This window comes from Rhodococcoides kyotonense (genome assembly GCF_900188125.1).
GTDB classification, from domain to species: domain Bacteria; phylum Actinomycetota; class Actinomycetes; order Mycobacteriales; family Mycobacteriaceae; genus Rhodococcoides; species Rhodococcoides kyotonense.
Genome location: NZ_FZOW01000009.1, coordinates 1 through 57671, shown reverse-complemented (window position 1 = coordinate 57671; position 57671 = coordinate 1). Strand labels below are relative to the sequence as shown.

General features: G+C 64.7%; 52 protein-coding genes and 1 riboswitch (1 of these 53 running past the window's edge). Of the genes, 32 read left to right on the top strand and 20 right to left on the bottom strand.

Annotated features, from left to right (window positions below; genetic code table 11):
• Positions 1-614, bottom strand: the 5' portion of a protein-coding gene (locus tag CHB96_RS16025; protein WP_089247956.1) for a LacI family DNA-binding transcriptional regulator. The gene continues 409 nt to the left of window position 1, outside the view; 614 of the gene's 1023 nt are visible here — the first part of the coding sequence; its start codon is at positions 612-614; the stop codon falls past the left edge of the window.
• Positions 615-738: 124 nt separating this feature from the next.
• The gene (locus CHB96_RS16020; RefSeq protein ID WP_089248298.1) at positions 739-2247 is read right to left on the bottom strand and encodes a PucR family transcriptional regulator; all 1509 of its coding nucleotides are present in this window, start codon (positions 2245-2247) and stop codon (positions 739-741) included.
• Positions 2248-2375: 128 nt separating this feature from the next.
• Between CHB96_RS16020 and CHB96_RS16015 the strand changes: the two genes are divergently transcribed.
• A complete protein-coding gene (locus CHB96_RS16015) occupies positions 2376-3830 on the top strand; it encodes an NAD-dependent succinate-semialdehyde dehydrogenase (RefSeq protein ID WP_089247954.1) in 1455 nt (484 codons plus the stop codon).
• Positions 3831-3844: 14 nt separating this feature from the next.
• On the opposite strand, the gene CHB96_RS16010 is transcribed toward CHB96_RS16015, so the two are convergent.
• On the bottom strand, positions 3845-5002 hold the full coding sequence (locus CHB96_RS16010; RefSeq protein WP_089247952.1) for an alpha/beta fold hydrolase: 1158 nt from the start codon (positions 5000-5002) through the stop codon (positions 3845-3847).
• 81 nt (positions 5003-5083) lie between these two features.
• Positions 5084-5872, bottom strand: coding sequence for a PIG-L family deacetylase (locus CHB96_RS16005; RefSeq protein ID WP_089248296.1), 789 nt, complete (start codon positions 5870-5872; stop codon positions 5084-5086).
• A 131-nt stretch (positions 5873-6003) separates the two neighbouring features.
• Between CHB96_RS16005 and CHB96_RS16000 the strand changes: the two genes are divergently transcribed.
• The 13 genes from CHB96_RS16000 to gcvP all read left to right on the top strand — a co-directional run bounded on the left by CHB96_RS16000 (position 6004) and on the right by gcvP (position 17988).
• On the top strand, positions 6004-7650 hold the full coding sequence (locus CHB96_RS16000; RefSeq protein ID WP_089247950.1) for an FAD-binding dehydrogenase: 1647 nt from the start codon (positions 6004-6006) through the stop codon (positions 7648-7650).
• 87 nt (positions 7651-7737) lie between these two features.
• Complete coding sequence (locus CHB96_RS15995; protein WP_089247948.1) at positions 7738-8145, top strand: nitroreductase family deazaflavin-dependent oxidoreductase; 408 nt, start codon at positions 7738-7740, stop codon at positions 8143-8145.
• 14 nt (positions 8146-8159) lie between these two features.
• Positions 8160-8789, top strand: coding sequence for an NUDIX hydrolase (locus CHB96_RS15990; RefSeq protein ID WP_371829022.1), 630 nt, complete (start codon positions 8160-8162; stop codon positions 8787-8789).
• A gap of 66 nt (positions 8790-8855) precedes the next feature.
• Positions 8856-9467, top strand: a complete 612-nt coding sequence (locus CHB96_RS15985; RefSeq protein WP_089247946.1) for a CDP-alcohol phosphatidyltransferase family protein — start codon at positions 8856-8858, stop codon at positions 9465-9467.
• Positions 9460-10314: a DUF881 domain-containing protein gene (locus tag CHB96_RS15980; protein WP_089247944.1), complete on the top strand. Its 855-nt coding sequence runs from the start codon at positions 9460-9462 to the stop codon at positions 10312-10314. Before CHB96_RS15985 ends, CHB96_RS15980 begins: the two co-directional genes overlap by 8 nt.
• A gap of 74 nt (positions 10315-10388) precedes the next feature.
• Positions 10389-10727, top strand: coding sequence for a small basic family protein (locus tag CHB96_RS15975; RefSeq protein ID WP_089248292.1), 339 nt, complete (start codon positions 10389-10391; stop codon positions 10725-10727).
• A gap of 4 nt (positions 10728-10731) precedes the next feature.
• Positions 10732-11466: a DUF881 domain-containing protein gene (locus CHB96_RS15970; protein WP_245865759.1), complete on the top strand. Its 735-nt coding sequence runs from the start codon at positions 10732-10734 to the stop codon at positions 11464-11466.
• 45 nt (positions 11467-11511) lie between these two features.
• On the top strand, positions 11512-11916 hold the full coding sequence (gcvH, locus tag CHB96_RS15965; RefSeq protein WP_089247942.1) for a glycine cleavage system protein GcvH: 405 nt from the start codon (positions 11512-11514) through the stop codon (positions 11914-11916).
• A 179-nt stretch (positions 11917-12095) separates the two neighbouring features.
• Positions 12096-12593: an oxoglutarate dehydrogenase inhibitor Odhl gene (gene odhI / locus CHB96_RS15960; protein WP_089247940.1), complete on the top strand. Its 498-nt coding sequence runs from the start codon at positions 12096-12098 to the stop codon at positions 12591-12593.
• Positions 12590-13327: a transcriptional regulator FtsR gene (gene ftsR / locus CHB96_RS15955; RefSeq protein WP_089247938.1), complete on the top strand. Its 738-nt coding sequence runs from the start codon at positions 12590-12592 to the stop codon at positions 13325-13327. The genes odhI and ftsR overlap by 4 nt, the downstream gene beginning before the upstream one ends.
• 112 nt (positions 13328-13439) lie before the next feature.
• The gene (locus CHB96_RS15950) at positions 13440-13913 is read left to right on the top strand and encodes a bifunctional nuclease family protein (protein ID WP_089247936.1); all 474 of its coding nucleotides are present in this window, start codon (positions 13440-13442) and stop codon (positions 13911-13913) included.
• Between the two features lie 340 nt (positions 13914-14253).
• Positions 14254-14853 carry a MerR family transcriptional regulator gene (locus CHB96_RS15945; RefSeq protein WP_089248288.1) on the top strand — a complete coding sequence of 200 codons (600 nt, stop codon included), beginning with the start codon at positions 14254-14256 and terminating at the stop codon, positions 14851-14853.
• A 13-nt stretch (positions 14854-14866) separates the two neighbouring features.
• Positions 14867-14964: riboswitch (glycine riboswitch) on the top strand.
• 132 nt (positions 14965-15096) lie between these two features.
• Positions 15097-17988, top strand: a complete 2892-nt coding sequence (gene gcvP, locus CHB96_RS15940) for an aminomethyl-transferring glycine dehydrogenase (RefSeq protein ID WP_089247934.1) — start codon at positions 15097-15099, stop codon at positions 17986-17988.
• Positions 17989-17992: 4 nt separating this feature from the next.
• Here the strand turns inward: gcvP and CHB96_RS15935 are convergent, their stop codons facing one another.
• From CHB96_RS15935 to CHB96_RS15900, 8 genes are all read right to left on the bottom strand, one after another.
• Positions 17993-19132 carry a metallophosphoesterase gene (locus CHB96_RS15935; RefSeq protein WP_089247932.1) on the bottom strand — a complete coding sequence of 380 codons (1140 nt, stop codon included), beginning with the start codon at positions 19130-19132 and terminating at the stop codon, positions 17993-17995.
• Between the two features lie 3 nt (positions 19133-19135).
• Positions 19136-20863 carry a substrate-binding domain-containing protein gene (locus CHB96_RS15930; protein ID WP_245865756.1) on the bottom strand — a complete coding sequence of 576 codons (1728 nt, stop codon included), beginning with the start codon at positions 20861-20863 and terminating at the stop codon, positions 19136-19138.
• A 51-nt stretch (positions 20864-20914) separates the two neighbouring features.
• On the bottom strand, positions 20915-23089 hold the full coding sequence (locus CHB96_RS15925; protein ID WP_089248284.1) for a malate synthase G: 2175 nt from the start codon (positions 23087-23089) through the stop codon (positions 20915-20917).
• Between the two features lie 64 nt (positions 23090-23153).
• Complete coding sequence (locus CHB96_RS15920; protein WP_371829028.1) at positions 23154-24056, bottom strand: 3-methyladenine DNA glycosylase; 903 nt, start codon at positions 24054-24056, stop codon at positions 23154-23156.
• A complete protein-coding gene (locus tag CHB96_RS15915) occupies positions 24056-25171 on the bottom strand; it encodes a hemolysin family protein (RefSeq protein ID WP_089247928.1) in 1116 nt (371 codons plus the stop codon). The genes CHB96_RS15920 and CHB96_RS15915 overlap by 1 nt, the downstream gene beginning before the upstream one ends.
• On the bottom strand, positions 25164-26546 hold the full coding sequence (locus CHB96_RS15910) for a hemolysin family protein (RefSeq protein ID WP_089247926.1): 1383 nt from the start codon (positions 26544-26546) through the stop codon (positions 25164-25166). Before CHB96_RS15910 ends, CHB96_RS15915 begins: the two co-directional genes overlap by 8 nt.
• Before the next feature lie 425 nt (positions 26547-26971).
• Positions 26972-28408 (bottom strand): GMP reductase, encoded by a 1437-nt coding sequence (gene guaB1 / locus CHB96_RS15905; protein WP_089247924.1) that lies wholly within the window; start codon positions 28406-28408, stop codon positions 26972-26974.
• Positions 28409-28426: 18 nt separating this feature from the next.
• On the bottom strand, positions 28427-29293 hold the full coding sequence (locus tag CHB96_RS15900; RefSeq protein ID WP_089248282.1) for a DMT family transporter: 867 nt from the start codon (positions 29291-29293) through the stop codon (positions 28427-28429).
• Positions 29294-29357: 64 nt separating this feature from the next.
• Here CHB96_RS15900 and CHB96_RS15895 point away from each other — a divergent pair, with 64 nt between their 5' ends.
• Positions 29358-29945 (top strand): DUF4262 domain-containing protein, encoded by a 588-nt coding sequence (locus tag CHB96_RS15895; protein WP_245865752.1) that lies wholly within the window; start codon positions 29358-29360, stop codon positions 29943-29945.
• 103 nt (positions 29946-30048) lie between these two features.
• Here CHB96_RS15895 and gnd read toward each other — a convergent pair whose 3' ends face one another.
• The 4 genes from gnd to CHB96_RS15875 form a co-directional block, all read right to left on the bottom strand.
• Positions 30049-31500: an NADP-dependent phosphogluconate dehydrogenase gene (gene gnd, locus CHB96_RS15890; protein ID WP_089247922.1), complete on the bottom strand. Its 1452-nt coding sequence runs from the start codon at positions 31498-31500 to the stop codon at positions 30049-30051.
• A gap of 174 nt (positions 31501-31674) precedes the next feature.
• On the bottom strand, positions 31675-33279 hold the full coding sequence (locus CHB96_RS15885) for a DEAD/DEAH box helicase (protein WP_089247920.1): 1605 nt from the start codon (positions 33277-33279) through the stop codon (positions 31675-31677).
• A gap of 262 nt (positions 33280-33541) precedes the next feature.
• The gene (locus tag CHB96_RS15880; RefSeq protein ID WP_089247918.1) at positions 33542-34504 is read right to left on the bottom strand and encodes a M56 family metallopeptidase; all 963 of its coding nucleotides are present in this window, start codon (positions 34502-34504) and stop codon (positions 33542-33544) included.
• Positions 34505-34528: 24 nt separating this feature from the next.
• Positions 34529-34945 (bottom strand): BlaI/MecI/CopY family transcriptional regulator, encoded by a 417-nt coding sequence (locus CHB96_RS15875; protein WP_089247916.1) that lies wholly within the window; start codon positions 34943-34945, stop codon positions 34529-34531.
• Positions 34946-35122: 177 nt separating this feature from the next.
• On the opposite strand from CHB96_RS15875, the gene CHB96_RS15870 reads away from it, so the two are divergent.
• Both CHB96_RS15870 and CHB96_RS15865 read left to right on the top strand, forming a co-directional pair.
• On the top strand, positions 35123-36424 hold the full coding sequence (locus CHB96_RS15870; protein ID WP_089247914.1) for an alpha/beta hydrolase: 1302 nt from the start codon (positions 35123-35125) through the stop codon (positions 36422-36424).
• Between the two features lie 71 nt (positions 36425-36495).
• On the top strand, positions 36496-39033 hold the full coding sequence (locus CHB96_RS15865; protein WP_371829027.1) for a bifunctional lysylphosphatidylglycerol flippase/synthetase MprF: 2538 nt from the start codon (positions 36496-36498) through the stop codon (positions 39031-39033).
• On the opposite strand, the gene CHB96_RS15860 is transcribed toward CHB96_RS15865, so the two are convergent.
• From CHB96_RS15860 to CHB96_RS15850, 3 genes are all read right to left on the bottom strand, one after another.
• On the bottom strand, positions 39030-39887 hold the full coding sequence (locus tag CHB96_RS15860; protein ID WP_089247910.1) for an ABC transporter ATP-binding protein: 858 nt from the start codon (positions 39885-39887) through the stop codon (positions 39030-39032). The genes CHB96_RS15865 and CHB96_RS15860 overlap by 4 nt on opposite strands.
• Complete coding sequence (locus CHB96_RS15855) at positions 39884-40879, bottom strand: FecCD family ABC transporter permease (protein WP_371829026.1); 996 nt, start codon at positions 40877-40879, stop codon at positions 39884-39886. Before CHB96_RS15855 ends, CHB96_RS15860 begins: the two co-directional genes overlap by 4 nt.
• A 107-nt stretch (positions 40880-40986) precedes the next feature.
• Complete coding sequence (locus CHB96_RS15850; RefSeq protein ID WP_089247908.1) at positions 40987-42462, bottom strand: iron chelate uptake ABC transporter family permease subunit; 1476 nt, start codon at positions 42460-42462, stop codon at positions 40987-40989.
• Positions 42463-42708: 246 nt separating this feature from the next.
• On the opposite strand from CHB96_RS15850, the gene CHB96_RS15845 reads away from it, so the two are divergent.
• The 9 genes from CHB96_RS15845 to CHB96_RS15805 all read left to right on the top strand — a co-directional run bounded on the left by CHB96_RS15845 (position 42709) and on the right by CHB96_RS15805 (position 50317).
• Positions 42709-43431, top strand: coding sequence for a hypothetical protein (locus CHB96_RS15845; RefSeq protein WP_245865786.1), 723 nt, complete (start codon positions 42709-42711; stop codon positions 43429-43431).
• Positions 43432-43667: 236 nt separating this feature from the next.
• The gene (locus CHB96_RS15840) at positions 43668-44129 is read left to right on the top strand and encodes a PaaI family thioesterase (protein WP_089247904.1); all 462 of its coding nucleotides are present in this window, start codon (positions 43668-43670) and stop codon (positions 44127-44129) included.
• A gap of 5 nt (positions 44130-44134) precedes the next feature.
• The gene (locus CHB96_RS15835; protein ID WP_089247902.1) at positions 44135-45430 is read left to right on the top strand and encodes a DUF6986 family protein; all 1296 of its coding nucleotides are present in this window, start codon (positions 44135-44137) and stop codon (positions 45428-45430) included.
• Positions 45431-45548: 118 nt separating this feature from the next.
• The gene (locus CHB96_RS15830) at positions 45549-46181 is read left to right on the top strand and encodes an urease subunit gamma (RefSeq protein ID WP_089247900.1); all 633 of its coding nucleotides are present in this window, start codon (positions 45549-45551) and stop codon (positions 46179-46181) included.
• The gene (locus CHB96_RS15825; RefSeq protein ID WP_089247898.1) at positions 46181-47902 is read left to right on the top strand and encodes an urease subunit alpha; all 1722 of its coding nucleotides are present in this window, start codon (positions 46181-46183) and stop codon (positions 47900-47902) included. Before CHB96_RS15830 ends, CHB96_RS15825 begins: the two co-directional genes overlap by 1 nt.
• Positions 47899-48555, top strand: coding sequence for an urease accessory protein UreF (locus CHB96_RS15820; RefSeq protein ID WP_245865746.1), 657 nt, complete (start codon positions 47899-47901; stop codon positions 48553-48555). Before CHB96_RS15825 ends, CHB96_RS15820 begins: the two co-directional genes overlap by 4 nt.
• Before the next feature lie 34 nt (positions 48556-48589).
• Entirely contained in the window at positions 48590-49282 is a 693-nt protein-coding gene (gene ureG / locus CHB96_RS15815; protein WP_089247896.1) for an urease accessory protein UreG, read from the top strand.
• Positions 49272-49937, top strand: a complete 666-nt coding sequence (locus tag CHB96_RS15810; protein ID WP_089247894.1) for an urease accessory protein UreD — start codon at positions 49272-49274, stop codon at positions 49935-49937. Before ureG ends, CHB96_RS15810 begins: the two co-directional genes overlap by 11 nt.
• Complete coding sequence (locus tag CHB96_RS15805) at positions 49934-50317, top strand: ArsR/SmtB family transcription factor (RefSeq protein ID WP_089247892.1); 384 nt, start codon at positions 49934-49936, stop codon at positions 50315-50317. Before CHB96_RS15810 ends, CHB96_RS15805 begins: the two co-directional genes overlap by 4 nt.
• A gap of 29 nt (positions 50318-50346) precedes the next feature.
• Here CHB96_RS15805 and CHB96_RS15800 read toward each other — a convergent pair whose 3' ends face one another.
• Positions 50347-51735 (bottom strand): NAD(P)/FAD-dependent oxidoreductase, encoded by a 1389-nt coding sequence (locus CHB96_RS15800; protein WP_089247890.1) that lies wholly within the window; start codon positions 51733-51735, stop codon positions 50347-50349.
• A 285-nt stretch (positions 51736-52020) separates the two neighbouring features.
• On the opposite strand from CHB96_RS15800, the gene CHB96_RS15795 reads away from it, so the two are divergent.
• The 6 genes from CHB96_RS15795 to CHB96_RS15770 all read left to right on the top strand — a co-directional run.
• Positions 52021-53919 (top strand): hypothetical protein, encoded by a 1899-nt coding sequence (locus tag CHB96_RS15795; protein WP_089247888.1) that lies wholly within the window; start codon positions 52021-52023, stop codon positions 53917-53919.
• Entirely contained in the window at positions 53916-54134 is a 219-nt protein-coding gene (locus tag CHB96_RS15790; protein ID WP_371829021.1) for a hypothetical protein, read from the top strand. Before CHB96_RS15795 ends, CHB96_RS15790 begins: the two co-directional genes overlap by 4 nt.
• The gene (locus CHB96_RS15785; RefSeq protein ID WP_089247886.1) at positions 54131-54553 is read left to right on the top strand and encodes a hypothetical protein; all 423 of its coding nucleotides are present in this window, start codon (positions 54131-54133) and stop codon (positions 54551-54553) included. The genes CHB96_RS15790 and CHB96_RS15785 overlap by 4 nt, the downstream gene beginning before the upstream one ends.
• Complete coding sequence (locus CHB96_RS15780; RefSeq protein WP_089247884.1) at positions 54550-55878, top strand: hypothetical protein; 1329 nt, start codon at positions 54550-54552, stop codon at positions 55876-55878. The genes CHB96_RS15785 and CHB96_RS15780 overlap by 4 nt, the downstream gene beginning before the upstream one ends.
• A gap of 166 nt (positions 55879-56044) precedes the next feature.
• Positions 56045-57079, top strand: coding sequence for a substrate-binding domain-containing protein (locus CHB96_RS15775; RefSeq protein WP_371829020.1), 1035 nt, complete (start codon positions 56045-56047; stop codon positions 57077-57079).
• A gap of 65 nt (positions 57080-57144) precedes the next feature.
• The coding region (locus CHB96_RS15770) for an ABC transporter permease (protein WP_141136496.1) at positions 57145-57671 on the top strand (527 nt) is incomplete at its 3' end.

Below are 57671 nucleotides of genomic sequence, written 5' to 3'. Positions count from 1 at the left end.
ATTTCTCGCTCTTCCTCACCTCGGAAGAAGTTGCGGCTCGTCATGACGAGCACCGCCGCATCGGAATGCCGCAGCCACTGCGACATCAGATACGCCGCTGTACTTCCCGCCGCGCGATTGTCCATTCCGACATAGGCGATGCGGTTGCTCGCGGGCACATCCGTCACGAGTGTCAGGATCGGCACACCAGCTGCCGTGACTCGATCGATCGCCGCGGCGACAGCCGGTGTGTCCGGCGCCTTCAGAATGATTCCGTGACTTCCCTTGGCCGCCACGGAATCCAGAGTCGCGACGAGGTCGTCAGGGGGCCAGCCCTCACGGAGATGGAATCGAGCGCGGATCGCCGCCGGTCGCAGACCCGGCAACTCTGCTTCGAGCGACTCGCGTACCAGTCGAGAGAACCGGTTCGGAGTGTCCATCACGACATCGACCATGAACGTGCGCCCGGACAGTCGCAGCTGAGTCCGCTGTCGGTCCAGGTCGGCAATCGCCTGTTCGACCTGCAGGATCGTCCCCGCACGGACGCCGGGTCGCTTGTGTAGAACGCGATCGACCGTGGCTTCGCTGACGCCCGCCTGCCGTGCGATTTCTCGGACCGGATACGGGTGGGGCATCGCGCAGACTCCTGAGGGGTTTCCGACGGATCCATGGTGGCTGGTTATGACGATAGCCGCGCGGAACGTACTGGGCCGCATCCGGTCTGTCCCGCACACGCATATGCATGTGCGGACCAGGGGGCTAGCGCGTGGCGTCGACGGCGAGGATCGACAGCAGCAGCTCGGCGCGGACGCGCGCATGGCCGAGGTCGATACCCAACACCTGCTCGATGCGGCCGATGCGTCCGCGCAGTGTGTGACGGTGGACGCCCAACTGGGTTGCGGCCGCTTCCCATCCGCCGTTCGCCTCGAGAAATGCGCGCAGCGACGGCAGAAGATCACCCGCGTGTGCTTCGTCGTGATCGGCAAGCGTGGTGACGGTGCTTCCGGCCAAAGTCACCAACGCGGCGCGTGCCGGTTCCGATGCAAGAAGGAGCGATCCGTGAGCAGTACGGAAGTCCACCAGCCTTCCTTCGCGGCCCGGAGCGGCGAGCTTCAGCGCCAGACGTGCCTGTTCGAGCGCTGTTCCGGAATCGCTCATGGCCTGATCGGTGCTGACGCCGGCACGAACCGACGGATGATCGGGAAGCAATCCTTCGACGAACTCGGTGTCGTCCTCGCCGTACAGCAGCACGACCGTGGCATCAACGCCGTCGGAACGCTCGAACAGCTGCCTGCCGACCGATGCCAGTGCCTGGTCCACGTGGTCGACGACGCCCGCTTCGGGGTCCGCAGCGATCGCCAACACTCGTACCCGACCTCGCGGATCGGCGGCGTCTCGGAGGTAGTCCGGGATGTGGCCGTCGTCGAAGCGGCCGTCGAGAAGTAGTCCGGTCGCTGTCGCATGCAAGCGTGTCTGCTCGGCACGCAGACGTGCAGGCTTCTCGACCTCGAGTGTCAGCAGCGACACCGCATGACCGAGCAGCACCTGTTCGACGCCGCTCACCGGTCCGGACGTGACCATTGCAAGATGACCCGCAGTAGCGCGTGACAGTCCGACCGGCTGAACCGTCAGCGTTCGGCCCGGCTCGCTGATCGAGATCGACGCCGCTTCCGGAGTTCGTCCGTCCGCCACGACCTCGCGCGTCATGGTGACCAACTCCCACGCAGCGGCCGGATAGACCGATTCCGATCGCGGACCGACGAAGACGACCTCGGTCCCCGTCGCCACGGCGAGCTCCCGGATCAACGCGTCGACGCCACCGTGCAGCGCAGCCCGCGTGATCCGCGCTTGGACCTTGGCTGCGCGAAGCACCTCGTCGTAGTCCTGCTCGGCGATTCTGTTCATCACCGTGCGAACGACGGCAGCGAACGGCGTCGGATACGGCACTTCGAGAATGGGCAGCCCGACGTCGTTCGCTGCGGACAACAGCGCCGCTGGAATGGTCCTGTGCGACAACCCTGTTCCGAATCCCACGCACGCGACGCCCGCGGCTTCGAGTCGTCGCACATAGTCGCCGGACGCCTCGGCGCCGGAGTCGAGACCTAGTCCCGTGGTGAGCACGAGTTCACCTCCGGACAGCCACGGGCTCGGGTCGGACAATTCGGTCGCATGCACGAACGAGACAGCCCGAGATCCGCGCGTCGGCCCTCCTCGGTGCGTCAGCTCGAGATCCTTCTGCGCCAACAGCCATGCAATGGACACGCTCACACGCACGACACTAATACGTTGATGCCGAAATGGAGTGTCGAGGACGTGTCACCTGTACAGATTGTCGGCACCCCGGCGTCGTCGACAGGCAGATACTTCCTTGTAGGTATCCGCAGAAAGGCGCACACATGACCGTCGCACCAGATCCGATCTCCTCCGTTCCCACCGACCTGTGGCTCGGCGGGAAGCAGACCCCGGCGTCGGGAGCGGCACGGTTCGCCGTGCTCGATCCTGCGACGGGCGAGGAACTGACCACCGTGGCCGACGCCACGTCGGCCGACGCGATCGAGGCCCTGGACCTGGCGTCCGCCGCGCAGGCGTCGTGGGCGGCGACTCCCGCGCGCGAACGCTCCGACATTCTCCGGCGAGCATTCGACCTGTTGTCCTCGCGCGTCGAGGACTTCGCCGCCGTCATGACAGCAGAGATGGGCAAGTCCCTGAAGGAAAGCCGCGGTGAGGTCGCCTACGGCGCCGAGTTCCTGCGATGGTTCTCCGAGGAGGCCGTCCGCATCGGTGGGCGATTTGCACAGGCACCGGCCGGGAACGGGCAGATTCTCGTGACCAAGAACCCTGTCGGCCCTGTCCTGGCCGTCACGCCATGGAACTTCCCGCTGGCCATGGGAACCCGCAAGATCGCGCCTGCACTCGCGGCGGGCTGCACGGTCATCGTGAAGCCCGCCGAGGACACACCGCTGACCATGCTTCTTCTCGGTCAGGTGTTCGCGGACGCCGGCCTGCCCGCTGGTGTGCTGTCGATTCTCCCGACGTCCGACGCCGCTGCCGTCAGTGGGCCCCTGATGGACGATTCACGACTGCGCAAAGTGACCTTCACCGGGTCCACCGGCGTGGGCAAGCTTCTCGTCAAGAATGCCGCTGACCGTTTGCTTCGGACGTCGATGGAATTGGGCGGCAATGCGCCCTTCATCGTGTTCGACGACGCCGACATCGATGCGGCGGTGGACGGCGCAATGCTGGCGAAGATGCGCAATGGCGGTGAAGCGTGCACCGCCGCCAACCGGTTGTACGTCGCCGACACCGTGCGAGAAGAGTTCACAGCCAAATTGACCGAGCGCATCGCTGCACTCACCGTGGGGCCCGGCCACGCGGATGGCACGGACATCGGTCCACTCGTCAACGCCAAGCAGTTGGCGACTGTCACGGCACTCGTCGACGACGCCGTCGCCAAGGGTGCACGGGTGCGCACCGGTGGTAGTGCGCAGGGTGGAGCCGGCTTCTTCTTCACCCCGACTGTGCTCGACGACGTGCCTGCAGACGCTCGTCTCCTGCGCGACGAGATATTCGGGCCTGTCGCCGCAATCGTCGGGTTCGGCACCGAAGACGAAGCAATCGCCGCGGCGAACGATACGCAATACGGACTCGTATCGTATTTCTACACACGTGATTTGGACCGCGCGATGCGTGTGTCCGCGAAACTCGACGCAGGCATGGTCGGCGTCAACAGGGGAGCGATCTCCGACGCCGCTGCGCCCTTCGGCGGCGTCAAAGAGTCCGGCTTCGGTCGCGAGGGTGGCTCGGAAGGCATCGACGAGTATCTCGAGACGAAGTACATCGCGCTGCAGTGACGGCGGACGGGTGATCAACCCGGCGACGTCGTGCGAAGAACGACGTCGCCGGCCAGAGGACTCGCGCCGCGACCGGACGCGAAGACCCTCGTTTCCAGAAAGGGCAGGACCCGCGAGACGACGGCTGCGTTGTACGTCTCCGGTTCCTGCCTGGGGTTGGCATGGCCGGTTCCCGACATACGCACCACGCGGAGTTGGCCGTCCGAACCGCCCACGCGCTCGAACAGAATCGACTGGGAGTAATCGACGTCGACGACTGCATCGGCTCGACCGATCGACGGCCGCATGAATACGACTGCGGGGGAGGGCTTTCCGCGAACAGGACGGGTCAGCGCGTCGAGGTTGTCGAGTGCGCCGGACGCGACGATCGTTCGGAATTGCGACTCGATGAACCCGTTGCTCGCGGCCGAACGGTTGAGAATCTTGTCTCGAAGAACTTCGTCGAACGCGTCGACGGCATTGCTCCACTCGATGCGCGGATACCACGACGAATGCAGATCGACGAAACGATCCGACCGAGCCGCCATCTCGACAACGGTTCGTAGAGTGCGACTTTCGCGCGCACCCGGCAGCCACCCGATCCAGCGGAGCAAGTTCTCGCCTGCGTCCCTACTGTCACTGCGGACCGCATGCAGGTCGAGGGGTGTGCAGTCCAGGACGATTCCAGTCAGCCGAACACCGCTGTCCTCGTACAGGTGTTGGGCTACTTCGAGCGCGACCACTCCGCCCATGCTGTGGCCGACCAGAACGACGTTGTCGACGCGTGCGGTGGCGGCACGTTCGGCGATCAGGTCACTGATGACCTTCGTGTCGATACCGCGATTGTCGTACCGCAGTGCCCACACACGACCGATCCGGTCGAATGTCGGGAGCGAGACTGCGGTCGGAGCTGCGTCGACATTGCCCAGACCGACCATGTCGACGACGGCCGTCGCTCGGTCGGCCGGGTCTGCCGCGTCGAACACCTGATTCAGCTGGGGGCTCGTCGAGGCCAATCTGCGTTGCTCCGGCGCGACGTCGTGAACCCAGTACTGGCCGACGACGATCAGGACGGGAATCAGTGCAAGCGACAGACGAAGTAGGGCGCGACGCGTCCGCCCGAGCACGATCCAGTCGTGCCCGAGCCGTGTCCGCGCCAGCCTGTCCCGGCGCAGCCGGTCGTCCCAATGCACGAAAAATCGACTCTCCGGGCCCACTCGATCGACAAGTACGGTCGCACACCACCGTACGCGCTGCGGGGGACCTGCCGCCGGTCACGACGATCGGAACGGATCCACCTGCGCACGGCCCATCAAGCTTCGATGTACGAACCATTCGGTGCCCAACGCAGCGCGCCTGTCTGCGTCGTCCATGGCCGCGAATCGGCTTGCGCCACCGCCGCGTTCGATTTCGGATTCGTGCGCAGAGAAGGCCGCCCACTTGGTCTCGAACCAGGCGCCGACATCCACCGTGACGGTGACGAGGTGGTCGTCGACACCCGGGATTCCAGGACCGGGCGGGGGTGCGGAACCACCGAACAACGAGGCCCACATTCCCTCGACCGCGCTGCGCGGAAACGTCGCGAAACACAGGTGCGACGCGGCCCACGGTTCCCCGGAGTCGGGGTAGAGCTGAGGGTGGCTCGCAGCCTCCACGGCGGCGATCGTGACGCGGTGGGCGTGCACATGATCCGGATGTCCGTACGAACCGAACGCGTCGTACGTGACGACGACATCCGGCCGGAAGGAGCGAATATGGCCGACGACCTTGCCGACGGCCTCGTCGAACGGCGCCTCGCAGAATTTCACACCGTCGTCGAATGCGTAGTCGGTGTACCCGAGCAACCGTGGTTCTCCGGCACCGAGGATCTGCAGAGAGCGACGGAGTTCGTCGACGCGTCTGCTGCCGTCACGCCACGTACAGGTGACGACAGCGGTTCTGCCACCGTCCTCTGCGGTGCGGGCAAGCACCCCTCCGGTGAACAAGGCCTCGTCGTCGGGATGGGCATGAACGCACAGAACACTCGGCACGGATCGGTTCCGCTCGGAATGTCGATCGGGCATGGCGGCTACCTTCCGGTCGGCGTCGACAGCAGAGTAGTTCATCTCGGCAGGCGTTCGGCCTCGATGCGATGGCTGCGGCGTCTACAGTCGGACACCGACAAGGGCGAGTCGCGGGTGCAGAAGGGGCGGACATGGTCGATCGGAAGGCAGACGTCGTGGTCGTGGGGGCCGGTCTTGCCGGTCTTGTGGCGACCGCCGAGCTGGTGGCGTCGCGCAAGCGCGTCATCCTGGTGGATCAGGAAGGCGAGGCGAACCTCGGTGGTCAGGCGTTCTGGTCCTTCGGCGGACTGTTCTTCGTCGACAGCCCCGAACAGCGCAGGCTCGGAATCAAGGACTCACGTGAACTCGCGCTGCAGGACTGGATGGGCACAGCCGCGTTCGACCGCGAAGAGGATCTCTGGCCGCGGCGATGGGCCGAGGCATACGTCGACTTCGCTGCAGGCGAGAAGAGGAGCTGGCTGCGCGAACGCGGCCTGAAGATCTTTCCGCTCGTCGGCTGGGCCGAACGAGGTGGTTACGGCGCCACCGGCCACGGCAATTCGGTCCCCAGATTTCACATCACGTGGGGAACCGGACCCGCACTCGTCGACATCTTCGCCGACATCGTGCGTCGAGGCGTCGCCGACGGCCTGGTGACTCTTGCGCATCGGCATCGCGTCGACGACATCGTCGTCACCGACGGCGCCGCCACCGGCGTACGAGGGACCGTGCTCGAACCATCCGACGCGCCGCGAGGGGTTCCGTCGTCACGCCTCGGCGTCGGAGAGTTCGAGTTCGACGCGCCCGCGGTGATCGTCACCTCCGGAGGAATCGGCGCGAACTGGGACCTCGTCAAGAAGAACTGGCCCGAGCGAATGGGTCCGGCGCCGAAGCACATGTTGACCGGAGTGCCGGCACACGTCGACGGCCGCATGCTGCAGATCACCGCCGATGCAGGCGCGAGCGTCATCAATCCGGATCGCATGTGGCACTACACCGAAGGCATCACCAACTTCGACCCCGTGTGGCCGAATCACGGAATCCGCATTCTGCCCGGGCCGTCGTCGCTGTGGCTCGACGCGAACGGCCGACAACTGCCCGCTCCGCTGTTCCCCGGGTTCGACACCCTCGGCACTCTCGAGCACATAGTGAAGACCGGATACGACTACTCGTGGTTCGTTCTCGACCAGAAGATCATCGAGAAAGAGTTCGGACTGTCCGGGCAGGAACAGAACCCGGATCTGACGGGCAAGAGCGTACGAAAACTGCTCGAGCGCGTGCGGTCCGGTGCGCCCGGCCCCGTCGAGGCGTTCAAGCGGCGCGGTGAGGACTTCGTCGTCGCCGACTCGGTGCGGGATCTCGTCGCGGGCATGAACCGGATCGGTGACGTGCCGTTGAAGGCCGCCGATGTCGAACGGCTGATCGCGGCTCGTGATCGGGAGATGGACAACGACTTCAGCAAGGACCTGTCCGTCTCGGTGATCCACGCCGCGCGTAAGTACAAGGGCGACAAGGCAGCTCGCATCGCCGCACCTCACCGCATGACCGATCCGGCGGCGGGCCCCTTGATCGCCGTCAAACTCCATCTGCTCACCCGAAAGACGCTCGGAGGACTCGAAACCGACCTCGAATCCCGGGTGCTTCGCCGTGACGGGACACGGTTCGACGGCTTGTTCGCGGCGGGTGAGGTGGCGGGTTTCGGTGGGGGAGGCGTGCACGGCTACCGATCGCTGGAGGGCACATTCCTGGGGGGATGCATCTTCTCCGGGCGTGCGGCGGGCCGCGCTGCGGCCGGCTGAGAAGGACACACCGGCTTTCTTGCGTGGACGGGCAGGTGCGCTCGGTACAGTGAATCGCACCTGCCAGACGTAGCCGAGGAGTGTCCGATGGCCGATTTCAACGAGCAGATCATTGCGGAATTCCGTGCGAATCACGGCAAGGTGGGCGGTCCGTTCGAGGGCGCGCCGCTCCTTCTGCTCCACAGCATCGGAGCCAAGTCCGGTGCCCGACGGATCAGCCCGGTGATGTACCTGCCCGACTCCGGGCGTTACGTGATCTTCGCGTCCAAGGCAGGTGCCGACACCAATCCGGACTGGTACCACAACCTCAAGGCGAATCCGGACGTCTCGATCGAGGTGGAGGACACGACTGTCGACGTCGTCGCGTCGGAGATCGTCGGTTCGGAACGAGACGAGCTCTATCGTCGGCAGGCCGAGCTGTACCCGGGATTCGCGGACTACGAGAAGAAGACGTCCCGCGTGATCCCCGTCGTCGCGCTGACAGCGAAGTCCTGACGGCGATCTCGTCCGTGACCCCATCTGCGGACCCGACCGACGACCGACTCGAACCAGACAACGTGACCCGAGCGCTCGCGTCGTTCGTGTCCTCGACGATCGATGCTGGATCGAAGCGCGCGGCAGCAGTGGCACTTGCGATCGCAGGCCCGCCCGGTGGCCGTCGGCTTCTGCTGACCAAGAGGCCTTCCCGCCTGCGTGCACATCCCGGGCAGTTCGCCTTGCCGGGAGGTGGCCTCGACCCGGGCGAATCCGCAGCGGAAGCCTGCCTGCGCGAACTGCAGGAAGAGCTCGGTCTCGTCGTAACACCCGATGCCGTTCTCGGTCGCCTCGACGACTACGCGACCAGATCGGGATACGTCATCAGTCCATTCGTCGTCTGGGTCGGCGACCGCCTCGACGAGCTCGCACCCAACGAGGACGAAGTAGCGATCGTGTACGAGGTCGACGTCTCCGAGATCGACACGGACCCGCGATTCGTATACATCGAGCAATCGGAGAAGCCGGTCATCCAGTGGCCGTTTCGCGAATCACTCGTGCATGCACCCACCGGTGCTGTCGTCCATCAGTTCCGGGAGGTCGTACTTCGAGGACGACACACCCGCGTGGCAGACTTCGAACAACCGGTGTTCGCGTGGCGGTGACGCATCTGCCCAGATCGCGTCCCTCGTGACCGTCGTTCGACCAACAGGGAATCGAGGTGCGACCCAATGGATACGTCCGACACCGATCGGGGCGATCGAATCCTGACCGTTCCGAACGTGCTGAGCGCGATGCGGCTGCTTCTGATTCCGCTGTTCCTCTATCTGTTGTTGGTTCGGCACGCGGATGGTCTCGCGCTCGCCGTGTTGCTGGCGAGCGGCGCCACCGATTGGCTCGACGGAAAACTGGCGCGCGCGCTCGACCAGTCGTCCAGGCTCGGCGCACTGCTCGATCCGTTGGTCGACCGACTGTCCGTCGTGTCCGCATTGGTAGCGTTCGTCGTTCGTGGAATCATCCCGTGGTGGGTCGCCGCATTACTGATCGGACGTGACGCCGTCCTCGCAGGCACGATGTTCGTGTATCGGCGCCGCGGCCTACCGCCGCCCGACGTCATCTACCTCGGCAAGGCAGCCACGTTCGTCATCATGATCGCGCTTCCTGTTCTCCTGGCTGCAACCGGCGAGTCGACGGTGGCCACCGTGATGGCCCCGATCGGGTACGCGCTGCTGATCTGGGGCACAGCGCTCTACACCTGGACGGGGATTCTCTATACCTACCAAGCGGTGATGGTCGGAATGAGCACCCCGGTGACGACGGGCAGGCCGACGCCTCATGCCTGATGCCCGACGGCGAAATCCCGAGCCTTCGTTGCTCCGATATCTGACGTCGGAGCACCTCGACCCGGGTTACGCCGCGGCGCACGAATCTCGCCATGGACGGAGGCGACGCTCCACCCGGACGACGGTGGCGTGGACTGCGGCCGGGGCGCTGCTCGTCGGGTCGGTCTTCGGCCTCGCACTCACTCAGGTTGCGGCACACCCGTCGGAGGCTCCTGGCATACAGCGCGATGCGCTCGACACAGCGCGCGCGGCCTCGACACGCGCCGACGAGCTCGAGGCACAGCGCGCCGAACTCGACACTGCGGTCGGGCGCGCACGTGAGGACGCGCTCCAAAGCGGCGGTGAGGGTTCCGACGTCCTCGCTGCACTGAGAACCGCCGAGGACGCGGCGGGCGCGACGGCGGTGACGGGCCCGGGAATGAGCGTCGTGGTGTCCGAGCCGCCTTCTCCTGCAAGCCTGTCCGACGCGTCGGCCCGCCCGCGAGGCTCGTCGGCTGCCACCGTGCTCGACCGAGATCTTCAGGTCGTCGTCAACTCGTTGTGGGCAAGCGGTGCAGAGGCGGTGGGGGTCGGCGGAGTGCGGATCGGTCCCGGAGTCACCATCAGGCAGGCGGGGGGCGCGATGCTCGTCGACAACCGACCCGTGTTCGCCCCGTACACGATCTCGGCGATCGGCTCGCCGACGCAACTGCAGGCACGGTTCTCCGTCAGCGATGCCTATCTGCGAATGTCGGCTCTGTCCCAGCTGTATCGGGTCGGGTTCGACGTGCGAGCCGACACCGAACTCGATCTGCCTGCGGCGACGACACGTCCGGTGACCCTGGCGCGTCAGGAAGGCACCCGGTGACCGACGGACATCACACCGATTCGGCCGACCGCAGAGACGAGCCGGGCGGCGAACGGAGGCGCCGTGGCGGGAGCCTGATCCTGCTCGCGTTCGTGGCGCTCGCGGTCGGGATCGCCATCGGCAGTGTCGCGAGCCCCGAAGTGCCCGACGCTGTCGCACCTTATCTGCCGATCGCCGTCGTCGCAGCGCTGGACGCGGTGTTCGGGGGCCTGCGCGCCTACCTCGACGAGATCTTCGACGCGAAGGTTTTCGTCGTCTCGTTCGTCTTCAACGTCGTCGTCGCTGCTTTGATCGTCTGGCTCGGCGACCAACTGGGAGTGGGCACCCAGTTGTCGACTGCGATCGTCGTCGTTCTCGGCATCCGAATATTCGGCAACGCGGCGGCACTGCGGCGTCGCCTCTTCGGAGCGTGACACGGTGACACAGCAGGGACGCCACGAAGTGCATGCGCCGACGCGTCGGCGATCGGTGGTCTTCGGATGTCTCGCCGTCCTGCTCATGGCGATTCTCGGAATCGGCCTCGCAGCACAGGTACGTGTCAACGACAGCGAGGACTACCTCGATTCCGCGCGGCCGGCCGACCTGCTCGTCGTATTGGACAACCTGGGCCGTCGCGAAGCTGCGATTCGTGAGGACATTGCAACCTTGCAGAACACCTTGTCGACGCTCCAGAACCAGAACGGGGGATCGGGTGCCGCGCTGGAGGAAGCGCGGGCGGAACTCGACGCTCTGTCGATCCAGGTCGGCTCGGTCGCGGCCACCGGTCCCGGCGTCGTCGTCACCATCACCGACCCGCGCACCGGTGTCGGGTCGGAGGTGTTGGTCGACGCGGTGCAGGAGTTGCGCGCTGCGGGTGCCGAGGCACTGCAGATCGCGGGCGGCAACGGCGAGACGGTTCGTATCGGAATCGACTCCTGGATCGCAGGTTCCGCGGGATTCATCGTGGTCGACGGCCGTGAGATGGCAGCTCCGTTCGTTCTGACCGCCATCGGAGATGCAGCGACATTGTCGGCGGCACTCGACATTCCGGGAGGTGTCGTCGACACGGTCGCTCGGAACGGCGGCGAGTGCGCAGTGTCTCAATCCGAGCAGGTCACCGTGTCCGCCTTGCGAGACCCGCGATCACGTCAATACGCTCAGCCCGGAAACTAGCTCCTTCCTTCACGGACGGAGTGCCACCCGAAAGGAATCGTCGAGTTGAGCGACAACGCGCCATCCGCCGACTTGCTGTACACCCCGGAGCACGAGTGGGTGCTGCGTACTGGTCCGACGACGGTCAGGATCGGCATCACCGACTTCGCGCAGGGACAACTCGGTGATGTCGTGTTCGTGCAGCTTCCGTCGGTCGGTGACGAGGTCACCGCGGGTACCTCTCTCGGCGAAGTCGAATCCACGAAGAGCGTGTCCGACGTGTTCGCACCGCTGACCGGCAAAGTCGTTGCAGTCAACGAGGATTTGGACGCCGGACCCGAGAAGGTGAACACGGGTCCGTACTCCGACGGCTGGTTGGTGGAGTTGGAAGTCGACACCGAAGCGACACTGAACGAAGCGGTGTCACAGATGCTCGACGCGGACGGATATGCTGCCATTACGGCCGGGTAACTTCGCGGGAGCGGACTGGAGAAACGGTCTACACCCGTGCTCGTGCGCAGGGTACGGTCGTTGGTGTGTAGATGCCGTGTCGGGGGCACAGGTCCGCAAGAACAATTGAACGTGAAAGCTGTCTACTGCGAGACCCGAGGTGTTCGTCGCCCGGGTGATCGGACTGAGAAGGAGAAACGGTGAGCGAGAACGACAACGACGGCATCTACGGAGAGTCGCCGGCGGAGACCACATCGGTCTTCCGCGCAGACTTCCTTCAGGAGCTGGACAACTCGGCGACGAGTCAGACTTCCGAAGCTCCGGTGTCGGGTGTGGAGGGCCTCCCTGTCGGGTCCGCGCTTCTCGTCGTGAAGAGAGGCCCGAATGCCGGCTCTCGTTTTCTGCTGGACCAGCCGACGACCTCGGCCGGTCGGCACCCCGACAGCGACATCTTCCTGGACGACGTGACCGTGAGCCGTCGTCACGCGGAGTTTCGTCAGGACGAGGACGAGTTCCAGGTCGTCGACGTCGGCAGCCTGAACGGCACGTACGTCAACCGGGAGCCTGTCGACTCGGCTGTTCTGGCCAACGGCGACGAAGTACAGATCGGAAAGTTCCGCCTGGTGTTCCTCACCGGGCCTCGCGGCGGTGCCGGGTCTCAGGTCGGCGAATCGTCTGCGGGTGCGGGCAGCCAGTGACCGCCGTCGGGCAGCAGTCTCCCGGGGGGATGTCGATTGGCTCCGTCCTCGATCGACTTCGGCCCGACTTTCCTGACGTCACCATTTCGAAGATCAGGTTCCTCGAAGCGGAGGGGCTGATCTCGCCCGAGCGCACGCCGTCGGGCTATCGGCGGTTCTCGATCGCCGATTGCGAGCGGTTGAAGTACGTTCTGACCGCTCAACGAGATCAGTACCTGCCGCTCAAGGTGATCAAGGAGCAACTGGAGGCCATCGACAGCGGGGCGGCGCGTGTCGAGCGCGCCGAACCCGCACCGCGTCGTCCACGCACTCTCAGCGTGGCGAAAGGCGAGGTGTCTCCCGAAGAATTTCTGGCCGACCGCGAGGTGCGGGTGAGCAAATCCGACCTCCTGGAACGGGCAGGTATCGAGGATTCCTTCCTGACGGAGATGATTCGCGCCGGTTTGATCACTCCGGGGCAGGCGGGTTTCTACGACGAAGCCTCCGTCGTGCTGGCGCGCACCGCTCATGCAATGTTGCAATTCGGACTCGAAGTGCGGCACTTGAGAGCGTTCAAGTTGGCCGCCGACCGTGAGGCCGGTCTGGTCGCCCAGATCGCGGGACCCGTCGCGAAGAGTCGTGACGCGGGCGCGCGAGACCGAGCAGAAGAGATGATTCGCGAACTGGCCGCCCTGTCGCTGACACTGCACACGTGTCTCGTCAAGGCGGCCGTGCGTGGTGCCCTCGATCGTTGACGGATGAATGTCGGCGGACTCCACTGCGACCGCCGACTTCCAATAGACTCAGGTTGCAGTGGACGGACCCAGACCTGCGGCCCGATTTCAACGCGTGTGGGAGGCAGTCACCATGAGTGAGATGCGAGTCGTCGGTATCAGGGTCGAGCAGCCACAGAACCAGCCGGTTCTCCTGCTTCGTGAGTCCGACGGTGATCGGTACCTGCCGATCTGGATCGGGCAGACGGAAGCAGCGGCCATCGCGTTGGAACAGCAAGGTGTCCAACCAGCCCGTCCGCTGACTCACGACTTGATCAAGGATCTGATCGGCGCCCTCGGGCACACCCTCAAGGAAGTCCGGATCGTGGATCTTCAAGAGGGCACGTTCTACGCAGATCTGGTGTTCGACAAGAACGTTCGCGTGTCGGCCAGGCCGTCGGACTCCGTTGCCATCGCATTGCGCGCCGGCGTCCCGATCTACGCCGAGGAGCCGGTGTTGGCCGAAGCTGGGTTGCTGATGCCCGACGAGCGCGAGGACGAGGTCGAAAAGTTCAAGGAGTTCCTCGAGTCGGTGTCGCCCGACGATTTCAAGGCCACGGGCGGTTAATACGTCCGTTTCGATAACGGAAGAGTCTCAACCTCAACTTTAGGTTCAGGTTTACGGCGCGTTGCATTGATTCGTCGTGTCTCGGGTCATAACGTTCCGCCTGTGAGTTCCGCTCGGCGATCCCATGTCGTCGATTCGCGCCGGGGAGTACTCTGGCCTGGTACGCGGAATGGACCTCACGCGGCAATACGCCGGGAGTGCAACCGGCCGGATCGCACGAAAGAGCGATCCGTGCGCAGTGTCGAGACATCCGAAGAGGGAGCAGTCAGTGGGAGATCAGCCGCAGGAACGCCGCCACGGTTCAGCGACCGACACGCAGGGCACCGCTGAAGCGGACACGGTGGACTCCGCGTCACCCGGCACGACATCTCGGTCCGCCTCGCAAGCCGCCGTTCCGGACTTTCAGCCGGGCCTCTTTCCGGACGATTCCGTCCCCGACGATCTCGTGGGCTATCGAGTGCCCAGCGCCTGCCAGATAGCCGGTATCACGTACCGACAGCTCGATTACTGGGCACGCACCGGCCTCGTCGTCCCCTCCATCAGGAGCGCTGCGGGATCCGGTAGTCAGCGGCTCTATTCCTTCAAGGACATGCTCGTCCTCAAGATCGTCAAGCGTCTACTGGACACCGGGATCTCGCTTCAGAACATCCGCGTCGCTGTCGATCATCTGCGCCAGCGTGGCGTCGGCGATCTGGCGAACATCACTTTGTTCTCCGACGGCACCACGGTGTACGAATGCACGTCCGCCGAAGAAGTCGTCGACCTGCTGCAGGGCGGTCAGGGTGTGTTCGGCATCGCCGTGAACGGCGCTATGCGTGAGCTCACCGGTCTCATCGCGGACTTCCCGGCCGAACGCGCCGACGGAGGCGACTTCGAGGCCACTCCGGAAGACGAACTGGCGTCACGCCGCAAGAATCGCGCGAGCCGCAAGACCGGTTAGACTCGTCGGACGTCGCGCTTGCGCGGGAGAGTTCCGTGGCAGCCGGTCACGGGCGCCGAAGGAGCAACACCTCCCCGTCAATCTCTCAGGCACACGGACCGTGCGAGCCTCGACGTCTCTGGAAAGTGATGGGACAACCCATCCGCCCAAGGGGAAAGGCCGTCGACGTCGGAGTCGATCGAGCCGAATCTCTCAGGCGCCCGCCTCGGTGGGCATACGACAGAGGGGGAGGGCCCCTGTCGTATGCACCTGGAGTGTCTCGTGAGCGCACCGGCTTCCCGCCCTGACCTGTCCTCGACCGCACGCGTCTTCGCGGATCGGCACATCGGTCCCGATTCCGAAGAACTCGAGCGAATTCTGCACGTGATCGGCGTGCCCACGCTCGACGGCCTCGCAACGAAGTCCGTCCCTGCTGCGATTCTCGACGCGGCCACCGCCGGTGTAGGCGACGGTTTGGATCTACTCCCGACCCCTGTCGGTGAGCACGACGCCCTTGCCGAGCTCGCCGACAGAGCGGCGCAGAACACCGTTGCGGTATCGATGATCGGGCTCGGGTACTACGACACACTGACGCCGCCGGTCATCACACGGAACATCCTGGAGAATCCGGCCTGGTACACGGCCTACACGCCCTATCAGCCCGAGATCAGCCAAGGTCGGCTCGAGGCGCTGCTCAACTTCCAGACCATGGTCGCGGATCTCACCGGTATGGATGTCGCCAACGCGTCGATGCTCGACGAGGCCACCGCGGCAGCCGAAGCCATGACGCTGCTGCGTCGCGCCAACCGCGCATCGAAGTCGCCACGTTTCGTCGTCGACACCGACGTGTTCCCACAAACCCTGGCAGTGCTCGAAACGCGTGCGGAACCGCTCGGAATCGAACTGGTCCGACACGACGTGACCAACGGACTGCCGGACGGCGATTTCTTCGGTGTGCTGGTGCAGTTTCCCGGTGCCAGTGGCGTCGTCGTGAACCACGAGGACCTGATCGCACGGGCTCACGACGCGGGAGCATTGGTGGCAGTGGGCGCGGACCTTCTCGCGCTGACACTCTTGAAGTCACCGGGAGAGTCCGGCGCCGACATCTGCTTCGGAACCACGCAGCGGTTCGGCGTACCCATGGGATACGGTGGCCCCCATGCCGGCTACCTCGCCGTTCGCTCGGCACATTCGCGCCAGCTCCCCGGCAGGCTCGTCGGGGTGTCCGTCGATGCCGACGGCGACATGGCCTACCGCTTGGCGTTGCAAACACGTGAGCAGCACATTCGTCGGGAGAAAGCGACGTCCAACATCTGCACAGCGCAGGTCTTGTTAGCCATCGTCGCAGCGATGTATGCGAGTTACCACGGCAGTGACGGGTTGCGTTCCATTGCGACACAGGTGAATTCACGTGCCCGGGCTTTGGCCGACGGCCTTCGGGGGAGCGGCGTCGCGCTGACGACGGACAGCTTCTTCGACACCGTCAGCGCATTCGTGCCCGGCCGCGCGGTCGATGTCGTGGCCGCAGCCAAGCGTGCAGGCGTCAATCTTCGCCTCGTCGACGCGGACACCGTGGGTATCTCGTGCGACGAGACGACGACGCCCGCCCACATCGATGCAGTCCTCGGGGCGTTCGGCGCGGGCCGAACCGACACGGACCCGGCAGAGTCGCTCCCGTCGTCGCTTGTGCGGGAGTCGGAGTTCCTCACCCACCCGGCGTTCACCCGTCACCGCACCGAGACCTCGATGCTCCGGTACCTACGTATGTTGTCCGACAAGGACATCGCTCTGGATCGAAGCATGATCCCGCTGGGGTCGTGCACGATGAAACTGAACGCGACAGCAGAGATGGAATCGATCACGTGGCCGCAGTTCGCGCGGCTTCACCCGTTCGCACCGGACACCGACACCGCGGGCATCAGATCCATCGTCGCCGACGTCGAGAAGTGGCTCGTCGACATCACGGGCTACGACGCAGTCAGCTTGCAGCCCAACGCCGGTAGTCAGGGGGAGTACGCCGGACTACTTGCGATCCGTGACTACCACGTCGGTCGCGGCGAAGGGCACCGCGACGTCTGTCTCATACCGTCGAGCGCGCACGGCACCAATGCCGCGTCGGCGGTCATGGTGGGCATGAAGGTCGTTGTCGTGGCGTGCCGAACCAACGGAGACGTCGACGTCGACGACCTGCGCGCCAAGATCGATCAGCACGCCGACTCGCTGTCCGCGATCATGATCACCTACCCGTCCACCCACGGCGTCTACGAGCACGAGATCGACGACATCTGCGCGGCCGTGCACGACGCCGGAGGCCAGGTCTACGTCGACGGCGCTAACCTCAATGCCCTTGTCGGACTGGCCCGCCCGGGCCGATTCGGGGGAGACGTGAGCCATCTGAACCTGCACAAGACGTTCTGTATTCCCCATGGTGGCGGTGGCCCGGGCGTCGGACCCATCGGGGTTCGGGCGCACCTACAGCCCTACCTGCCCGGACACCCCCTGCGGGACGGACTGGGCGGCGGTCGCGCCGTGTCCGCAGCGCCGTTCGGTAGCGCATCCATTCTGACGATCACGTGGGCGTACATCCGCATGATGGGGGCGGTCGGGCTGCGCCGGGCGACGCTGACGGCCATCGCGTCGGCGAACTACATCGCCCGGCGACTCGACGAGCACTTTCCTGTGCTGTACACGGGCGAGAACGGCATGGTCGCGCACGAGTGCATCCTCGATCTCCGCGACCTGACGAAGCGGACCGGAGTGACTGTGGACGACGTCGCAAAGCGACTGGCCGACTACGGTTTTCATGCGCCGACCATGAGCTTCCCTGTTGCAGGCACGCTGATGGTGGAACCCACCGAGAGCGAGGACCTCGACGAGATCGACGCCTTCTGCGACGCCATGATCGCCATACGGTCGGAGATCGACCGCGTCGGATCGGGGGAATGGCCCGTCGACGACAACCCTCTGCGCGGCGCGCCGCACACCGCGCGCAGTCTCGCGCGCGACTGGAACCATCCCTACACGCGCGAGGAAGCAGCGTTTCCCGAGGCACTTGCCGGACGCGCCAAAGTGTGGCCTGCGGTCCGACGAATCGACGGCGCGCACGGAGACCGCAACCTGGTCTGCTCGTGCCCGCCGATCGAGTCCTTCGCCTAGCCGACTACGACGAGACGAGTTGCAGCATCGCGATTTCCGGCGGTGCTGCAACCCGGACAGGTGGACCCCACGCTCCTGCGCCGCGCGTGGTGTACAGCGTGGTCTCGCCGACGCGGTCCAGTCCTTCGACGCTCGGCTGCTGCAGGGGAACGACGTAGCGAAGCGGCCAGATCTGGCCCGCATGGGTGTGGCCCGATACCTGGAGATCGACGCCCATCTCGGACGCCTCGATCGCCTGGAGTGGCTGATGGGCGAGAAGGAACGCGAACCGGTCGGGGTCGCGGCCGTCCAATGCGGATGCGAGATCGGGTTCGTACGGTGCGGGCGCGGTTGCGTCGTTGATTCCGACGACGTCGATCTCGGCTCCGCCTCTGCTCACCGCAGCGCGTTCGTTTCGCAGGACCGTCACGCTGAGCGTCGACCACAGGTCGAGCCACTTGCCTCCGTCGTCCGCATAGAACTCGTGATTACCGCTGACTCCGAAGACACCAAGAGGGGCCGAGAGTTGCTGCAGCGGTTCCAGATCCGATCCGACGAGCTCGACGGTACCGTCGATCAGGTCTCCGTCGAGAACGACGATGTCCGGTGACTGCGCATTGACGTCGTCGACGATCTTCTGTACGAAGTCCCGACCCCGGGAAGGACCGGCATGAATGTCGGACACCAGAGCGACTCTGAGCCCGTCGAATTCGGCCGGCAGGCGGTCGAGGGCGATGGTCGTCTCCGTGACTCTCGGCGTCGCGGCTTCGACCACGCCGTAACCGACAGCAAGGACCGAGGCTGCTGCGACGACAGCAGAGCCGACACGCGTGACCCGACGACGGGTGTCCGTGGAGTCCTTGCCACGCAACCGGTACACGATGCGAATGCCGAGCGTGACGAGCCCGATCAGAGCCGTACCGAGAACCAGGTACAACACCACTGCGAGCCAGCTGAGACCCACGAAAGCCGGACCGCGGGCCCACGCGGGGTCGAAGAGCTCACCGGAACCGATCCCGATCAGCGCAAGAGCCCACATGACGACCAACACGGTGTCGACGATGATGGAGAACGGACGCGGCAGGCGAGTTGCCCTGACGTAGCGCAGATGTAGCAGAAGTCCTACGAGCGCGAGGAACGTGCCGAACACGAGCAGTCGTGTCATGTTTCAGTACAGCAACTTTCGGATGAGGTCGGGAAGCTCTTGACTATCCGACGTGGAGACAGTCGTCGTCGAACCACCGGTTGTGTCGGACATCGATTGCAACGTACGGATGTCCGAATTGGTTCCGAGGGATACGACATCGATCGCGACGGGTCGATCGGGCTCGGCCAATCCGGACAGCATCGTCAGGAAGCGTTCGGAAGAAATGGACGTATCGTCGTTCGGTCCGTCCGTCACCAGCACCACGCTGTTGGGTCGTCCTGCGACGTAGTTGTCCACCGCGTCGATGTACGCCGCTGTCACCGATTCGTAGGTCGACGTCGACGTTTCCGGCCGCAACGAGTTCGCAGTCGATACGAGCTCGTCACGTCGTGTGCCCGTCGACAACTGTTCGTCGACGGGACCCGTCGGCACAGCCGTTCGGAATGCACGCTGGCCGTCGAGGTCTGCGCTGTAGACCCACAGTCCGATGTCGGACGAACCGACCACGGACGCGAACTGTCGGTTCAGTGCGTCGACGGTGTTCTGGAGTCTTGTTCGCCCGCCTTCGACGGTCTCCATGGATCCGGATACATCGAGCAGAACGGTAGTGCGACGCAGTGTTGCGGGATTCTCGACGGCATCCGTGAGCGCCTGTCGGGTATCGGCCGACGCCACAGGAGAATTCGTCGCCTCGTCGCCGATCCCGAAACCGGCATCGGAGAAGACAGCTGCGTTGTCCGGCTGTCGTGCGAAGTCGGCGAACTGAGCCGCCGCTCGCCGCAGTGTGTCGTCCGCGAACGCGCTCCCGAGGACGGCTGCGGGATGGTCTGCCACGGGTGTCGCGCCGCCCGGCGCGAACGTCGCGAGGCCGGTCTGCGCCGAGGCCCGAAGCTGCTGTTCGGTCACGGGCACCATGTGGACATCGGAGTTCGCCGACGGATCGGCGCTCACTCGCGCCAGCGCGGCATCTGTCGAGTCCGGGGAGACTGCACTCTGTCCGCGATCGGTCGTTGCAAGCGCCGACATCGCCGAGACGACGGCCCCACTGCGAACTTGTTCTGTAGTCAGTGGCTGTTCCGTTGTGTCGGAGGTCGACGCTGCGACCGCGGCAAGCGCGGCGGAAGTCGAGTCCGAGTTGTCACCGACGGGCAACTGCAGTCGCAGGCCTCCCCACCCCGGAAGCCCGAGAGCGTCGAGACCGTCGGGTGCACGCTGCAGACGGGCCAGGTCGGCCCACGTGATTCCGGCAGCCGACAGCGCCGTGGTAACTGCGTCGGGGCCGGCCAAGACAATTGGCGAGGATGCGACGGATCGGGGACTTCCGTCGACCGTCCCTGCGGGAAGTCCCTGCAGCGCGTCCGTCGATCGTGGAATCCACAGTGCGGGGACGGGGCCGAGGACCTGCTGATCCCACGCAGCCGCGCCCGCAGCGACGGCATCTGTCATCGATCCTGTCGCTGCCGTTGCCACCGCGACCGTGATGCAGTGATCGCGTACGACTGGACGGGTGTCGCTGAAGCGGGCCGCGAGGTCGGTCACGATCGGGGAGATGTCGGGATCCACCGTCACCGGCAACGTCAATGGACCCTCGACGCACGTGTCTGCGGCCTGGACACCTTGGTCCGCGATTCTGTCCCGTAGTTGAAACCACCCGAACACGGCGAGCACCATCACGAGGATGATGCCCGCCGCGATCACTGGGCCTTTACTGACACCTCGGGTGCCACCCGAAGTTCTATGTTCGCCCACGTGAAAAGACTACAAGCGGTGTGCGGGAGCGGACGCTGCGGAGTGACTCGACTACTTTGCCGCAGCCTTGTACTCGCGTCGGCGGCGGTGCAGGATCGGTTCGGTGTAGCCGTTGGGTTGGCTGGTGCCCTGGAAGATCAGGTCACTGGCGGCTTGGAAGGCGATGTTGCTGTCGAAGTCCGGTGCCAGATTCGTGTACGTCTTGTCGCTCGCGTTCTGGCGGTCGACGACCGGTGCCATCCGCTGCAAGGATTCGCGGACTTGGTCTTCGGTGACGATGCCGTGGCGGATCCAGTTGGCGAGGAACTGCGACGAAATGCGCAGTGTCGCGCGGTCTTCCATCAACGCAACATCGTTGATGTCGGGGACTTTGGAGCATCCGACACCGTGGTCGATCCACCGCACGACGTAGCCGAGGATCGACTGGGCGTTGTTGTCGAGTTCGCGTTGCTTCTGCTCGTCGGTCCAGTCGGTGGACGGTGCCAACGGGATCTCCAGGATCTCATCGACGCTGGCGCGCTTGTTCTTGGCGATCTCTTCTTGGCGGGCGAAGACGTCGACCTGGTGATAATGCAAGGCGTGCAGGGTGGCGGCGGTGGGTGACGGCACCCAGGCGGTGTTCGCACCGGCCTTCGGGTGCCCGATCTTCTGCTCGAGCATGTCGGCCATCAGATCGGGCATGGCCCACATGCCTTTACCGATCTGCGCTTTGCCTTCCAAGCCTGCGGCGAGGCCGGTATCGACGTTGAAGTCCTCGTACGCCTTGATCCAGGTCTGAGCCTTCATCTCACCCTTCGGCACGACCGGTCCGGCTTCCATCGAAGTATGGATTTCATCGCCGGTGCGGTCGAGGAAGCCGGTGTTGATGAACACCACCCGTTCCTTGGCTGCGTCGATGGCGGCTTTGAGGTTGACGGTGGTGCGGCGTTCTTCGTCCATGATGCCGACCTTGAGCGTGTTGACCGGCAGACCCAACACCTGTTCGACACGACCGAACAACTCCGCAGTGAACGCGACCTCGTCGGGGCCGTGCATCTTCGGCTTCACGATGTACAACGACCCGGTCCGGGAATTCTTCAGCACGTTGTCTCCGGCCAACGAATGCAGCCCGGTCAGCGAGGTGAACAGGGCATCGAGGATGCCTTCGGGGACCTCGTTGCCGTCGGCATCCAAGATCGCATCGGAGGTCATGAGGTGGCCGACGTTGCGGACGAACAGCAGGGACCGTCCGTGCAGGGTCAACTCCGAGCCGTCGACCGATGTGTAGACCCGGTCTTGATTCAGGGTGCGGGTGAAGGTTTTTCCGCCTTTGGAGACTTCTTCGGTGAGGTCGCCGCGCATGAGGCCGAGCCAGTTGCGGTAGCCGAGGACTTTGTCGTCGGCATCGACGGCGGCGACGGAGTCCTCGAAGTCCATGATGGTGGTGACGGCGGATTCGAGGAGGACGTCTTTGACGCCTGCGGCGTCGGTCTTCCCGATCGGGCTGTCTGCATCGATTTGGATTTCGAAGTGCAAGCCGTTGTGGCGCAGCAGGATCGCAGTCGGTGCGTCGGGGGTTCCGTGGTAGCCGAGCAGCTGGGCTGGGTCCTCGAGTCCGACGGTGGTGCCGTCGGCGAGGGTGACGGTCAGTGAGGCGGCGTCGACGACGTACTTCGTCGTGCCGGCGTGGCTGCCGGTGGTCAGGGGTGCGGCGTAGTCGAGGAAGTTTCGGGCGTAGGCGATGACCTTGTCGCCGCGGACTTTGTTGTAGCTGGTGCCCTTTTCGGCGCCGCCGGTTTCGGGGATGGCGTCGGTGCCGTACAACGCGTCGTAGAGCGATCCCCAGCGGGCGTTGGAGGCGTTGATCGCGAAGCGGGCGTTCAACACCGGGACGACGAGCTGCGGGCCGGCGGTGGAGGTGATCTCGGTGTCGACACCGGAGGTGGTGATGGAGAAGTCGGCGGGCTCGTCGACGAGGTAGCCGATGTCCTTCAGAAACGTCTTGTACGCGGCCTTGTCGTAGTTCGGGCCTGCGTGCTCGCCGTGCCAGGCGTCGACCTTGCCCTGAATCTCGTCGCGGACACCGAGCAAGGCTTTGTTCTTCGGGGCCAGGTCGGTGATGAGGGCTTCGGCGCCTGCCCAGAACCTCGCGGAATCGACTCCGGTACCCGGCAGCGCCTCGTTCTGCACGAAGTCGTACAGCACCTCGGCGACCTGAAGACCTCCAACAGTTTTGCGATCGGTCATGAATCCCTCGCTCTTTCCGGTCACGGGCGACTCCATCGACGCCCCAACGACATCGTCAACGATGTTACTCGGCAGTAGGTCGGGCGGGATCGCCGCCGTTCATGAGTAGGTTCTCACACCGCGAGATGAGTGCCGACCGGAGAGGTGCAGCCCTGGCCGTCAGGTCGGTTTGCGCGCGGACATATTCCGACCTGCCGCTCGGTGTTTCGATGGCGATCGGTTCGAATCCGTAGGCCGACAGGTCGTATGGACTGGCACGCATGTCGACCGTTCGCGCTGCAAGTGCCAGTTCGAAGCAGTCGGTGACGAGCTCGGAATCGATCAAGGGAGCCAGTTTGTAGCTCCACTTGTACAAGTCCATGCTCGCGTGAACACACCCGGGTTGCTCGTTCTCCACACGACTGGAGGGCTCGAGCCGAAGCAGGTTGCGTGGCACGGCGTCCTCGGTGAAAAAACGAAAGGCGTCGTAGTGCGTGCAGCGCACCTTCATCGAATCGACGACGGCATCGGTGCCGTCGTGACCCAGCCGCAGGGGGACCGAGCCGTGTCGTAGGGCGGGTTGGCCCCCGCGGTAGACCATTGCCCATTCGTGCAGTCCGAAGCACCCGTGATGCGGTTGTCGACCGGCCGTCGCCTGCAGCAGCCCGAGCGTGAACTCGACGGCCGACCGTCGCCGATCCAGCAAGGATTCTCGGACGCGCATGCCGTCGTCGACTCGCTCGTACGACGCGAATCCTGCGTACTCCTGCGCACTGTCGCCGGTGAGGAGCACGCCGTATCCAGGGTTCCATCGCAGAAGATGTCCCGGTTTGTAGCTGTAGTAGGTGAACAGGAAGTCGAGCACGGGATGCGTCGCACCCCGTGCTCGATTCGTCAGGTAATCACCCACGAGTCGATTCACACGATCGACATGGGCTGCGCGCAGTGCCGTCCACTGCTGTTCGGATAGAGCAGTACGAGCCGCGATCAGGAGGAACCACTCCCGCGAGTCGGCTGCCCCTGCACCGGGTCGGCGATGCGGTGAGTGCCGTCGCGCACTGTGCCGACGAACTCCTCGACGAGATCTTCGAGTGCGACGATGCCGACGATCGAACCGGACGCATCTCGCACCGCACCGAGGTGGCTGTTGGTCCGCCGAAGGCGCGTCAGTGCATCGTCGAGGGTCGTGTCCGATGCGATCATCGGCAAGCGGCGGACATGAGCCCGAGGAATCTCGGTGTCAGGGCCTGCAGCGTCGTCGAGCATGTACTCGAGAACGTCCTTCAAATGCAGGTAACCGACCAGAGACCCGTCTACTCCTTCCACCGGGTAGCGCGAGAAGCCCGTGGCGACCACGGCGTCTTCCACCGACCCGAGAGAGGGGCCCGACGTCGTCCCCGAGCCGGATACGCGCACACTGCGAACTTCGGCAGTGGGAATCAGAACCTCGGCGACGGTGCGACCGGAAATGTCGAGAGCCTGCGTCAGCCGCCGGTGTTCCTCTTCGTCGATCAGGCCCTCGGACCGAGACTCGCCGATCATCTGTGACAGCTCGTCGGCCGACACCGACGAATCCAGCTCGTCCTTCGGCTCGATGCGCAGTGCGCGCAGCGTGAGGTTCGCGCAAATGTTGTAGAACGAAATCAATGGCTTGGCAACCTTGATGAACATCAGATGGGCCGGAACCAACAGCATCGCGGTGCGTTCAGGTCCTGCGATTGCGATGTTCTTCGGGACCATCTCGCCGACGAGGATGTGCAACACGACGACGAGCGCCAGCGCGACCGTGAACGCAATCGGATGCAGCAGGCCTTCCGGGATGCCGATGAGATCCATCGGCTTCTCGAACAGATGCGCGACGGCAGGCTCGGCCACGCGTCCGAGCAGAATCGAACAGATCGTGATTCCGAGCTGCGCCGCAGCCAACATCAACGACAGATTCTGGCCTGCTTCGATGACGGAACGCGCACGCGTCTTACCTTGCGCCAGCAGTGATTCGAGCCGGTCACGACGCGCGGAGATCAACGAGAACTCGGCGCCGACGAAGAACGCATTTCCGGCAAGCAGCAGAACTGCGAGCAGGACAGCGAGCACATCACCCATGAGCCTTCTCCTCCGCGCTGATGTGGGCGACCGTCTCGGCAGCTACCGGCTGCAGCATGATCCTGTCGATCCGACGGCCGTCCATGCGAGTCACCCGCGCTACCCAACCGCCGCGGGAGTCGGCTGCATCGTCCGACGACGAGTGGGGGAGCACGACCTTGTCTCCTTCCACCGGAATTCGACCCAGCTCGGACAACACGAGACCGCCGATGGTCTCGTATTCACCCTCGGGCGCGGAGTATCCGGTCGCAGCAGCGACCTCGTCGATTCGGAGCAGGCCGGAGCACAACCATCCGTCGCCGAAACGCAGCACGTCGATCTCGGGTTCGTCGTGCTCGTCGTGGACGTCACCGAGGATTTCCTCGATCAGATCCTCCATCGTCACCATGCCTGCCGTGCCGCCGTACTCGTCGACGACGAGAGCAACCTGCATCCCGTCGGAGCGGACACGTTCCATCACCGAGTCTCCGTCGAGGCTCGACGGGACGACCGGCACGTCCTGCGCGAGCGAATCGAGACGCGTGTCGCGCCGCCGAGCGGCCGGAACAGCGAACGCATGCTTGAGATGTACGACGCCGACGGTGTCGTCGAGATCGCCGTCGACCACCGGGAAACGGGAGAACCCGGTTCTCGACGCCGTCTCGATCAGATCCGACGCCGTATCCGACACGGACAACGATTCGACCTTCACGCGCGGCGTCATCAATTCTTCGGCGGTACGTTCACCGAACTGCAGAGACCTGCCGACGAGGCGAGCGGTGCCCTCGTCGAGTGACCCGTGTTGGGCCGACGTCCGAACGAGCGAACTCAACTCGCGCGGGGAACGAGCCGACCTCAGCTCCTCCGCAGGTTCGACGCCGAGACGACGGACCAGCATGTTGGCAGATCCGTTGAGGCCGTTGATCGCCCAGCGGAACACTGCCGAGAAGCCTGCCATCGCTCCCGCCGTCGCGCGGGCCGTGGCCATCGGTTTCGCGATTGCGATGTTCTTCGGAACGAGTTCGCCGAAGATCATCGAGAACGACGTCGCAACGATCAACGCGACCGCGAGCGACAGCCCCGACGCCACGCCTTCGGACGCACCGAGCGCGGTTGCGACGGGCACGAAGAATCGCGCGAGAACAGGCTCGGCGAGGTAGCCGGTGATGAGCGTCGTGATCGTGATTCCGAGCTGAGCACCGGAGAGCTGGAACGACAATGTCCGATGTGCTCGCTGAACCTGCCTGCTGCGGATGTCACCGCTGGTGGTGGCTGCGGAGTCGACGGCGCTCTTCTCCAGGGCAGTCAGGGAGAACTCTGCAGCGACGAACAGCGCGGTGCCCGCGGTCAGCGCAACGAACCCGACGAGACTGAGAATGCTGACGAGTGTGCCCACTGCTTATCGCCGCCGCAGTTGCGACAGGCGCATCGCGCCATGGGGTTCCGACTGCCGTGTCCGATGCGACGTCGCCTGCGAGGGCAGCGCTTGTGGTGAGAGCACTTGTCGGGGCAGTGGTTGTCGAGATGAACTATCGCCGGGTTTGTCACCCGGCTCGATAGAGGAGCCCTCCGAAGTGGAGCCCTCGTCGCCTTGGTCGCTGGACGCGACGGCGGTGGTGATGACGGGTGCCTCGGGCACCTTGTTCCTTCCTGTTGTTTCGCCTCGTCCGGTCGCGAGCGTGTGATGCCCTTCGGTTCGAAGGCACTGGCTCGTCGTGAGCGGACTCGGTCTGCGCCGAGCGGCGCAGGCCGGCGAAAGTGTTCACTTGGGTCGAGAAGCAATCATTCTAACGTCTGCCGGGTACCGCGTGCCCGCGTCCGTCACCACCCGCTCGGAAGTGGACGCCCTTCGGCGAATCCTGCAGCGGACTGGACACCCAGCACGGCGCGTTCATGGAGTTCGGGCAACGTCCGTGCACCCGCATACGTACACGTGCTCCGAACGCCGGAACAAATGTGATCGATGAGGTCCTCGACACCTGGCCGATCCGGATCGAGGCGCATCCTCGAGCTGGAGATACCCTCCTCGAACAGACCCTTTCGAGCTCGATCGAACGCGCTGTCGGTGGCCGTGCGTGCGGCGACGGCACGCTTGGACGCCATGCCGAAGCTCTCCTTGTACGCGTTTCCGGCCGGGTCGAAGCGCAGATCGCCCGGAGATTCGTACGTCCCGGCGAACCACGATCCGATCATCACGTTCGCTGCCCCGGCGGCGAGAGCCAGCGCGACATCGCGTGGATGACGTACACCGCCGTCGGCCCAGACCGACGCGCCGAGTTCCATTGCCGCGGCCGAACATTCCGCCACAGCAGAGAACTGGGGACGTCCGACGCCGGTCATCATGCGCGTCGTACACATAGCGCCCGGACCGACACCGACCTTGACGATGTCGGCGCCGGCCGCGACCAGATCACGGGTTCCGGCCGCCGACACGACGTTGCCGGCAGCGAGCGGAACCTGTAGATCGAGGGATTTGATGGCCGACAGGGCCTCGATCATCTTCTCCTGATGGCCGTGCGCGGTGTCGATCACGAGAACATCAGCACCTGCTTCGACCAAGGCCTTCGCCTTGGCGGCGACGTCACCGTTGATGCCCACAGCGGCAGCGATGCGCAGTCGGCCTGCGCCATCGACCGCAGGCGTGTAGATCCCGGTGCGTACTGCGCCCGTTCTGGTGAGAACGCCGGCGAGTGAGGAGTCGGGTGCGACCAGAATCGCCAGGCCCTCGTGTGCGGCCTCCAAGGCCTCGAACACAGCACGCGGCGACGCGTCGGACCCGACGGTCACGAAATTCGTGGCCGCAACCGATCGCAACCGGGCGAAACGGTCGACGTCGGCACACGCGGTCTCGGTGACGACACCGACCGGTCTGCCGCCCTCCACGACGATCACTGCCCCGTGGGCACGCTTGTGCATCAAGGCAAGTGCATCCGACACGGATGCGTCGGGGCCGAGGACGACAGGGGTGTCCGCCACCAGGTCTCGGCTCTTGACGAACGCGACGGTGTCCGCCACGGCCTCGACCGGGAGATCCTGAGGAATCACCGTGATGCCGCCGCGTCGTGCGACCGTCTCGGCCATCCGGCGGCCGGCGACGGCGGTCATGTTGGAGACGACAACGGGAATCGTGGTGCCGGAACCGTCGACAGTGGAGAGGTCGACATCGAACCGGCTCGTCACATCGGTCCTGTTGGGTACCAGGAAGACGTCGTCGTAGGTCAAGTCGTACGGGGGCCGTTGGCCATCGAGGAACTGCACGTTGCGCCAGCGTACCTGTCAGACGGCTTCCGCGTGTTGGGTGACCTCCGCTTGCGAACGAGACAGAGCAATGGTTGCGAAGATCATGACCGCGACGCACAGGACGATGACGGACAGCTCGAATGGATCGTCACGGACGCGTTCGCCCAGCACTGTGATGCCCAGGAATGCGGCGCCGAACGGCTCGCCGATCGTGACGGCAGGCAGTGATGCGGACAGCGATCCCGACTGAAAGGCACGCTGCTGCAGGTAGAACCCGAGAACACCGCAGAAGACGAGAGCGTATGTCTGCCAGGCGGTCACGGCGGAGACGAGGTCGTGTTCCACCAGGTCGGTGACGTACTTCGTGAAGGCGACGGCCATCCCGAACAACAGACCGCCTGCGGCGCCGAGAAGCAAGGCTCTCCATCCCGGATTCTTCATCAGCAGTCCGGCCACGACGGCCGAAAGTACGACGCCGAACGCGATCGTCAGCGGCACCAACCACTGGGACAGAGGAGGATTCGCATGCCCCTCGGTCGGGTCACCGACCACGATGAACACAGCCAGCGCCACAGCGAGAGAGACAGCGAGAACCCACGTCGTCCTCGTCATCGCGTACCCGGAGAATTTCGCCGACAACGGCAGGGCGAACAACAGCATCGATACCAGGAGTGGTTGAACCAACAGGACGGATCCGACCCAGAGCGCTGCGACCTGTACGGCGTACCCACCGACGTCGCCGAGGACGCCCGCCCACCAACGGGGACTGCGCAGAAGCGACGCGACGAGCGATTCACCTTCCGGTACGGCCGCGGCCGCGCTCTGCTGGGCGACGGACGCGCAGGCGAACAGAAACGCTGCGATCAGCGCCAACACGATCGCGAGGACGGGCATACCCGTCACCTCACCACGTGCGATCGATGCTCGGCCATAGCGGAAACAGTACCGCCGCCCCGGGTTTCTGTCGGTGGCTCGCGTCATCATGTCCGACCTGAACATACGTTCGAAACTCGGTGGCCGTCGCGGTCACCACGACGAGGGTGGGGGAGCCATGTGTGCAATGTGCGACGGTCGATCGCTGGAGGAGTACCTGCACGGCATCGAAGAACTGATCGATCGGCACGGGTGGGCGCTGCAATACGTCGAGTCCGGTGGCGAGGATCCGGACGACAGTAGCGGAATCGATCCTGCGTTCTGCTACACGATCGGCATGACGGCCTACGGACATCCGGAGATCGTGATCACCGGTCGAGATCCTGCCGAGTCCGCCTCGGCCCTGAACTCGCTTGCCCGCCAGGTCGCAGTCGGTAGGCAGCGGTTCGAGGCCGGAATGCGAGTGTGGGCGAAGGGATTCGACTTCTACTTCGTCGATGTCGAGCGAAGTGACGAGTGGCTGACGATCGCCGATCGGATGTACCCGCCGGGTCCGGTGCGGGCCGTCCAAGCGGTCTGGCGATCGTGCGACGGCACGTTGCCGTGGGAGGGGAACCTGCAGTCGACCATCGTTCAGCCGGTCCTCGGCCCGCCTCCGGGCTGGTACGACGGCAGCATCTGATTCTGCGGCAAGCTCGTGAAGCATCGACGAGAGCGCGAGCCGCCGACCACGAACAGCTGCTGGCTGACGTGGTCGACGGCTCGCGGTCGTCGAGCTGGTTCGATCAGGCCTGAACCTCGGACCGGTCACCGCTCCAGAGCGTGTGGAACTTGCCCTCGGAGTCGGTGCGCTCATAGGTGTGCGCGCCGAAGAAGTCACGCTGCCCCTGAGTCAGTGCGGCCGGCAGACGCTCCGCGCGGAGCGCGTCGTAGTAGGCGAGCGACGACGCGAATGCCGGAACCGGAATCCCGAGGGACGCTGCCGTGATGACGACACGACGCCAGCTGTCGATCGCGTTCTCGATCGCTTCGCGGAAGTACGGCGCCAGGATCAGGCTGGGAAGCTCGGCGTTGTCGTCGTACGCGTCCTTGATGCGATCGAGGAACCGGGCGCGGATGATGCAACCGCCGCGCCAGATGGTCGCGAGATCACCGGGGTGCAGGTTCCAGTCGTATTCGCTACTGCCAGCGGCGATCTGGTCGAATCCCTGCGCGTAGGCAACGATCTTCGACGCGTACAGAGCACGGCTGATGTCATGCGTGAACTGCTCGGCGTCAGCCGGCTTGTCGGCGAGTGAACCGGATGCCAGGCCGACGGCCGCTGCACGTTGTGCACGCGATCCGGACAGCGCTCGTGCGAACACGGCCTCGGCGATACCCGTCACCGGGACACCGAGATCGAGCGCGGCCTTGACGGTCCAGCGGCCGGTGCCCTTCTGCTCTGCTGCATCGACGATGACGTCGACCAGCGGCTGGCCGGTCTTCGCGTCGACCTGCTTCAGAACCTCGGCGGTGATTTCGACGAGGTAGCTTTCGAGATCTCCGTTGTTCCACTCGGTGAACACGTCTGCGATCTGCGCAGGGGAGTAGTCGAGCGCGTCGCGGAACAGGTTGTACGCCTCGCCGATGAGCTGCATGTCGGCGTATTCGATGCCGTTGTGCACCATCTTGACGAAGTGTCCGGAACCGTCGGGTCCGATGTGGGTGCAGCACGGAGTGCCGTCGACCTGCGCCGAGATCGACTCGAGCAGCGGGCCGAGAGCCTTGTACGACTCGGCGGGGCCACCGGGCATGATCGAGGGCCCGTTGAGGGCGCCTTCTTCACCGCCGGAGATGCCGGCGCCCACGAAGTGGAGGCCGCGTTCCTTGAGTGACGCCTCACGACGGATGGTGTCGGTGTAGAGCGCGTTGCCACCATCGATGATGATGTCGCCCTCTTCCATCGCTCCGGCAAGTTCTTCGATCACTGCATCGGTAGGGTCCCCGGCTTTGACCATGATGAGGACCCGGCGAGGCTTCTGCAGCGCTGAGATGAATTCTTCGATCGTCTCGGTGCGAACGAAATTTCCTTCGCTAGCGTGCTCGGCGAGCAGCGCATCGGTCTTGGCGATGCTGCGATTGTGCAACGCGACGGTGTGTCCGTGGCGTGCGAAGTTCCGGGCGATGTTCGAGCCCATCACGGCGAGTCCGGTGACACCGATCTGGGCGAGTTCTGACGAGTCCCTTGCTGAGGTCATAGGTATAGCTTTCCTTGCCGGGCGCGCAAACGAAAGCTGGGGGTGGCCGAGTCCGTTTCGAGGGCGCAATCCCCACATCCGACCTTGTCCGACCGACCCTCGAACGCAACGATGGGTGCCACTTTCCGAAGAAGTGACACCCATCGTGCAGTCGGTTTGTGACCCGATCAGGAACTAGCGAGCGCGAGCGGGCCCGTCGAAGCCGTCGTACGTCCGACGCTCGGTGCGGCTACGGAAGCCCCCCGACTTCGACTCGTCCTGGTTGTAGCTCGGACGGGTGCGAGGACGGTCGCCCTGGTAGCCGCCGGTGCGGGGCCGGTCGCCCTGGTAGCCGCCCGTGCGGGGCCGGTCGCCCTGGTAGCCGCCCGTGCGGGGCCGGTCGCCCTGGTAGCCGCCGGTACGGGGCCGGTCGCCCTGGTAGCCGCCGGTACGAGGCCGGTCGCCCTGGTAGCCGCCGGTACGAGGGCGGTCGCCCTGGTAGCCGCCGGTACGGGGACGGCTGTCGCGACGATCGCGGGGCGGGCTGCTGACTGCGCGCAACGGCTCACCGGACGGCTTCTGCGCACCGGTGATGCTGCTCAGCTCTGCCGATCCGGGTGCGACGTTGACCGACGTGGCCTTGACGCCTGCCATGCCGGTGAGACGCTGGATCTGACGACGCTGGTTCGGCAGGACGATCGCGACGACCGTTCCCTTCTCACCGGCTCGTGCCGTTCGACCTGCGCGGTGCAGGTAATCCTTGTGGTCTGCGGGCGGGTCGACGTGAACCACGAGATCGATTCCGTCGACGTGGATTCCACGCGCAGCCACGTCGGTGGCGACGAGGACCGGAGTGCGGCCGTTCTTGAAGCGCTCGAGTACGCGAGTGCGCTGGCTCTGCGCCTTACCGCCGTGAAGGGACTCCGCTTCGATTCCCACGGCACGCAGGCGATCGGTGATTCCGTCGCAACCGAGCTTGGTGCGGGCGAACATGATGGTGCGGCCTTCGCGCGCGCCGATCTCGGACAGAACGAGGTCCTTCTGGCCGCGGTCGACCATCAGCATGTAGTGATCCATGGTCCGCACGCTGGCCTTGCCGTCCTGCGTCGAGTGCTCGACGTGGTCGGGGAGGAACTGACGAACGAGGGACTGAACTTCACGGTCCAGCGTGGCGGAGAACAGCATCCGCTGGCCGTCGGACGGCGTATCGGCCAAGACTGCACGAACCTCGGGCAGGAAGCCCATGTCGGCCATCTGGTCGGCCTCGTCGAGCGCCGTGATCTCGATCGAATCGAGGACGCAGGTGCCCTGGCGAAGGTGATCGGCGAGCCTGCCCGGTGTTGCGACGAAGACGTCGACACCGCGGCGCAGCTGCTCGACCTGCTTGTTGAACGGTGTGCCGCCGACTGCCGCACGGACGTTCAGTCCGACCGCACCGGCGTACGGAGTCAGTGAGTCGACCACCTGGAACGCGAGCTCACGCGTAGGAACGAGCACGAGTGCGCGCGGACGCTTGGCAGCCGGCCTGTCGGTGTGCTGCGCGAGGCGAGCCAGAATCGGCAAGCCGAAAGCGAGGGTCTTGCCGGAACCGGTCTGAGCGCGCCCCAGAACGTTCTTGCCTGCAATGGCGTCGGGAAGAGCCATCGCCTGGATGGGCGAGGGAGTGCTGATGGAGTTGCGCGCGAGCGCAGCGACAACGGGCTCGGGGAGACCGAGCTCGGCGAACGTGATGGGAGCGGGTGCGCTGGAGGCGTCCGCGGCGGGTGTAGCAGATGAACTAGACGAAACAGCGTGGGTCACGCAGTTGAACCTCTCCGGATTACGGGCACGCCACGAAGCCACAGCCATGGAGAACGCCCACGAGAGGGCACAAACACAGCCAGAACACGATGAGACGAGCCAGGGCACTGTCACCTGGCCATCGATGAGCGAACGAGAGTCGCGCAGAATGGGGCTGCTTGTGCCTTTTACGAATTGCTTGACCGCGATGGCGGCCTTGGTCGAGTGTACGCGAACCTCGTACGATTCTTCGACTCGACCAGCTGTGAGCTGGCCGACTCGTCTATCGGTGGCCGATCAGCCGGCTCAGCTCCTCCAGCCACGGCATTGCAACGAAAATAGTCGGCACGACGAGGATCACCGCGGCCGCCGTGTATGCGGAGACACTGAGCGAGACATCACTTCGGGGGCCGGCTAGTCGTTGGACCCGAATCAACGTGCTCGGTCCGCCGGCGGCCAGCGCGCCTCGCGGTGCAGTCGAGCCGGCACACGTGACGAGCGCTCGTGCGAGAGGCGTCGGGCCGGTCACCTTGACTGCCGAGTCGTCGGCCAGAAGCTCGACCAACAGCTGCACGCTTCCGAGCGCCGACTTGCTACGCACGATTCGGGGGAACGCTTCGTTGACGGCCGTGAACGCTTCCAGCACCAGGTCGTGCCTCGACCTCAGATGCGAGCGCTCATGCGTCAGAATGGCTTTCACTTCGGAGCGGCTGAGGTGCGTCAGCACTCCTTCGCTCAGCACGACGCGTTGCCGCAGCCCGGGAAGGCAGTACGCAATGGGTTCGACCGCGTCGAGGACACGGACGTCGGCATCCCTGACGCCGGGGAACGGGCGCCCGTCGTCGCTACTACGGTCGAGCAGGTCCACCAGAACGCGATGCCTCGCACGGCGACGACGCGTACGCACTGCGACCTGTACGACGGAGAAGATCAGCTTCGCACCGATGCCCAGGGTGATTGCGAGCACGAAGACGTACAGGATCCACAGCGGCAAACCAAGCGCGTCGATCTCGTCGGTCGGTGCCGTCGTCGGTCTGCCGTCGGGACCTGGCACGAGGAGAAGGCCGCCGATGGCGAGTCCCGACGAGAATGCGGAGAAGACGGCGGCGATGGCGATGGCTTGCCACAGAACCAGCGCTGCACGAGGTGCCCGATACGGCCACGTAGCCCGGCTGAGAACAGCAGGAACCGGCCCCGCAAGCAGCAGGGCGAGCAGCGCAAAGACCAGAGCAGTGGTGGAGTTCATTTCCTCACTAACCGAGGGCCGGGGTCAAGCGGATGGGCGTCCGTCTTCGCGTGCGTCCGGACGTCCACTCGATTGTGCCACCTCGAGCGCCGCGAGAGCCTCTCGGAGGGCCGCAGCCTCGTCGGCGCCGACCTGTCCGACGAAATGAACGAGTGCTGCTGCGCGCCCTCCGGATTCGGGGGCTTGCGCCAACGCGTCGACCATCAGAGAGGCCACCAGCTCGTCTCGGCCGTGAAGCGGGGCGTAGCGGTGTGCGCGGTCGTCTCGCTGTTGCACGACCAGTTGCTTCTTCGCGAGGCGCTGCAACACCGTCATGACGGTCGTGTAGGCCAACTCACGGTGTGCGGCGAGCGCTTCGTGCACCTGCCGAACGGTCTGGGGCTCCGACGAGTCCCACAAGTGATCCATCACTGCGCGTTCGAGTTCCCCTAGACCTGCCATTCGTCCGAGTTTACGGGTAGTCCGACACAAATGCGTACTACTGCTGGTAGTAACGGCGCGTATCCCATGTGTGATGCGTCATAACCCGCTGTGAATTGGTTCGTGGCGTTGCGCGTTCCGAGGCTCCCGATGTGCCTATCCTGCAGTGACCGCTCGACGACGTGATGGAGGCACGGTGTGAACTGGTTCGTCTCTCTGTCGCTCGTCAGCGACACCACGACCGTGGTCCTGTCGGTACTCGGCGCGCTCGGGGGGCTGTGGTTGGTGGCGTCGAAACGGCGGTGGTACGTGCTTCGTGCACTCCCGATCGCGGTGACGGCTGCCTTCGTGATCGGTGTCGTGCTGTATTTCGTCGTCGAGAAACTTTGGCGTCCGTTCCCGGATCCGATCGAAACCGAGATCTACGTCTGGATCGGTATAGGTATCGCCGCGTTGTTCCTCGTCGTGCCACGAACGATCGCCGCACGAGGAGTGCTCGCGAAGATCCTGTCCGTCGTCGCCGCGCTCGTCGTGGTGCTGGTCGCGTCCGCGCATGTCAATCTCGTCTTCTCCGCGTATCCGACGCTCGGCACGCTGTTCGGTGCAGAGGGTGAGGACCGAATCTCGTCCGGCGAGATTCCTGGAACGCAGGCACAGGTCGTGACCGGCGATCCTCTCTCCGACTCGTGGACGGCGCCGGAGTCGATGCCGTCGACCGGCAAGGTCGCGTCGGTGACCATCCCGCCGACCGCGTCGTCGTTCTCGGCGCGCCCGGCCGAGGTGTACCTGCCACCGTCCTACTTCGCGAACCCACGTCCGCTGCTTCCCGTACTCGTTCTGATGGCCGGCCAGCCGGGCGAACCGGACGACTGGCTGAAGGGCGGAAAGCTGACCGAGACGATGGACGCATTCGCCCGCGATCATTCCGGTCTCGCGCCGGTCGTCGTCGTCGCGGACGCGACCGGATCCACTCTCGCCAACCCACTCTGCGTGGACTCGTCGCTCGGCAACGTCGCCACATTCCTTTCCCAGGACGTGCCGAACTGGATCAAGCAGAACCTTCAGGTCGACACCGATCCGCGCAGCTGGATCATCGGCGGGCTGTCGTACGGCGGAACGTGCTCCATCCAGATGGCAACCAACCATCCCGACGTCTATCCGACGTTCCTCGACCTGTCCGGCCAGCTGGAACCGACTCTGGGGGACCGAACACGGACGGTCGACGAGGCATTCGGCGGAAACGACTCCGCATTCGTCGCGGTCAATCCGCTCGACCTGTTGAAGTCCAGACAATATCCGGACTCCGGTGGCGCATTCGTCGTCGGTGCGGACGACAACGATTACAAGCCCGGACAGCAGACGATGTATCAAGCAGCGAAAGCCGCTGGAATGGACGTGCGGTACGACGAAGTGCCGGGGGGTCACAGTTTCGCCGTGTGGTCGCAGGGACTCGAACTCGAACTGCCGTGGCTCATGCAGAGAGTGGGGTTGATCTCGTGAACAAGGCGGTCGAGGACACCGGCGCTGATGTGGCGTCGGTCCCGAGCTGGTCACGGCAGCGGCTGGATCGGCTGAGGGCAGGCTGGAGTCGAACAGCTCGCCAACTGTCGCGGCTCCGCGCATTGATCGTCTACGGCGCCAAAGGCGCCCCGGTCAGTTTCGGGCTTCTGGCGGTGATCCTCGCGCTCGGAATCGCCGGGCTGGCGGTCGGCGGGAACAGCTTTCACCGACAGTTCGCGACCGGCATCATGGCGTTCGAGGAGTTTCGCGTCTGGACCGTCCTGACTGCGGGGTTGTTCGCGCCCGGAGTCCTCGGTTACGTCGTCGTGGTGATCGCGGTCGTCGTGGCCGCGGCGCCGATCGAGCGCCGGATCGGATCTGCCAAGTTCGCGCTTGCGGCTGTGGTGACGCAGGTTCTCGGAACGCTGGTCGGATTGGGAATCGCGGCGCTGGCCAAGACCTTCGACGCGGATTGGGGATTCCGGCTGCATGTCGGCACCGCGATCGGCCCGACGACGTGGATAGTGGGCGTCGTCATGGTGGCCAGCGCACGCATGGACACATTGTGGCGCCGCCGCATCAGAGTCGGCCTGCTCGCGTTGCTCATCACGTCGGCACTGTTCAGTGGGCACCTCCAGGATGTGATCCGATTGGCCGCGGCAGTGGTCGGTTTGATTCTCGGACCGGTGTTCGTCGGGAAGTCCGCCCGAGGTCACAGGCTCGCCGGTACTCAACGCGAGGGCCGGGTTCTGGTGGCGCTCGTCGTGGCCGCCAGCGCATTGGGCCCCGTCCTCGCAGCGCTCAGTCCCGACGCGGTCGGTCCGTTCGCGGTTCTTCGAGACGTCGTCCGTGGCGTGCCCTACACGGCGGCCGAAGTGCGCGAGATCTGCGCCGACTCGGCGTCGGACCCGGAATGCCGCACCGGCCTGCTGGAGCTGAGGTTGGGTGGCGTCGGACCGACGATCCTGTCACTGATGCCATCCATCTTCCTGCTGTTTCTGGCAGACGGCCTGCGTCGTGGACGTAGGTTCGCGTGGGGAGCAACGGTGATCGCGCAACTCGTGCTGCTCGTCGTATCGGTTGCCAACTATGCAATTCGGTACATCGAATCCGGCGACGACGAATCCGTGTTCTACGGACTCGAATCGCCGACCGTGTACCGAACCGTCATCCCGTTCCTCCTGCCGCTCGCAGTACTCGGGATCCTTTTCGTGACTCGAAGATTCTTCGACGTATCCGCACCGAGGGGGACATACCGCCGGTGGACGCTGTCCGTGATCGGCAGCGGCGTGGTTCTGGCGATTCTGTACGTCCTCGGTGGACTCGCCGCCCGTGGTGGTTTCGACAACGAACCCACCGCGATACGGCTGCTGGCGGACTTTCCCCAGCGGCTGATTCCACCCGTGTACTTGCAGTGGCTGGAACCACGGTTCTTGCCGGAGAACGTCCCGACTACATTGTTGTTCGAGTGGACCGGCGTCCTGTTCTGGGTGGCAGTGTGTGCTCTCGTCTTCGGGACGTTCCTGACCCCTGCGTTCGGAGCGGAAACCGATTCGGCGGAACGAGCACGTGCGACGCTCGTCGCCAGTTCCGGGAGCGCGCTGTCCTGGATGACGACGTGGCGGGGAAACACCTACTGGTTCTCGCCGGATGGGCAGAGCTACGTGGCGTACCGCGTCATCTCGGGCGTTGCGCTGACGACAGGTGACCCGGTGGGCCCGCGAGAACGGTTGAGGGAGAACGTCGTCGGGTTCGCGGAATTCGCGTCGAAGAACGGATGGATTCCGTGCTTCTACTCCGTGACCCCGGCAGTACGCGAGATCACCGACAGCATCGGTTGGGGCGGAATCCAGGTCGGTGAGGAGACGATTCTGGACCTGGACGAATTGGCGTTCACCGGCAAACGTTTCCAGGATGTACGTACAGCCCTGAACCGTGCCACCAAAGCCGGCGTCAGAGCCGAGTGGATCCGGTTCCCCGACGCCCCGCTCGCGATCACCGACCAGATAACGGCGATCTCCGAGGAGTGGGTCGCGGACAAGGGCATGCCGGAAATGGGCTTCACACTCGGAGGACTGGAGGAGGTCGACGACGAACAGGTTCGGTGCCTCATAGCGGTCGACGACAGTCGCACGGTGCACGGCGTCACATCGTGGATGCCTGTATACGAGAACGGCGAGATCGTCGGCTGGACACTCGATTTCATGCGCAGACGGTCGGAAGGGTTCCGGCCGACGATGGAGTTCCTGATCGCGTCCGCTGCCATCATGCTGAAGGAAGAGGGCGTGCGCTTCCTCAGCCTGTCCGGTGCGCCCTTGGCGAAAGTCGACGACGGTAGCCCGAAGGAAGGAACGCCGGAAGAACTGACGTTCTCGCGCCTTCTCGATCGCCTGCTCGACGTGCTGGGCAAGACGCTGGAGCCGGTCTACGGATTCCGTTCGTTGTTGGCGTTCAAGTCGAAGTTCCAACCACGGTACGAATCGATGCACATGACGTACGCCGACCCGGCCGCGCTACCGAGTATCGGCAACGCAGTCGGCCGGGCGTACTTGCCGGATGTGTCTCTCGGACAAGGATTTCGACTCGTCCGCACGATGATCGAACGCTAGTCGAGCGACTTCGACGTCGTTGCAGGTTTGGTCGGTCCGCCCACGGCCCCGTACACGTGGCGTGTTCCGATGGGAACGATAAGCGGCCTGTCGGACACCGGGTCCTCGATGACAGTCGCTTCGAGCCCGAAGACGTCGAGCAGGAGTTCCTCGGAGATCACGTCCTGGGGAGGGCCGGATACCACGATCTTGCCCTTGGACATCACGATGAGCTGATCGCTGTACCGCACTGCGAGATTCAGATCGTGCAACACCATCACCACCGTGCGGCCCATGTCCTCGTGCATGCGGTCGACGAGATCGAGCACCTCGACCGAGTGAGCCAGATCGAGATACGTGGTGGGCTCGTCGAGCAGGAGGATGTCGGTGCCCTGCGCCAACGCCATGGAAATCCAGGCGCGTTGGCGTTGCCCGCCCGACAGCTCGTCGACCGGGCGGTCGGCAAGGTCGCCGACGCCGGTCAGCTCCAATGCGTTGGCCACCTCGGACTCGTCGTCGGAGCTCCACTGCCTGATCCAGGATTGGTGGGGATGACGCCCGCGAGAGACGAGGTCCCCGACAGTGAGGCCCTCGGGGGCAGTCGGCGCCTGGGGGAGCATGCCGAGCACACGCGCGACGTCCTTGGTGCGCATCGACGAGATCGCTTTACCGTCGAGGACCACTCGGCCCGACTTGGGCTTGAGCAGTCGGCCGAGCGACCGCAGCAGTGTGGATTTTCCGCAGCCGTTCGGTCCGATCACGGTGGTGATGACTCCGGTGTGCACCTGAAGATCCAGATTCTCGACGATGATGCGATCGCCGTATCCGAGGGTCAGGTCCTCCGCCGTGAGGCGCAACGGATCGATGGTTGTCATGCGGAGACCTTTCGATTACTGCGGACCAGAAGGTAGAGGAGGAACGGGCCGCCCAGGGCAGACGTCACGATGCCTACCGGGAGTTCGACAGGAAGAATCGTTCGCGCAATGAGGTCGCTGCCGACGACCAGGAGCCCACCGAGAATCGCCGACGCGATGATCGGCGGTCCCGGGGTCCGTAGCAGGCGTAGCGCGATCTGTGGCGCGGCGAGGGCGACGAATCCGATGGGTCCGGCCGCAGCCGTCGCGATTGCAGCGAGCGCGACGGATGCGAGCAGTAATGACGCTTGGCCCGACTGCAATCTCACTCCGAGCGATCGAGCATTGTCGTCGCCGAGACGGAGGGCGCCCAGTGTGAAGGTGGAGACGATCGTGATGGTTCCGACGACGACGACGGCGATGGCCACAGGCCAGACCTTGCTCCAGTCGGCACCGTTCAGAGAACCGTTGAGCCACAACTGCGCTCGCGACACGTCGTTGATGTCTGCGCTGATCAGCAACCATCCGATTGCCGCGACGAGCATGGCGTTGATGGCGATGCCCACGAGGATGAGCCTGAATCCCTCGACACCGCGCTTCCACGCCAGGGTGTAGATCAGCACGGCGGTGACGACGCCACCCACCAACGCGGCCAGGGGCAATCCCAGCGTTGCGAGCAGCCCCACGAAAGATCCACCGCCGCCGAGAACGATGAGTGCGACGGCGGCCGCACTGGCCCCGGACGTGATACCGAGAATATCGGGACTGGCGAGCGAGTTTCGTGAAATGGACTGTGTCACTGCGCCGGACATGCCGAGTGCCATGCCGACCAGAAGGCCGGTGAGAGAACGGGGGAGACGTAGGTCCATGACGATGAACCGATCGATCCGCGATCCACCGCCGAACAGTACGTCGATGACCTGTGCGATCGACAATGGAAAGTCGCCGCGTCCGATGTTCACACAGACGACGAGAAACAGCGCGCCGATCAGGACGAGGTTGACGATCACCATGAACGGCCGTCGCACCAAGGACACGGGTCCGGCGCGGAACGCCGGCCGGGACGGCACTGTCGACGCGGCAGTCCCCACGGCAGGCTCGGGTGTTTCGAGATGTGCGGTCACAGGCTTGCCAACTTCCGACGTCGGACGAGTGCGATGAAGAACGGCGCGCCGAACAGTGCGAGCACGATACCGACCTGCAACTCACCCGGTCTGACGACGACACGTCCGATGACGTCGGCGATCATCAACATCACGCCGCCCATCAAGCCCGCGTACGGGACGAGCCAGCGATAGTCGGGGCCGGTGACGACGCGCGCGACGTGTGGAACGACGAGGCCGATGAAGGCGATCGGGCCACAGGCTGCTGTCGCGGCACCGGTGAGAAGCGTGATCGCAATGATGCCGATCGTCCTGGTCAAGGCGATGTTGGTGCCCAGCGACCGGGCGACGTCCTCGCCGAGGCTCATGACGTTGAGCCCTGGTGTGCTTGCCAGCGCGATGAGGACGCCGACCACGAGGAAGGGCAGAACCGTCCAGAAGATGTCGAGTCCTCTACCTGCAACCGATCCGACGGACCAGAACCTGTAGCCGTCGAGGCTGGTCTGGTCCAACAACACGATCGCGTTGGTCATCGCAGCGAGGAAGAATGCGACGCCGGCGCCCGCGAGCGCGAGGTTCAACGGGCTCGCTTTCCCATTTCCTATCGACGACAGCCCGAACACCACGACACTGGCGACCGCGGATCCTGCGAACGCGAACCACAGATACTGGCTGGGGGAGTTGAAGCGGAACAGGTAGATCGCGAGAACGACGAAGAACGCGGCACCCGCATTGAGGCCCAGAAGTCCCGCGTCGGCGAGAGGGTTTCGTGTGTGTCCCTGGATCAACGCACCTGCGATTCCGAGAGCGATACCGACGACGAGCGCCAGAATCGTGCGAGGAATTCTCAGCGTGCGGACGATGATGTCGGTGTCCGTCCCGGTCGACGAGATCAATGCGTGGCCGATCTCGTCGAAGGTCAGTGGTCGCGCACCGATGGCGATGCTGGCGAGAACCGCTGCGGCAAGCGCAATGACGAGGACGACGAGTCCCAGAATGCGACGCTTGCGGATGCCTGCGACGGTGTTGTCACGCGGAATGGGTTCGAACAGCTCGTCGAGAGCAGTCTTCTCGCGCACCACTTCGGTTCTGCCGCGGCCGACTCCGGCTGCGCGGAGCAGTGATCGCTTCGGACCGATCGGGTCACCGGTCTTCGCGTCGCGGACTACGAGATTCGTCCACCGCATTCCTGTGCTCTGCCCTTCGCGACCTTCGCGAAACCCTTGATTCCACACCAGGAGTCCGAGCGCGACGGCCACGGCGATCGCGCCGAACACGAACCTGTCGGCTTCACCGCCGCCATTGTCGTCCCTGAGCGAGTCCACGATGGACCAGCCGATTCCCAACGGCAGCAGGACGATCGCGAGATCGACGACCGTCGCGGCGAATCGGGGAGTCCACGGCGCAGGACCCCGGGGAATGTCCTCCGTGGCGAAGTCTTCGTCGGGCGTCGGGTGAGGCGATCCCGGGCCGAGCAGGGGGGCCGTAGTCACTGTCGTTCCTGATTCCTCACTGTGTCCGATGGTGCAGTAGTTAGGTTACGGAACCCTCTGCTGCAGTTCGCTTCCAGGTAAGGCTAGCCAATACATGTAGGTGACGCAGAGAACATGAGTCGGCCAACCGCGAGTGGAGCGCGATGGTTAGGCTAACCTATGCAGAGCGGCCCCGCGGTCGCGTCGGACGACAGAGGGAGATATTCGGTGTCAGTTGCAACTACGACGTCCGCAGCATGGGCCGAGGTGCTTCGGTCGCCGACCCATATCGACGAAGGCAGCCCTCTTGCGCGTTCGTGTGTCAAGTTGCGGGCCCTGAATCCCGATTACCCGCGCATGTACGCGGTCGCAGCGATGGCACACGAAGCGAAGCGACGGTGGTGGCAGCTCGGCGTCGGACTGGAGGACGGTCGAACCGACCAGATGCTCGCGCGATCGATGGAAGATCTGAGATCGCCCGACGCTGCGGCCACCCAGGTCGCGACCGCCTTGATCCATGCCATCGTGGGTCGGGTAGCTGCACTCGTCGTACTCGAGGGTCGCGCGTGGGACCCCGGCATCGACAATCTGTGGATCCATATGGACAGCGACGGCGGGATCGACTGGGCGGGGTTGTCCTCGCCGGTTCTGCGCATACTTCCCGGTGACAAGCTCGAAGGAAAGCAGGGGACGGTGACGCTGCCGTGCGAGGAAGCGCTGCTGGTATGGACTGCTCATCGGTGCATCACGTCTCTCCACGCGGTTCGACGTGCCGTCGGGGATCGTGCTCCACTCGACGTCCGCACATTCTGGAGCCTCGTCGGCGATGCGATCCTGGGCGCGTCGACGTACGTTCCGGTCCTGGCGGGAGCTCACATGGCGGACGGCGCTCGCCGCGGACAGGCGATGCTCGACGCATTCGTCGCGGCAGGCGCTCCGGTGCGGTCACGACCGTCGATGCCCACGCGAGTGCGTACGCGGGCGTCGTGAAGATCTACCGAGTTACGGAAAGTCCTTGCAATTCAGGTAAGGCTTGCCTACTCTGAAGAAAGACGAACGGACCGCGCCGGAGTCCTGAGGGCTGCAGTGACTCCCGGTCCTTGCCACGGCGGGCCTCACATCTTCCGGGATGTGAGGCCCGCCGATTTTTTCGTCTGCGCGCTCGTGTAGTTCTGGTGAATCAGCGTTCTACGTCGACGGGGCGTGAACCAGCGCGAGGAGATCCGATGAGCGAGACAGGGCAGACACCGGACTTGACGAAGATTGCCGACGGCGACGCCGCTGCGATCACGGAGATGTGTTCCCGCGGTTTCGACGGCGCCATCGGCCTCGAGTACACCGAAGTCACTGCGGACCGTGTCCGAGCTCGGTGGGATGTCGAACCTCGACTGCATCAGCCGGCAGGCATCATGCACGGTGGCGTGCTGTGTTCGGTTGTCGAATCACTGGCCAGCATCGGAGCAAGCGTGTGGCTGGGGGACAGAGGCCACGTCGTCGGGGTCAACAACAACACCGACTTCCTGCGCGCATCGCGGTCGGGCACCTTGACGGCGGAAGCGGTTCCCGTGCACCGCGGTCGCACGCAACAGTTGTGGCAGGTCGACATCGTCGACGAGGCAGGAAAACTCGTGGCTCAGGGGAAGGTCCGCTTGGCGAACATCGTGAACACGGAGGTTCTGGGACACTAGGACGCGTGACGACAGACGGCTCACCATCGACCGGATCGGCAACCTCACTCGACGCGGCTGCGTTCGACCGGATCGAGGCGATTCTGCGACCGGTCGACGCGCAACTGGCGCGTGACTATCCCGGAGACAAAATCGGTGGCCAGCCGATCCACACGGTCTACGTGCCTGCGTCCGCGGCCGACGCGGCCCTGCCACGACAGTGGGGTGCGCAGGCAGTCGAACTGCTCGACAGACGCGTGGAGGTATTCGAATCTCTCGACACGGCAGGAGTTCTTCCCGCCGTTCGTTCCGTTCTCGCCAGCGCGCCGATACAGGATCTGCGCCTCGATTTCGAGGACGGTTACGGGTGGCGATCCGACGACGACGAGGATCGTCACGCCCGCCACGCCGGGCAGACTCTGGCAGCGCTTGCGGCCGACTCGTCGGGGCCGTCGTGGCTCGGGATCCGATCGAAGGGTCTGGCGCCCCACGAGCGCCGTCGCGGCATTCGGACGTTGGAACTCGTGCTGGACGCCGCCGGAGGAGTGCCTGCCGGATTCGTTTTCACCGTCCCCAAGTTGCGAGCCGCGGAGCAGGTCACTGCGGTCGTCGCGCTGTGCGAGGAAATCGAACGGGCACACGGACTGCCCGTAGGCGTCCTTCGATTCGAGCTGCAGATCGAAAGTCCCCAGGCCATCGTGGGTTCCGACGGTACCGCGACACTTGCGCGGGCTCTCCGACTCGCGCACGGTCGGTGCACGTCGATGCACTACGGCACGTACGACTACAGCGCCGCATGCGGAATCACTTCTGCACAGCAATCTCTTGCGCACCCGGTCGCCGATCATGCGAAGAACGTGATACTGGCCGCGGCCGCACAGACTGGAGTATGGGTGTCCGACGGTTCGACGCAGGTCGTTCCGACGGGCACGCCGAGTGACGTCGAGGCCGCGATCCAACGACACCACGGGCTCGTCACCAGGTCTCTCGAGCGCGGTTTCTACCAGGGATGGGACATGCACCCCGGGCACCTCGCAACACGGTGGGCCGCCACCTTCGCCTTCTTCCGACAAGCGATGCCGACGGCAGCATCTCGTGTCGCCGCCTATCTCGCGCGTCAGGACAGTGGGGTCATGGACGAGCCCGCGACGGCCCAGGCTCTGGCCGGGGTTCTCGTGCGAGGACTGGATTCCGGTGCCGTCACGGAGCTGGAATTGACGAACGTTTCCGCATCGATCACGAGGGCCGCGTTGGACGGGCTTCTGGCTCGGTCGATCGGCGGTGGTGCCGCGGCTTCATCCGTGCCTGTTTCCGGCATGTAAAACCTGCGTTGCCTCCTCGAAACACATTCGCGTTCACCGACGCCCGCGTGCGGCGACGGTCGGCTTCGGTACTAGCGTTGTGCCCCGACGGTGTTCGAGTGGGACGGATGGAGAATCGATGCGGCTGACTCCGCACGAGCAGGATCGCCTGCTTCTCAGTTACGCGGCCGAGGTGGCACGCAAACGCCAGGCTCGCGGACTCGAGCTGAACCAGCCGGAAGCGATCGCACTGATCACCGATCACCTTCTCGAGGGCGCACGTGACGGCCGTTCCGTGGCCGAGCTCATGGCGTCGGGACGCGAGGTGCTCACCGCGGACGACGTGATGAGCGGTGTGCCCGAGCTGCTCCCGGAGGTGCAGGTCGAGGCAACGTTCCCGGACGGCACCAAGCTCATCACGGTGCACGAGCCGATCTCCCCGAAGCGTGGGGACGGACATGTTGTCCCGGGCGAGGTCATCACCGAGGACGGAACGATAGAGATCAACGAAGGAGCGGACGTCGTGACGCTGCAGGTGGTCAACACCGGTGACCGTCCCGTTCAGGTTGGAAGTCACGTGCACTTTCCGCAGTCCAATGCCGCATTGGATTACGACCGAACCCTCGCATACGGCAGACGACTCGACATCCCGGCCGGTACCGCGGTTCGCTTCGAGCCGGGCATTGCCATGACGGTGCACCTGGTCCCTCTCGCCGGCGCCCGCGAAGTACACGGACTGAGCATGACACCTCCTGGAAAGCTCGATGCCTGATGGCGCACTTGAGTCGGGCGCGGTACGCGCAACTGTTCGGACCCACGACGGGTGATCGAATTCGATTGGCGGACACGGATCTTCTGATCGAGATCACCGAAGACCGCAGCGGCGGGCCGGGTCTCGCCGGAGAAGAAGCTGTGTTCGGAGGCGGCAAGGTCATCCGCGAGTCGATGGGGCAGTCCCGGGCCAGCAGAGCCGACGGCGCACCGGACACCGTGATCACCGGCGTCGTCGTCGTCGACCACTGGGGTGTCGTCAAGGCCGACGTCGGTATCCGCGACGGCCGGATCGTCGCCCTCGGCAAGGCAGGCAACCCCGACACGATGACCGGGGTCCATCCGGATCTGGTCATCGGTCCGTCGACGGAGATCATCGCCGGAAACGGCAAGATTCTGACCGCCGGTGGGATCGACTGCCACGTCCACTTCATCTGCCCACAGATCATGGACGAGGCCCTCGCGGGCGGCATCACCACCGTCATCGGCGGCGGAACCGGTCCGGCCGAGGGCAGCAAGGCGACCACTGTGACGCCGGGAGCGTGGCATCTGTCGCGCATGCTGGAGTCGCTCGACGACTGGCCGATGAACATCGTGCTTCTCGGTAAGGGCAACACGGTCAGCCGTGACGCGATGTGGGAGCAGTTACGTGCGGGCGCTTCGGGTTTCAAGCTGCACGAGGACTGGGGCTCGACGCCTGCAGCGATCGACGCGTGCCTGTCCGTCTGCGAAGACGCCGGTGTACAGGCCGCCTTGCACTCGGACACTTTGAACGAGGCGGGATTCGTCGAGACGACGTTGGCTGCGATCAAGGGACGCGGAATACACGCGTACCACACCGAGGGTGCGGGTGGCGGCCATGCGCCGGACATCATCACGGTGGCGGCCGAGGGATACGTCCTGCCGAGTTCGACCAATCCGACTCGTCCTCATACCGTCAACACCCTCGACGAGCATCTCGACATGCTGATGGTGTGCCACCATCTCAGCCCGTCCATACCCGAGGATCTCGCGTTCGCGGAGAGCCGCATTCGGCCGTCGACCATTGCCGCCGAGGATCTTCTGCACGACATGGGCGCGATCTCGATGATCGGCAGCGACGCGCAGGCGATGGGTCGCATCGGCGAAGTCGTTCTGCGCACATGGCAGACGGCGCACGTCATGAAGAAGCGTCGTGGTTATCTGCCCGGTGACGTTCGGGCCGACAACAACCGCGTCATGCGGTATGTCGCGAAGTACACCATCTGTCCCGCGATCGCACACGGACTGGACCACGAAGTCGGGTCGGTCGAACCGGGCAAGCTCGCCGACCTGGTGCTGTGGGACCCCGCGTTCTTCGGCGTCAGACCGCACGCCGTGATCAAGGGCGGCATGATCGCGTGGGCACAGATGGGCGACGCCAATGCCTCCATCCCGACGCCTCAGCCCGAGCTGCCGAGGCCGATGTTCGGCGCGTCGGCGAAGGCAGCGGCCGCGACGTCGGTCCATTTCGTCGCGCCGCAGGCCATCGAGGACGGCTTGGCGGACAGGTTGAACTGCGACCGAAAGCTCGTCGCGGTGGGCAACGTGCGTGCCGTCGGAAAGGCGGACATGCCGCACAACGACGCAAAGCCGCGTATCGAGGTGGACCCCGATACGTTCACGGTGCGCATCGACGGCGAGGTCTGGACCGAGCAGCCGGCGACCGAACTGCCCATGGCGCAAAGGTATTTCCTGTTTTGAGTGCAGTAGCAGCGCAGGTGTCGACACTTCTGACGCTGGCCGATTCGCGTCTGCCCACCGGTGGGCACGTTCACTCGGGTGGCATGGAGGAGGCCGTCGCACAGGGTCTGGTTCGTGACATTCCGACCGTCGAGGCGTTCCTGACACGGCGACTTCGTACCAGCGGCGCTGTGGCGGCATCGATCACCGCAGCCGTATGTTCCGGTTCGCTCGACCCGGAGGTGGCCGATGCGGAGACGGACGCGAGAATCCCGTCACCTGCGGCCCGCGCAGCATCTCGGGCGCAGGGGAGAGGCTTGCTCAGACTCGCGAAAACGACGTGGCCCGAACATGATTGGGCGACGGTGGGGCGTCGGCCACATCTGCCCGTGGTCGCGGGTGTCGTCGGCCGAGCCGCCGGTATGTCGTACCGAGACATGGCGGGGGTCCAGATCTACACGACCATGACCGGATCGGCGATTGCGGCACAGCGTCTGCTCGCGTTGGACCCGGCGGATGTCGCAGCGTGCACAGTCAGGCTGGCTCGTGCGTGCGACGTGGTCACGGATGCGGTATGCGATGCTCACCCCTCGCTCGTCGACCTGTCCGATCCTCTTCTCGATGTACTGTCCGAATCTCATGCCCGACGCGAACGACCGTTGTTCGTATCCTGAAGCCAGAAGAAGATCTACTCAGAAAGGCGGAACCATGCCTCCGCATCTCATCGACGGTGAACCGCACGATCACAGCCACGATCGGCCCCGTAGGACCCGCGTTCCCGGTGAAGCGCTCCGCGTCGGAATCGGCGGGCCTGTCGGGTCGGGCAAGACCGCGCTGGTCGCCGCACTGTGCCGCGAGCTTCGCGACGAACTCTCCTTGGCCGTGCTGACCAACGACATCTACACCACCGAGGATGCCGACTTCCTGCGTCGCCACGCCGTTCTCCCGGACGAGCGGATCACGGCCGTGCAGACCGGCGGGTGCCCGCACACCGCTATTCGAGACGACATCACCGCGAACCTCGACGCCATCGACGATCTCGTGGAAGGCAATCCGCCGCTCGACCTGATCCTCGTCGAATCCGGTGGAGACAACCTGACGGCGACGTTCTCGTCGGGTCTGATCGACGTACAGATCTTCGTCGTCGACGTCGCAGGTGGCGACAAGGTGCCGCGCAAGGGTGGGCCAGGCGTCACGTACTCGGATCTGTTGGTGATCAACAAGACCGATCTGGCTCCGTTCGTCGGCGCCGATCTGACGGTGATGGAGAACGACGCGGTCCGTGTCCGTGAGGGTCGTCCGACTGCGCTGATCTCGCTGACCGAGGATCCGTCCGCATCGCTGGTGCTCGAATGGGTCCGAACGCAGTTGCGGGAGTCGGCTACTGCCGATGCGCACTGAGCTCACCATCGAGGCGTCCGCGCACCGTAGTCCGCGGATCATCGCGGTGGGAGGTCTGAGCGCCAGGTTGACCGGACCCGACAGTGTGCACATGATCGGCACTGCGGCAACACCTCTCGGTGGTGACAATCTCTGCATCAGAATCGTGGTCGGGGCCGGTGCACGCCTGTCGGTGCGCAGCGTTGCCGCGTCGGTCGCACTTCCGGGTCGATCTGCGGTCGAATCGAGCGCCGAGTGGATGTTCGCCGTGGACGACGGTGGTGTTCTCGACTTCGATCCCAAGCCGATGATCGTCGCGGGCAACGCAATTCACCACACCCATACCGCCATCGATTTTTCGTCGTCGTCGACGATCGAGTATCGCGAGCGCGTTCAGATCGGTCGTGTCGGCGAAAGCTTGGGCAAGTGGTACGGAACGATGAGAAGCGACGTCGACGGCAGGGCTCATCTGCGGCATCGCGTCGAACTCGGTGTCGGCACCACCGGGTACGACGCGTTGGCCACGCCGCTGTCGTTGTCCAGCACGTTGGTCTATCCCGACGACCGGAAACCGGGCTCGATCGGAAGTTCGGCTGTTCGTATGCCGCTGGCCGCCGGGGGCTCGCTGACGACGTCCACCGGCATCACGCTCCAAGCATTACCGTTGGTGCCATGACCGACCCGTCCGCCGCGGACTCACCAGACACGATCACCGATGCGTTCGATCCGGAACACGTCGCGCAGGCGCGAGCAGCCCTGGACGCGGTCGACGACATCGGGGTGTGGGTGCAGCGGTTCGACCTACTGGGCGATCTGACGCGGCTGCGCATCCTGCTGTGCATGCACCGTGCACCCGGGATCTGCGTGTCGGACTTGTCTGCTGCCCTCGGAATGACGGCGACGTCTGTGTCCCACGCGCTACGCCTGCTTCGCAACGAAGGATGGGTTGCCGTACAGCGTGACGGGAAGAAGATGACCTACCGCCTCGACGACGACGTCATTCACACCATGCTGCACGAACTCGGCGCCACCCACGCCCATCACGGACATGAATGACGCCGAGTTCGAAAGCTGATTCGTCCGACTCAGCCGGCTGCCTTCTCCCGACGATTACCGTCACCGTCGACCGGCGTCGACGGATCGAGTGAGTTGAGTTGCTCGATGGCAAGTCGCGCGAACACCTGCTGCTCGGTCGATGCCATCTGCGCGCGACCACGCCCGAGGAACGTCACGAACCACGAGATGACGGTGGTGATTCGGCTGCGGTAGCCGACCAAGTAGTACAGGTGGAGGGCCAGCCACATCAACCAGGCTATGAAGCCACCGAATTCGAGCTTGCCGACCTTCGCGACGGCGTTGAATCGCGAGACCGTCGCCATCGAGCCCTTGTCGAAATACTTGAACGGTTCACGCTGCGCCGGATCGGCACCCTTGAGTGATGCCTTGATCTGCTTGGCTGCGTAGTTCGCGCCCTGGATCGCGCCCTGCGCCATACCGGGAACGTTCGGCACGGACATGAGGTCGCCGACCACGAAGACGTTCGGGTGCCCCTTGACGGTCAGGTCGGGTTCGACGATGACCCGGCCTGCACGGTCGGTTTCCGATTCGGACTGATCGGCGAGCTGCTTGCCGAGCGGGCTGCCCTGAACGCCCGCGGACCACACCTTGCACTGCGCCTCGATGCGACGCGTCGTGCCGTCCTTCTCCTTGACGGTCAGGCCGTCGTTGTCGACGTCGGTGACCATCGCGTTGAGCTGAATCTCGACGCCGAGCTTCTCGAGCTTGTCCGCGGCTTTCTTGCCGAGCTTTTCGCCCATGGGTGGCAGGACTGCGGGCGCCGCGTCGAGCAGGATCACCCGAGCATCGCGCGGGTCGATGTTGCGGAATGCGCCGTCGAGCGTGCGGTCGGCGAGCTCGGCGATCTGCCCGGCCAGCTCGACGCCGGTCGGGCCTGCACCGACGACGACGAACGTCATCAGGCGGTCGCGCTCTTCCTGGTCGTTCGACAGTTCGGCCTGCTCGAACGCGCCCAGGATGCGACCGCGCAGCTCGAGAGCGTCGTCGATCGTCTTCATGCCGGGTGCGAACTCGGCGAAGTGGTCGTTACCGAAGTACGACTGCTGGGCGCCTGCCGCGACGATGAGGCTGTCGAAGTGTGTCACCGTGACACGTTCGAGCAACTTCGACGTCACGGTCTTCGCCGTCAGATCGACGTCGAGGACCTCGCCCATGAGTACTTCGGCGTTCTTCTGGTTGCGCAGGATCACTCGTGTGGTCGGAGCGATCTCGCCGACCGAGAGGATGCCTGTCGCCACCTGGTAGAGGAGCGGCTGAAACAGGTGGTGGGTGGTCTTGGCGACCAGTGTGATGTCGACGTCGGCCTTCTTGAGGGCCTTGACGCCGAATAGACCTCCGAATCCGGAACCGATGACCACGACATGGTGACGCTTCGATTCGACCGGTTGGATGCTCATTACCTGCTCCCTAGAGATTGCGATGTCTGATGCAACGGTAGTCGCCATCGGATTCACCGTCTCGGCAAGGTTCCCATGGGACAGGCCGTTTCGGGGTTTCGGACGGGGCTCAGGGGCGCTGACCTGGGGGAGCGCGGTCGGCTGTTTCGGTGACGTCCGTCGCCGCCCTTCTGGATCGCTTCAGAGGCCTCGGGTTTCAGTGACATCCGACAAGCAATCGGCGAACGGCTCGAGCAAAACGACGAAAGCCTGGTTTTTCGGAATCGTCGGGTACATACTCTGACCATGTTCGAGATAAGTGTTACCGCGGGTAACCTCAAGACGGCGCCCGCCATCGTCGCTCAGGGGACCGGCGGTCAAGGCGGAGGTGCAGCACTCGACCAGGTCTTCGGCATGAGCGCCGCAGCCGGTGTGATCTCGCTGGGCCTGCTCTACCTCGCCTTCCTGCACCGTACGCGCAGGATCACGTGGCTGGGCCGACTTGCCGATTTCGCCGGATCGAAGACGAATCTGCCCGGGTGGGCCGCCCTTCCGCTGGTCATGTTCGTGTCGACGATCCTGACCGCGTTCCTCGGCTTCATCTGGGACGTCAGTCTTCACATCGGCAAGGGGCGTGACGAAGGGCCGCTTGCGAACCCGGCGCACTACTTCATCCTCGTCGGCCTGTTCTTTCTCTTCATCGCAGGCGCGCTCGCGATGATTCTGCCTCTCGACGAGAAGCCGGGCCGTGCAGCGATCAAACTGACGCGCACGTGGTACGTCCCGACAGGCGGTGTGCTCATCGCCGGGGCAGGACTGTATGCACTGATCGGGTTTCCGCTCGACGACATATGGCACCGAATCTTCGGCCAGGACGTCACGTTGTGGGGACCGACTCACCTCATGCTGATCGGCGGCGCAGGTCTGTCGCTCGTCGGAGTCATCCTGCTCGAGCACGAGGGCCGTATCGCCATGGGCTCCGACGCCGAAGGCCCCGATCCACGCTGGCACAAGAGCCCGGTCCTCACTTGGCTTCTCCGCGGATCCGCGTTCGGCGGCCTCCTGATCGGGCTCTCGGTGTTTCAGATCGAGTTCGACTTCGGCGTCGAACAGTTCCAGCTGATCTTCCAGCCGATGTTGATCGCGGGTGCGGGCGCCTTCGCGCTGGTCGCGGCGCGGCTCATGGTCGGTCCAGGCGCGGCCGTGTACGCGGTCGCGTTCGCTGCGATCGTCCGTGAGATCACCGCACTGCTGGTCGGCCCGGTGTTCGGGCAGCCGCACAACGTCTTCGCTCTCTACCTGGGCGCTGCTGTCGTCGTCGAACTGATCGCACTCACCCCACTGGTCAGGCGTCGGCTGCTGTTCGGTGCAGTGGCAGGCCTCGGCGTCGGGACCGTCGGCATCTGGGGCGAATCGTTGTGGGTCGACGCCGTCTATATCTTCCCGTGGACGTCGAGCATGTGGGCGGACTCCCTGCTCATGACGATCCCCGTCGGCATCACGACGGGTCTGTGCGCCGGCTTGTTCGCCCAAGCGCTGAGCGGCGACGGATTGCCTCGACCGGCGGTGCGTCGCAGCGTCGTGCTCGCGATGATTCTGGCTCTGGCCGGCACGACCGCGAACGGACTGACCTACGACGTCCCGACCGACGCGCGGGCGACGGTCCGGCTGACCGACGCACCACCGGTGGACGGCTACCGGATGGTGACGGCAGACGTCACCATCGATCCTCCCGACCTCGTGACCGACGATCCCGAATGGCTTGCGATCCTCGCGTGGCAGGGCGCGGGCGACACCCTGCGCGGCCTCGTCGTCGACAAGCTCGAGCAGACAGGCCCAGGGACCTACCGATCGACGAAACCGGTCCCGGTCGACGGCACGTGGAAGACCGTACTCCGGGTCCACGACGGCCGAATGCTCACTGCAGCACCGGTGTTCATGGCTGCAGATCCGGGCATCGGCGCAGAGGAGGTGTCCGCGGACGCCGAGTTCACGCGAGACATGGTCTCGGAGATCACGTTGCTGCAGCGCGAACGCAACTTCGACCATCCGACATGGCTGTTCGGCGCCGCGTCGCTCGTGGTCCTGGTCTGCACGCTGCTGCTCGTCTGGGCACTGTCGTGGGGGACGGTGCGCATCAGCTCGGTGACGCCGCGGAACTCACTCCGTAACGCTCGGACCGAGAAGACACCCAGTCGAACATGATGCCGTCGAGGACACCCCCACCCGAGAACGTCGTCTATCTTGCCGATCACTCGGTGGTGCTCGCATTGCCCGCTCTGATTCCTGCGTTCGTCATCGTCGCGGTGGTCCTGTACGTCGTGGCGAAGGACCGCCGTGCCGAACGCAACGAGAACGCCGACGGCACGTCCACGCCCGAGGGTCGCGACGACGATCGAGACAACGAGGAGAGTTCATGAGGTACGTCCGCTGCGCATCGATTCCGATCGCCGCGATTCTGGTACTGGCAGTGGGATGTTCGTCGAACGACGATGCTGTGGATGCCCCGACCACGTCCGCCTCCAGCTCGTCGCAGGCGCCCACGGGTGAGGGCGACGCCGGACAATCCGATTCGCTGACGATCGACGTGGTGATCTCCAACGGTTCCGTGACACCGACGAACGAGCGGTTCGAGGGGTACGTCGGGGAGACGATCACGGTGAACGTGGACAGCGACGCGGCGGACGAGTTGCATGTCCACTCGGTGCCCGATCACTCGTTCGACATCACGGCGGCGAACGGTCAATCGTTCGAGTTCACCGTCGACGTCCCCGGCCAGGTGGCCCTCGAACTGCACGACGCGGACAGAACGATCGCCACTCTCGCGATCAGACCGTGACACTCGCTCACGGTCTCGGAGGGTCCACGGATCTACCCTTGCCCGTCACCTTCGTACTGATCGGCGGCGCGTGGGCGCTCTCGATCTCGTTCGCGGTTCTGATCTTCGCTTGGCGCACACCACGGTTGGATCCCGCACATCGATGGGCGACAGTGCCTGCCTCCGTGACCCGCGTCGTCGACGCACGTGCGACGCGCGCGGTCGTTCGCATCCTCGCGATCGCATTCACGGCCTTCGTCGCGTGGATCGCGGTCAGGGGTCCCGACGACGCGACCAACGCACTGCCGGGAGTCTTCTACGTCCTGCTGTGGGTCGGCATTCCCGTCGCGTCGGCGTTCTTCGGCCCCGTGTGGCGAATCGTGTCACCGGTCAGGACGGTGCACCGACTCGTGTGTCGTGTTGTCGGCCGCGCGCCGGATCGAATGCTCGTGCACTACCCGAAGTGGTTGGGCGCGTGGCCGTCTGCGGTCGGGCTGTTCGCCTTCGTCTGGCTCGAGCTGGCGTCGTCGGACCCGGGGTCGCTCGACGCGATCCGGACATGGTTGCTCGTGTACGCGCTCGTCATGGTCGTCGGGGCAGTGACATTCGGGGCCGTCTGGTTCGAGAACGCCGACCCGTTCGAGAAGTACAGCGACACCATCTCTCGGCTGGCCGTGCTGGCACGGAGCCCGACCGACCGTGCGCTGACTCTGCGCAACCCGTTGGACGGTCTACCGTCACTGCCGATCCTTAACGGCGCCGTTGCGGTGGTTGCGGTACTTCTCGGCTCGACGGCGTTCGACAGTGCGTCACAGCTTCCCGCGTGGCGCAATCTCGTCGACGACATGGCGTCGACGAGCAGCGAAGCGATGGTTTGGCGTACCGGTGGATTGCTGGGCCTCGTACTGTTCGTCGGGGTGTCGTTCTGGCTGTGCAGCCGAGCGACAGGGGGAGTGAGCTCCGCGCAACGCGCGAAATTGCCGGGAGCTCTTGTTCATTCGCTGGTGCCGATCGTGTTCGGCTACGTCCTCGCCCACTACCTGACATATCTCGTCGAAAAGGGACAGGCGACGGTCCTGCTGCTCGCCGACCCGTTCCATTCGGGGTGGAACCTGCTCGGCCAACAGAGCTGGGACGTGTCGTACGCGCTGTCCGAACATCCCGGCATCGTCTCGACGATCAAGGTTCTGTGCGTCCTGGTCGGCCACATCGTCGGAGTCTCGGCAGCGCACGACGCCTCGCTCCGAATCCTCCCGAGAGACCACCGATTGACCGGACAACTCGCACTGATGGTTCTGATGGTCTTCTTCACGTTCGGAGGTCTGTTTCTGCTGTTCGGAGGCTGAATGATGGCTTCGAACGCGCGTCTCGTCGCCGCAAATCAAATGGACTGAGTTTTTAATGTCAGGACAAATGCTTGACATTGCCTGTGATGTGGATTACATATTGATCGCTACATCGATTGATTCACCACCGGGCTCCGTCGGGACCCGGCGTCGAGAAAGAGAATTGATGACACTTCAGACGAGTCGCGGCACAGGCCGCACAGGTTCGTTCCGCGTGCTGCGCTCCGGTGCGGTCCTCGGGCTGGCGCTGTGCGCCACCGTCGCTGCGGGTTGTTCGAGCAGCGGCGGCGCACCCGAGAGCTCCGGCGGCGGTTCGAACGCCGGAACAGTCGACACCCCTCGGGCCACGATCGCCATGATCACGCACGAGGTTCCTGGAGACACCTTCTGGGACTTGATTCGTAAGGGCGCGGAAGCCGCTGCCGCGAAGGACAACATCGAACTTCGCTACTCGGCCGACCCCGAGGCACCCAACCAGGCCAACCTGGTTCAGAGCGCCATCGACTCCGACGTCGACGGCATCGCCGTCACGCTCGCGAAGCCCGACGCTATGGCTCCCGCAGTCGAGGCAGCTACCGCCGCAGGCATTCCCGTCGTCGCCTTCAACTCGGGCTACGACTCCTGGAAGGCTCAGGGCGTTCAGCAGTACTTCGGCCAGGACGAGACCATCGCCGGCGAAGCTGCAGGCGCACGGCTCACGCAGGACGGCGCGAAGAAGACTCTCTGCATCATTCAGGAGCAGGGCCAGGTCGCTCTCGAATCCCGTTGCGCGGGTGTGACGAAGGGATTCACCGGTGGTAGCACCGAGATCCTGAACGTCAACAGCAAGGACATGCCGTCCGTCGAGGCGACGATCACCGCCAAGTTGCAGCAGGACCCGAGCATCGATCACATCGTCGCTCTCGGTGCGCCGATCGCTTTGACGGCAGTGCAGTCCAAGGCGAACGCCGGTAGCGACGCCACGATCGTCACGTTCGACACCAACTCCGCCCTCGTCGACGCCATCAAGAGCGGCGACGTCGAATGGGCTATCGACCAGCAGCCGTACCTGCAGGGCTACCTTGCGGTCGACTCGCTGTGGCTGTACCTGAACAACGGAAACACCATCGGTGGCGGCACCCCGGTTCTGACCGGACCTGCATTCATCGACTCGTCCAACATCGACGCAATCGCCGAGTACGCCAAGAACGGAACTCGCTAGGACTGATCGGTGGCCCGGCTCTCGCCGGCCGGGCCACCTTTCGTCCAGCACGGAAGGGAATTCTCATGAGTACACAGGCCGATTTGGATCTGTCGAAGCACACCGTCGTCACCGACGAGCGGGTGAAGAAGCAGAAGCCGTTGCAACGCTTGCTCGTTCGACCCGAGATCGGCGCCCTGTTCGGCGCGATCGTCATCTTCATCTTCTTCTGCATCGTCGCCCCACCCTTCCGCAGCCCCGAAGCACTCGCGACGGTCTTGTACGCGTCGTCGACGATCGGCATCATGGCCATCGGTGTGTCCCTGTTGATGATCGGCGGCGAATTCGACCTCTCCACCGGCGTCGCGGTCACCTTCTCCTCCATCATGGCCTCGATGATCGCCTACAACCTGCACCTGAACGTCTGGCTCGGCTCCGCCCTGGCGCTGGTACTGGCGTTGGCGGTCGGCTTCTTCAACGGCTACCTGGTGATGAAAACGAAAATCCCGTCCTTCCTCATCACCCTGTCGAGCTTCCTGATGCTCACCGGCATCAACCTCGCCGTCACCAAACTCGTCACCGGGCAGGTCGCGACCCCGTCGATCTCCGACAT

Bases quoted from the DNA above. Each gene is read 5' to 3' on its own strand.
- CHB96_RS16015 (WP_089247954.1), top strand. From the start codon at position 2,376: ATGACCGTCGCACCAGATCCGATCTCCTCCGTTCCCACCGACCTGTGG.
- CHB96_RS16005 (WP_089248296.1), bottom strand. From the start codon at position 5,872: ATGCCCGATCGACATTCCGAGCGGAACCGATCCGTGCCGAGTGTTCTG.
- CHB96_RS16000 (WP_089247950.1), top strand. From the start codon at position 6,004: ATGGTCGATCGGAAGGCAGACGTCGTGGTCGTGGGGGCCGGTCTTGCC.
- CHB96_RS15995 (WP_089247948.1), top strand. From the start codon at position 7,738: ATGGCCGATTTCAACGAGCAGATCATTGCGGAATTCCGTGCGAATCAC.
- CHB96_RS15985 (WP_089247946.1), top strand. From the start codon at position 8,856: ATGGATACGTCCGACACCGATCGGGGCGATCGAATCCTGACCGTTCCG.
- CHB96_RS15980 (WP_089247944.1), top strand. From the start codon at position 9,460: ATGCCTGATGCCCGACGGCGAAATCCCGAGCCTTCGTTGCTCCGATAT.
- CHB96_RS15950 (WP_089247936.1), top strand. From the start codon at position 13,440: ATGAGTGAGATGCGAGTCGTCGGTATCAGGGTCGAGCAGCCACAGAAC.
- gcvP (WP_089247934.1), top strand. From the start codon at position 15,097: ATGCACCTGGAGTGTCTCGTGAGCGCACCGGCTTCCCGCCCTGACCTG.
- CHB96_RS15935 (WP_089247932.1), bottom strand. From the start codon at position 19,132: ATGACACGACTGCTCGTGTTCGGCACGTTCCTCGCGCTCGTAGGACTT.
- CHB96_RS15925 (WP_089248284.1), bottom strand. From the start codon at position 23,089: ATGACCGATCGCAAAACTGTTGGAGGTCTTCAGGTCGCCGAGGTGCTG.
- CHB96_RS15915 (WP_089247928.1), bottom strand. From the start codon at position 25,171: ATGGGTGATGTGCTCGCTGTCCTGCTCGCAGTTCTGCTGCTTGCCGGA.
- gnd (WP_089247922.1), bottom strand. From the start codon at position 31,500: ATGACCTCAGCAAGGGACTCGTCAGAACTCGCCCAGATCGGTGTCACC.
- CHB96_RS15880 (WP_089247918.1), bottom strand. From the start codon at position 34,504: ATGAACTCCACCACTGCTCTGGTCTTTGCGCTGCTCGCCCTGCTGCTT.
- CHB96_RS15875 (WP_089247916.1), bottom strand. From the start codon at position 34,945: ATGGCAGGTCTAGGGGAACTCGAACGCGCAGTGATGGATCACTTGTGG.
- CHB96_RS15860 (WP_089247910.1), bottom strand. From the start codon at position 39,887: ATGACAACCATCGATCCGTTGCGCCTCACGGCGGAGGACCTGACCCTC.
- CHB96_RS15855 (WP_371829026.1), bottom strand. From the start codon at position 40,879: ATGGTGATCGTCAACCTCGTCCTGATCGGCGCGCTGTTTCTCGTCGTC.
- CHB96_RS15840 (WP_089247904.1), top strand. From the start codon at position 43,668: ATGAGCGAGACAGGGCAGACACCGGACTTGACGAAGATTGCCGACGGC.
- CHB96_RS15830 (WP_089247900.1), top strand. From the start codon at position 45,549: ATGCGGCTGACTCCGCACGAGCAGGATCGCCTGCTTCTCAGTTACGCG.
- CHB96_RS15825 (WP_089247898.1), top strand. From the start codon at position 46,181: ATGGCGCACTTGAGTCGGGCGCGGTACGCGCAACTGTTCGGACCCACG.
- ureG (WP_089247896.1), top strand. From the start codon at position 48,590: ATGCCTCCGCATCTCATCGACGGTGAACCGCACGATCACAGCCACGAT.
- CHB96_RS15810 (WP_089247894.1), top strand. From the start codon at position 49,272: ATGCGCACTGAGCTCACCATCGAGGCGTCCGCGCACCGTAGTCCGCGG.
- CHB96_RS15805 (WP_089247892.1), top strand. From the start codon at position 49,934: ATGACCGACCCGTCCGCCGCGGACTCACCAGACACGATCACCGATGCG.
- CHB96_RS15800 (WP_089247890.1), bottom strand. From the start codon at position 51,735: ATGAGCATCCAACCGGTCGAATCGAAGCGTCACCATGTCGTGGTCATC.
- CHB96_RS15795 (WP_089247888.1), top strand. From the start codon at position 52,021: ATGTTCGAGATAAGTGTTACCGCGGGTAACCTCAAGACGGCGCCCGCC.
- CHB96_RS15790 (WP_371829021.1), top strand. From the start codon at position 53,916: ATGATGCCGTCGAGGACACCCCCACCCGAGAACGTCGTCTATCTTGCC.
- CHB96_RS15785 (WP_089247886.1), top strand. From the start codon at position 54,131: ATGAGGTACGTCCGCTGCGCATCGATTCCGATCGCCGCGATTCTGGTA.
- CHB96_RS15775 (WP_371829020.1), top strand. From the start codon at position 56,045: ATGACACTTCAGACGAGTCGCGGCACAGGCCGCACAGGTTCGTTCCGC.